A 53146-nucleotide genomic window follows, 5' to 3' on the forward strand; every position below is an offset into this window, starting at 1 on the left:
ACCCAACGACCTGCAGGTCGGCCAGACCGGCAAGATCGTGGCGCCGCAGCTGTACATCGCCTGCGGCATCAGCGGCGCGATCCAGCACCTGGCCGGCATGAAGGACTCCAAGGTGATCGTGGCGATCAACAAGGATCCCGAAGCGCCGATCTTCAGCGTGGCCGACTACGGGCTGGAAGCGGACCTGTTCACCGCCGTGCCGGAACTGGTCAAGGCGCTGTAAGGCCATTTCCTCCCTCCCCCTCCGGGGGAGGGCTGGGGTGGGGGCGCTCCCGGCCGCCCGCCAGCGCCGAGCGCCCCCATCCCAGCCTTCCCCCGGAGGGGGAAGGAGCCCATCCCAAGACACACGCACACGGAGGAGCCGTCATGAGCTACACCGCCCCCCTCAAGGACATGCTGTTCGACATCGAGCATCTGGCCGGCATCGGGCAGATCGCGCAACTTCCCGGCTTCGAGGAAGCGGGCCTGGAGACCGCGCAGGCGGTGCTGGAGGAATGCGCGAAGTTCAACGAGGGCGTGGTGGCGCCGCTCAACGTCGACGGCGACCGGAACCCTTCGAGCTGGAAGGACGGCCAGGTCACGACCACGCCCGGCTTCAAGGAAGCCTATCGCCAGTACCGCGAAGGCGGCTGGCAGGGCCTGCAGCATCCGCAGGACTTCGGTGGCCAGGGCCTGCCCAAGACCATAGGCGCGGCCTGCAGCGAGATCCTCAACGCCGCGAACCTGAGTTTCGCGCTGTGCCCCCTGCTGACCGACGGCGCCATCGAGGCGCTGCTGACCGCGGCCTCCGACGAGGTGAAGTCCGTGTACCTGGAAAAGCTCGTCACCGGCGAGTGGACCGGCACGATGAACCTGACCGAGCCGCAGGCGGGCAGCGACCTCGCGCAGGTGCGCACCCGCGCCGAGCCGCAGCCTGACGGCACCTACAAGGTCTTCGGCACCAAGATCTTCATCACCTACGGCGAGCACGACATGGCGGACAACATCGTCCACCTCGTGCTGGCCCGCATCCCGGGCGCGCCCGAGGGCGTCAAGGGCATCAGCCTGTTCGTGGTGCCGAAGGTCCTGGTGAACGCCGACGGCTCGAAGGGCGCGCGCAACGACGTGCACTGCGTGAGCATCGAGCACAAGCTGGGGATCAAGGCTTCGCCGACGGCGGTGCTGCAGTTCGGCGACCAGGGTGGGGCCACCGGCTACCTCGTGGGCCAGGAGAACCGCGGCCTCGAGTACATGTTCATCATGATGAACGCCGCCCGCTACGCGGTGGGCGTGCAGGGCATCGCGGTCTCCGAGCGCGCCTACCAGAAGGCGGTGGAATACGCGCGCGACCGCGTGCAGTCGCGCCCGGTAGACGGTTCGGTGAACGGCCCCGCGCCCATCATCGTGCACCCGGACGTGCGCCGCATGCTCATGACCATGCGCGCCATCACCGAGGGCTGCCGCGCCATGGCCTGCGTGGCCGCCGCGGCCTACGACGCCGCGCACCACCACCCCGATGCGGCGACGCGCAAGCAGAACCAGGCCTTCTACGAATTCCTGGTGCCGCTGGTGAAGGGCTACAGCACCGAGTCCAGCATCGAAGTCGCATCGCTGGGCGTGCAGGTGCACGGCGGCATGGGTTTCATCGAGGAGACCGGCGCGGCGCAGTACTACCGCGACGCCCGCATCCTCACCATCTACGAAGGCACGACGGCGATCCAGGCCAACGACCTCGTGGGCCGCAAGACGGCCCGCGACGGCGGCCAGACGGCGCAGGCGATCGCGGCGCAGATCGAGAAGACCGAAGGTGAACTGGGCCAGCGCGCGAGCGCCGACGCCAGGGCCATGGCCAAGCGCCTCGGCGCCGCGCGCAAGGCCTTCCTCGACGTCGTGGGCTTCGTGGTGCAACAGGGCAAGTCGTCCCCGAACGCGGTGTTCGCCGGCTCGGTGCCTTACCTGATGCTGGCGGGCAGCCTGGTGGCCGGCTGGCAACTCGCGCGCGCGCTGCTGGTGGCCGAGGACCTGCTGTCCAAGGGCGAGGACGCCGGCTTCCTGCGCGCCAAGATCGCCACCGCGCGCTTTTTCGCCGACCACATCCTGGCGAAGGCGCCGGGCCTGCGCGACAGCATCGTGGAAGGCGGCGAGAGCGTGACCGCGCTGCCGCTCGAAGCGTTCTGATTCATCGCTGGGGTGCGCGCGCTGACGCGGCGCACCACCAGCCCACAGGAGAACCGATGTCGAAACTGCCGCGCGCCTTGCGCAACCTGCCGCTGCCGGTGATCGCCTCGCCGATGTTCATCGTCAGCAACCCGAAGCTGGTGATCGCGCAATGCACGTCCGGAGTGGTGGGCTCGATGCCGGCGCTGAATGCGCGGCCGGCGTCGCAGCTCGACGAGTGGCTGCACGAGATCGAGGAAGCGCTTGCCGCGCACGACCGGGCCCACCCGGAGGCGCCGGCCGCGCCGTACGCGATCAACCAGATCGTGCACAAGAGCAACGACCGGCTGGAGCACGACATGGAAGTCGTGGTCCGCCGCAAGGTGCCGATCGTGATCACCTCCCTGGGCGCGCGCACCGACGTGAACGAGGCGGTCCACTCCTACGGCGGCATCGTGCTGCACGACATCATCAACAACACCTTCGCGCGCAAGGCGGTCGAGAAGGGCGCCGACGGCCTCATCGCGGTGGCCACGGGCGCGGGCGGCCACGCGGGCATCAAGAGCCCGTTCGCGCTGGTGCAGGAGATCCGCGAATGGTTCGACGGGCCGGTCGCCCTGTCGGGGTCCATCGCCACCGGCGGCGCGGTGCTCGCCGCGCAGGCCATGGGCGCGGACTTCGCGTACATCGGCTCGGCCTTCATCGCCACGCACGAGGCCCGCGCGGCGGAGGCGTACAAGCAGATGATCGTCGACGGCACGTCCGACGACATCGTGTACTCGAACCTCTTCACCGGCGTGCACGGCAACTACCTCAAGCCGAGCATCCGCGCCGCGGGGCTCGATCCGGAGAACCTGCCGGAGAGCGATCCGAGCAAGATGAGTTTCGGCAGCGACCGCAAGGCCTGGAAGGACATCTGGGGTTGCGGGCAGGGCATCTCGGCGGTCAAGGAGATCACGCATGCCGCCGACCTCGTTGCGCGGCTGAAGCGCGAGTACGCGCAGGCCCGCGAGCGCCTCGCCATGCCTTCGCTCGCCACGGTGTAGCCGCGCGCGGCGGGCTTCGCGGCGCCGCCTTTACACCTGCCGGCGTGCCGGCGTCCTTGATTTGGGTCATACTGTATGCATGAACAGTGTGGACCGGAGCACCGCCAACACGGCGGAAGAGGTGCGGGTGCCGCTCTCCGCGATCAAGGGGCGCGGCACGGCCACGCGCTTTCCCCACCGCTTCGAGCAGGACGCGCGCGAGGCCTTCGATGACGGCTGGCTGCGCGACGAGGAAGACATCGCCGCCCTCCCGCGCACCGAGGTGATCTGGGAAACGGCCAAGAGCATCATCACCGGCAACGATTCCCCGGACATCTACTTCAACCGGTCGATCAACCCGTACCGCGGCTGCGAGCACGGCTGCATCTACTGCTACGCCCGGCCGACGCACAGCTACCTGAACCTGTCGCCGGGGCTGGACTTCGAGACCAGGATCATCGCCAAGCGCAACACGCGCGAGCTGCTGCGAGCGGAGCTGGCGCGCCGCGCGTACCGCCCGGAGCTGATCGCCATCGGCACGGCCACCGACTGCTACCAGCCGGTGGAGCGCGAGCTGCGCCTGACGCGTGCCGTGATCGAAGTGATGCAGGAGGCCCGCCACCCCTTCGCGCTGGTGACGAAGTCGAGCGGGGTGGAACGCGACCTCGACCTGATCGCGCCCATGGCGCAGCAGGGGCTCGCCGCGATCTACGTGACCATCACCACGCTGGACGCAGAGCTGGCACGCAAGCTGGAGCCGCGGGCGGCCGCACCGCACCGGCGGCTGCGGCTGCTGCGCACGCTGGCCGAACACGGCATCCCTTGCGGCGTGAGCCTGGCGCCGCAGATCCCGTTCCTGAACGACGACATGGAGCAGGTGCTGGAAGCCGCCTGGGAGGCCGGCGCGCGCGAGGCCTTCTACCACGTGCTGCGGCTGCCCTGGGAGGTGGCGCCGCTGTTCCGCCAGTGGCTGCAGATGCACTACCCGGACCGCGCCCGGCGCGTGATGCACCGCGTGCAGGAAATGCGCGGCGGCAAGGATTACGACAGCGATTTCGCCACCCGCATGAAGGGCAGCGGCGCGTGGGCCGACCTGATCGCGCAGCGCTTTCGCAAGACGGCGGCGCGCCTCGGCTTCAACGCCAAGAAGACGGACTTCCGCACCGACCTGTTCCGGCCGCCCTCGCCCGAAGGGCAGGCGAGCCTGTTCTGAGGGTCAGCCGGCCGCGAGCACTCCGGCCAGGAACACGACGGCCGCGATCACGCCGCCGACCAGGTTGGCCCTGGCCTGCGCCGGGCCCGAGACGCGCCGCAGCGCGTGGTTCCAGACCCAGACGATCGGCAGCACGGCGAGCACCAGGACCAGCGCGAGCACCTGCCAGCGCAGGAAGTTCGTCCAGGCGGGCAGCAGCGAGCGAGAGGGACCGTGCCAGAGGATTTCGATGGGCAGCTGCTGGCTCCAGAGGCCGCAGGCCACCAGGGTGCCGACCAGCAGGGCGACGGTGATGGCGAAGCGGATCGTGCGGCGCCAGCCGAACATGCTGAGGAAGACGCCGTTGGCGCCGCCCAGGAGCAGCACGGAGGCCAGCGCGCTGCGGACGTCCGGCGCCGTCCCCGCCAGCAGCCGCCACAGCCCCACGTTGCAGGCGATCGCCAGCCAGAGGCTGGCGCCGAACACCAGCCAGGAGGGATGCGTGGCGACGCGGCTCTCGCCCGGCATCAGGAGGGAGGAGTAGCCTGTGCTGCGAAAGAGCTTCAGGGCCATGCCCGGCATTGTCGCCGCCGGGCTGCGTTCTGCCCACTGGGGGTGCAGGGGAGGTGTGCCTTTGGGGCGACAGAGGCGTGACACGTCATCCCCGCGGAGGCGGATCCAGGCTCCCCAAAAGAGAAGGCGGCCATTGGCCGCCCTCTGGGTCCCCGCCTGCACGGGGGTGACGCCGCTTACGCGTTGAAGAAGCCCTTCAACCTGTAGCTCCGGCATGACAAGCCGGCAAGGCCGGCAGTTGTCAGCCTCCGCTACCAAACTGCGGCCTCTTCAATGCTCACGCATTGAAGAATCCTTTCAGTTTGTCAGCCCAGGATTCCTCGTTCGGCGAGTGCTTGGCCCCGCCCTTCTTCAGCGATTCGTCCAGGTCCTTCAGCAGCTTGCGCTGGTGCTCGGTCAGCTTCACCGGGACTTCCACCGCGACGTGGCAGTACAGGTCGCCGGGGTAGTTGGAGCGCACGCCCTTGATCCCCTTGCCGCGCAGGCGGAACTGCTTGCCGGCCTGGGTACCCTCGGGGATGTCGATGGCGGCCTTGCCATCGAGCGTCGGTACTTCGATCTCGCCGCCCAGCGCCGCCCGCGCAATGCTCACCGGCACCACGCAATGCAGGTCGTCGCCGTCGCGCTCGAAGATCGGGTGCTTCTTGAGCCGGATCTCGATGAACAGGTCGCCCGGCGGGCCGCCGTTGGTGCCGGGTTCGCCGTTGCCGGCGCTGCGGATGCGCATGCCGTCGTCGATGCCGGCGGGGATCTTCACCTCCAGCGTCTTCTGGCGCTTGACCTTGCCCGCGCCGTGGCAGGTGGTGCAGGGCTCGGGAATGATCTTGCCGGTGCCGCGGCAGTGCGGGCAGGTCTGCTGCACGCTGAAGAAGCCCTGGCGCATCTGCACCACGCCCGCCCCATGGCAGGTCGTGCAGGTCTTGGCCTGGGTGCCGGGCTTGGCGCCGCTGCCGTGGCAGGTCTCGCACTCGTCCCAGGACGGGATGCGGATCTGCGCGTCCTTGCCCTTGGCCGCTTCCTCCAGCGAGACCTCCATCGCGTACGACAGGTCGGCGCCGCGATAGACCTGGCGTCCGCCCCGGGCGCCGCCGCGGCCGGCCTGCTGGCCGAAGATGTCGCCGAAGATGTCGCCGAAGGCTTCCGCGAAGCCGCCGAAGCCCTCCGGACCGCCGCCCATGCCGCCGCGCATGTTCGGGTCCACGCCGGCGTGGCCGAACTGGTCGTAGGCCGAGCGCTTCTCGGCGTCCGACAGCATCTCGTAGGCTTCCTTGGCCTCCTTGAAGCGCGCCTCCGCGTCCTTGGCGCCGGCGTCCGCCCCCTGGTTGCGGTCAGGGTGGTACTTCATCGCCAGCTTGCGATAAGCCTTCTTGATCTCTTCGTCCGAAGCGTTCTTGGGAACGCCGAGGACTTCGTAGTAATCGCGTTTCGTGGCCATTGTTTTCAGGAGTACTGCAAGCAATAACGCCGCGTTGACCTGCGCGCAAGCGTCAGAGTCGAACGCGGCGAGTCAAACCGGCGCCAGGGGGCCGCGTTCAACCTTTCTTGACTTCCTTCACTTCCGCGTCGACGACGTTGTCGTCGTTCGCGGGGCGCGAGGCTCCGCCGCCGCCCTGCGCGGACGCTTCGGGGCCCGCGCCGGCCGCACCGGCACCCGCGGCGCCGCCGGCGGCCTGCTGCGAGGCGTACATCTGCTCCGCGAGCTTGTGGCTCACCTGCATCAGCGCGTTGGTCTTGGCCTCGATGGCCGCCTTGTCTTCCGACTTCAGCGTCTCTTCGAGCTCCTTGATCGCGGCTTCGATCTTCGTCTTCTCGGACGCGTCGACCTTGTCGCCGTACTCGGTCAGGCTCTTGCGCACGCTGTGCGCCAGCGCCTCGCCCTGGTTGCGGGCGTTCACCAGTTCCAGCTTGATCTTGTCCTCGGCCGCGTTCTGCTCGGCGTCCTTGACCATCTTCTCGATCTCGGCTTCCGTGAGGCCCGAGTTCGCCTTGATGGTGATCTTGTTCTCCTTGCCCGTGCCCTTGTCCTTGGCGGACACGTGCAGGATGCCGTTGGCGTCGATGTCGAAGGTCACCTCGATCTGCGGCAGGCCGCGCGGCGCCGGCGGGATGCCTTCGAGGTTGAACTCGCCCAGCAGCTTGTTGCCCACCGCCACGTCGCGCTCGCCCTGGTAGACCTTGATGGTCACGGCCGGCTGGTTGTCGTCGGCCGTCGAGAAGGTCTGCGCGAACTTGGTCGGGATCGTGGTGTTCTTCTTGATCATCTTCGTCATCACGCCGCCGAGGGTCTCGATGCCCAGCGACAGCGGGGTGACGTCCAGCAGCAGCACGTCCTTGCGCTCGCCCGAGAGCACCTGGCCCTGGATGGCGGCGCCGACGGCCACGGCCTCGTCGGGGTTGACGTCCTTGCGCGGCTCCTTGCCGAAGAACTCCTTGACCTTCTCCTGCACCTTGGGCATGCGCGTCATGCCGCCCACCAGGATCACGTCCTGGATGTCGTTGACGGACACGCCGGCGTCCTTGATCGCGGTGCGGCACGGCTCGATCGTGCGCGAGATCAGCTCGTCGACCAGCGCTTCGAGCTTGGCGCGCGTGAGCTTGATGTTCAGGTGCTTCGGACCGGAGGCATCGGCCGTCACGTACGGCAGGTTGATGTCGGTCTGCGTGCTGTTGGACAGCTCGATCTTCGCCTTCTCCGCCGCTTCCTTCAGGCGCTGCAGGGCGAGCACGTCCTTGGTCAGGTCGACGCCCTGTTCCTTCTTGAACTCGGTGACGATGTAATCGATGATGCGCTGGTCGAAGTCCTCGCCGCCCAGGAAGGTGTCGCCGTTGGTGGAGAGCACTTCGAACTGCTTCTCGCCTTCCACGTCCGCGATCTCGATGATCGAGATGTCGAAGGTGCCGCCGCCCAGGTCGTACACGGCGATCTTGCGGTCGCCCTTGCCGTGCTTGTCCAGGCCGAAGGCCAGGGCCGCGGCGGTGGGCTCGTTGATGATCCGCTTGACGTCCAGGCCGGCGATGCGGCCGGCGTCCTTGGTGGCCTGGCGCTGCGAGTCGTTGAAGTAGGCCGGCACCGTGATCACGGCATCGGTCACTTCCTCGCCGAGGTAGTCCTCGGCGGTCTTCTTCATCTTGCGCAGCACTTCGGCGGAAATCTGCGGAGGCGCCAGCTTCTTGCCGCGCTCCTCGATCCAGGCGTCGCCGTTGTCGGCGGCCACGATCTTGTAGGGCATCAGGTCGATGTCCTTCTGCACTTCCTTCTCGGTGAACTTGCGGCCGATCAGTCGCTTGACGGCATAGAAGGTGTGCTTCGGATTGGTGACGGCCTGGCGCTTGGCGGAAGCGCCGACGAGGATCTCGCCGTCTTCCTGGTAGGCCACGATCGACGGCGTGGTGCGGCCGCCTTCCGAGTTCTCGATGACCTTGACGTTGTTGCCTTCCATGATGGCAACGCACGAGTTGGTCGTGCCCAGGTCAATGCCGATGATCTTTCCCATGCTCTTTCTCCTTGATTGTTCCGGCCTCGAGGGCTGTGAATCAGTCTGTGCGGTAGTTGTGGATAACTGTTACGGATTCAAGGCAGTGCCAGCTATTTGGCCGCTGCGACCGTCACCAGGGCGGGGCGCAGCACGCGGTCGGCAATGGAGTAGCCCTTCTGCAGTACCGTGACCACCGTGTTGGGCTCCTGGTCGGCGGGCACGACGGAGATCGCCTGGTGCTGGTGGGGATCGAACTTCGTCCCGGCGGCGGGGTTGATCTCGATCACCTTGTTGCGCTCGAGCGCCGCCTTCAGCTGGCGCAGCGTGGCCTCGGCGCCCTCGCGGATCTGTTCGGAAGTGGCGTCCTTGTGGGCGAGGCCGGCCTCGAGGCTGTCGCACACCGGCAGCAGGCTTTCGGCGAAGCCTTCCACGGCGAACTTGCGCGCCTTGGACACTTCGTCCTCGGCGCGGCGGCGCACGTTCTGCATCTCGGCCTGCGAGCGCAGGAACTGGTCGGCGAGCTCGGCGTTCTTGGCACTGAGCCGGGCCACCTGCTCCTGCCAGTCGCCATCGGCGGAAGGGGATTGCGCAGGCGCATCGTTGGCCGCCTGCTCCACGGTTGCGCCGTCGTTGGGACGGTCGCTGTCGGTCTGGACGTTGTCGGGCATTGCGAGGACGTTCGTGTTCTGGAAAGACGGGCTGAAGCTTGGGGCAGGGCAGGGGTTTTCAAGCCGGGCCTGCCGCGGCATGGGCCGAAAGTTCCCGGCACCCCGGGGCAGGCGCCGGAAAGTGCGGGATTCGCCGGAAGGTGCGGGATTCTAAGTCGGCGGCGCAGCGCCGCTGTCCCCGGGGCCGTCGGCGCCGGGGCTCGGGGGCCGCCGGCCCCGGCGCACGCTCAGTCGATGAGCTTGTCGCCTTCGTGGAACGGATGCGGCCCTTCGTAGCTGCCCGAGGCGGCCAGGTGGGTGACGACGCGGCCGCGTCCGTCCAGTGCCAGCACGCGGAAGCCGGGGGGCTCCAGCATCCAGCACGAGGGGGCCTCGGGATCGAGGTCCAGCGTCACCTGGTGGGCGGGAGCCGGCGAAGTGCAGGCGATCGTGCCGCCGAAGCGCACCTCGATGCTGCGGTGCAGGTGGCCGCAGATCACCCGTTCGACGTTCGGATGGCGCGCGACGATGGCCTCCAGCCGGCCGGCGCCCTCGCGCAGCCCGATCTTGTCCATGTGGCCGATCAGCGTCTCGAAGGGCGGATGGTGCATGGCGACCACCACCGGCACGTCGCGGTGCGCATGCAGTTCGGATGCGAGCCAGTCCAGCCTGTCGTCGCACAGCCGCCCGTGGCTGTGGCCGGGGTCGCAGGTGTCCAGCGCGATCAGGCGCATGCCGGCGGCGGCCACGGAGTACTGGACGAAGCCCGAAGTCCCGAGATACGCATGCGACGGGAAGCTGCGCCGCATCTGCTCGCGGTCGTCGTGGTTGCCGGGCAGCAGGTAGATGGGCATGTCCAGCGGCGCCAGCAGGTCCTGCAGGTGCGCGTATTCCTGCGGCCGGCCGAAATCGGTCAGGTCGCCGGTGATCACGACGGCCTGCGGGCGCTGGCGCAGGGCGAGCACCGAGCGCACCGCGCGGCGCAGGTACGGGGCGGTGTCGATGCGGCCGTAGGCGAGGCGCCCGGGTTCGCGGATGTGGAGGTCGGTGAGTTGGACGATCATGCAGATGGCAATGGCTCAGGACGGCGCGACGAAGGGGAAGCGCGCCAGCGCCTTGGCGCCCGCGGCGCCATGGGATCGGACGAAGCGCTGGCTGTCGTCGCGGTGGGCCTGGTAGTCCCAGGTCGGCCTCGGTTCGGTGGCGGCGGCGGCTTCCTTCAGGTACAGCCGGCGGCGCTGGCTGGCCAGCACGCGGCGCAGCACCGCGTCGCCGTCCCAGTCGCGCAGCACGGCGGCGCGCAGCTCCGACTCGATGGCCGCGACGTCCTCGCGCCCGGCGAGGTTGCGCAGTTCGTCGGGGTCGGCGCGCAGGTCGAACAGCTGCGGCGGGTGGCCGTGGGTGTGGATGTACTTGTGGCTGCCGCGCCGGACCATGCGGGCCGGGGCGATCACGCCCATGTCGGTGTACTCGGAGACCACCTGGCGCTGCGTGAGCGCGTCCGCGGCGCCGGCCAGCAAGGGCGACCAGGAGCTGCCGTCCACCGGCTCGGGCCAGTCGCCGGGGCCGCCCGCCCAGTCCACGAGCGTGGGCAGCAGGTCCACCAGCGAGACGGGCGCCTGCACGCGGCGCGCGCCCTTGCGTCCCGGTTCGCGCACCAGCAGGGGCACGCGCACGGAAGGCTCGAAGAAGGTCTGCTTGTACCACATGCCCCGCTCGCCCAGCATCTCGCCGTGGTCGGAGGTGAAGACGACGATGGTGTCGTCGGCCATGCCGCATTCGCCCAGCGTGCGCAGCAGGCGGCCGACCTTGTCGTCGATGTAGGAGATGTTGGCGTAGTAGGCGTGGCGGGCGTTGCGCACCTGCTCGTCGGAGACCGGCTGCAGGTCCGCGCCGTGCGAGGCATGCAGCCACTGGCTGTGCACGTCGCGCTGCTCCACCGGGATCGGGGCCACGCGCGGCAGGTCGATGTCGTCGTGACGGTAGCGGTCCCACCACTCGCGCCCCGCGGTGTACGGCGGGTGCGGATGGCTGAAGGACACCGCCAGGAAGAAGGGCTTGCGCCGCGGCCGGCGCGCCAGGTCGTACAGGTGCTGCACCGCGAGCTGTTCGACCTCGTCGTCGTAGTCCATCTGCAGGCTGCGCACGCAGGTGCCCGCCTGCAGCACGTTGACCATGCTGATGCCGGAGGGGCGGTCGCGCGGGCCGGCGGCCCAGTTGGGGGTCCACGCGAAGTCCGCCGGGTAGATGTCGGTGGTGAGGCGCTCGGCGAAGCCGTGCAGCTGGTCCGGGCCGATGAAGTGCATCTTGCCCGAAAGCACCGTGTGGTAGCCCGCGCGCGCCAGCAGGTGCGCGAACGTGGGCCGCGACGCGGGCAGTTCGCTGGCGTTGTCGAAGGCATCGATGGACGTCGGCAGCCGGCCCGTCATCATCGAGAAGCGCGACGGCGCGCAGATCGGCGAATTGCAGTACGCCGCCTCGAAGATGGCGGCGTCTTCGGCCAGCGCCTGCAGGTGGGGCGCGCGCACGATCCGCCCGCCGTGGAACGGCAGCGGCGCGGCCGCCATCTGGTCGACCTGGATGAAGAGGATGTTCGGGTGGCGCGCCATGGCCGTCAGTCGATCTGCACGCCCGCGGCCTTGATCACCCTGGCCCACACCGCGCGTTCCTGCTTCACGCGCGCGGCGAACTCCGCCGGCGTCGAGGTCTCCACGTCCGCGCCCTGCTTGGCGAAGAAGGCCTGCACCTCGGGCTTGGCCAGCACCGCATGCACTTCCTTCGTGAGGCGGGCGACCACGGGTTGCGGCGTTCCGGCCGGCGCCATCAGCCCGTACCAGGACTCCACCGCGAAGCCGGGCAGCGCGGCGTTCATGGTCGGATATTCCGGCGTGGCCGCCGAGCGCCTGGCACCGGACACCGCCAGCGCACGCAGCTTGCCCGCGCGCACGAAGGGCAGCGCCAGCGGCGTGTTGACGAAGGCGAAGGCCGTCTGGCCCGCGACCAGGTCGCTGACCGCCTGCGTCGCGCTCTTGTACGGGACGTGGGTCACGTTCAGGCCGGCCATCGCCTTGAACATCTCGCCCGAGAGGTGGTTGGAGGTGCCGTTGCCGAAGGACGCGTAGCTGAGGGCGCCGGGCCGCGACTTCGCCAGGGCCACCAGTTCCTGCACGCTCTTCGCCGGCACCGAGGGATTCACCACGAGCAGGTTGGGCACCGAGGCGACCAGCGAGATCGGGCTGAAGCTCTTCTCCGGGTCGAAGGGCAGCGAGCGGTACAGCTCCGGGTTGATCGTGTGCGTGCCCGTGGTGGCCATCACCAGCGTGTAGCCGTCCGGTGCCGACTTCGCCGCGGCGTCGACACCGAGGTTGCCGCCCGCGCCCGCGCGATCGTCCACGACCACGCTCTGCCCCAGGGCCTCGCCGAGGTGCTGCGCCAGCACGCGGGTGAGGATGTCCACGCCGCCGCCGGCCGCGAACGGCACGATGATGCGGATCGGCCGGGCGGGCCAGGTTTCCGCGTGCGCGCAGGCGAGGGGCAGCAGCGCCGCGCAGGCGGCCAGTGCGGCGGAGGAAAGGAGTCGGCGTTGGATCTTCATGGGGGGTCTGTCGTCGAGGGGGAACGGGTTGGGGTCGCGGGCCTGCGCTAGCAGGTCTGCGGCAGGCTCGCGGATGCCGCGCATGCAGGCTCGGCCTCCTGGCGCGGTGCGTGCGCAGCTTCGAGCACCGGATACGCGGTGGCGCAGAGGTGGGAGTTGATGCGCCGCAGGTCGCGGATCAGGTCCAGGTGCAGCGAACTGGTCTGGATGCTGGCGGCGGTGTTGTCGGCCAGCCGCCCGAGGTGGCTTTCCTCGTACGAGCGTTCGAGCTCGCCGAAGGCGGCCTTTTCCTCCAGCAGGCGGCGCGCGTCCGGTTCCGATCCGCTCAGGAACACGCTCATGCCGAGCCGCAGGTTCTCGACCAGGCGCGCATGCAGTGCATGGATCTCGGCGAGGCCCGCGTCCGAGAAGCAGCGGCCGGTGCCGATCTTGCGCTCCTCGATGTCCGCCAGGATGCTCTCGATGATGTCGCCGACCTGCTCCAGGTTGATGGTGAAGCGCATGATCTCCTTCCAGCGGCGGCGCTCCTGCGCATCGAGCACTTCGGGGGAGATCCTGGTCAGGTAGTACTTGATGGACGAATAGAGCGCGTCGACCTCGTCGTCCCTGCTGCGCAGGGCCTGCGACAGGCCCAGGTCGTTCGCCTCGATCACGCGCGGGATGCCGCGCAGCATGGTCTCGACGACGTCGGCCTGGTGCAATGCCTCGCGCGCGGCGCAGGAGATCGCGACCGAGGGCGTGGTCAGCGCGGTCGGGTGCAGGTGGCGCAGGCGTTCGGTCGACCCCGGCACGGCCGGCTGGCGCAGCAGGCGTTGCACGAGCGCGGCGACCGGGGCGGTGAGGCCCAGGAAGCCGATCGCGATCAGCGCATTGACGCAGACGTGGAAGCCGACGGCCAGCGCCGCGGGGTGCTGCACGCGCGGTGCGGCCAGCGCGAGGAACAAGGGAACGAAGGGCGCCATCGCCAGCACGCCGCCCGCCTTGAAGACCAGGTTGCCCAGGGGCACCTGGCGCACTTCGGGCGCGGCCCGGGCCACGCCCAGCACGCCCAGCAGCCCCGAGCCGAGGTTCGCGCCGAGCACGAGGCCCAGCGCGGTGTCCACCGGCAGCACCCCGAGCCCGGCGAGCGCCGCGGTCAGCAGCACGACGGCCAGGCTGGAATACGCCGCGATGGTGAGCAGCGCCCCCACCGTGATCTCCAGCAGGATGTCGCCGCCGAGCGCGCCCAGCAGTTCACGCAGCGCCTGCGCCCGCACCAGGTCGCCGGTCGCCTCGGAGATCAGGCGCAGCGCCAGCAGCATCAGCCCCAGGCCAATCAGCGTGCGGCCGGCGCGGCCGGCGGTGGAATCCTGGCCCCACGTGAAGAGCACCACGCCGACGAAGATGAAGAAGGGCGACAGCCACGTCAGCTTGAGCGAGAACACCACGGCCATGAGGCTGGAGCCGAGGTCGGCGCCCAGCATCGCGGCCAGCGCCGCCGGCAGCGGGACGAGGCCCTGTCCCGCGAACGACGCGACGATCATCCCGGTGGCGGTGCTGGACTGGACCAGCACCGTCACGCCGAGCCCCGCCGCGGCCGCCGCGCAGCGGTTGCCCAGGTGCGTCGAGAGGAAGTGCCGCAGCCCCGGGCCGAAGGTGGCGAGCACGCCGGCCTTCACGATCGAGGTGCCCCACACCAGCAGCGCCACGGCGGCGAGGAGATTGAGCAGGTGGGTCACGCGGCACCCCGGTGCACGTTGGCGTAGTGGGCCGCGAGGTCCAGGAAGGCGGGCAGTTCGGGATCGCGCCCGGTTTCCTCCTGCAGGATCGCGGCCACGGCGGCGGCGCATCCGGCAGCGGCCCAGGCGTCGAGGAACAGCAGGCGCGAGCGCCGGGCCAGCACGTCTTCGACCGTCCTGGCGTACTCGTGCCGGGCGGCGAAGCGCACCATGGCTTCCGTCAGGCCGCGCCCCAGCACCCGCCCGGCACCCGGCAGGGCGAGCACCTGCGGCGCCTCGCTGCCGTAGGAGTGGTAGCCCGGCCCCTGCCACAGCGGCGTGCCGGTGGGCACGTGTCCGAGCAACCGCAGCCCGCGGGTGGACCCGGGCCGGTGCGGCAGCAGGCGCGAGCGCATGCAGTGCTCGATCACGTGCTGCGCCGTGGAGCGGTAGGTGGTCCACTTGCCGCCGGTGACGGTGACGAGCTTCGAGTCGCCGACGTGGATGGTGTGCTCGCGGCTGACCGCACTGGTGGCGCGGTGGGCGGCCCTTGCATCGTGGGCGAGCGGGCGCAGGCCGGCCCAGGCGCTGCGGATGTCGCGCCGTTGCGGCGCCTTGTGCAGGTAGCGGCCGACCTCGTCGAGGATCAGGTCGATCTCGTGGCCGTAGGGCAGGGGCTCGGGGGGCGCATCCTGGCGTGCCGTGTCGGTGGTGCCGATCAGCGTGGAGCCGAGCCACGGCACGGCGAACACCACGCGGCCGTCGCGCGTCTTCGGGATCAGCAGGGCCTCGGTGTTGGGCCAGAACGACTGGTCCACGACGATGTGCGCACCCTGGCTGGGGCGCACGGTGCTGGCAGCGGGTTCGCGGGCATCGAGGCCCCGCACCGAATCGACCCACACGCCGGTGGCGTTGACGACGCACGCGGCCTGCACCTCGTAGCGCCTGCCGGTCTCCGTGTCCGTGCAGGCAAGGCCCGCGACGCGCCCGTCGCCGTCATGGAGCAGGCGTTCGACGCGGCAGTAGTTGATGACGAGGCTGCCCATCGCCGCCGCCGTGCGCGCGACCAGCAGGGCCAGCCTGGCGTCGTCGAACTGGCCGTCCCAGTAGCGCACCGCGCCGCGCAGCTGCTGCCGCGAGAGGTTGGCGACGCTGCCGCCGAAGTCCCTGGTTCGCAGCAGGCGGGTGGGGCCGGCGCTGGCGGGGCCCGCCATCCAGTCGTAGAGCTTCAGGCCCGCGGTGTATCTGGCCAGCTCCGAGGACGAGTACGCCGGCACCACGAAGGACAGCGGCTGCGCCACGTGCGGTGCGTTCGCGAAGAGGGTGGTGCGCTCGCGCAGGGCCTCGCGCACCAGGCCGAACTGCCCCTGCCCGAGGTAGCGCACGCCGCCATGCAGCAGCTTGGTGGCGCGCGAGGACGTGCCCTTGGCCAGGTCCGCCGCCTCGAGCAGCAGCGTGCGAAAGCCGCGCGCGGTGGCCTCCAGCGCGACGCCCACGCCGGTGGCGCCGCCACCGATCACCACCACGTCGAAGGACGGCCTGGATTCGAGTTGCCCGAACAACGCAGCCCGTGCGGCTGCCTTCTCCCCGACGTCGCTCAAACCGCACTCCGTCCCGTCGTCGGGTTGCCGGCCCAGGCGCACGAGCCGCCGTCGCGGAAGCTCCATGCCAGCCAGCGGCTGTCGGCATGCGACAGCTTCCGGCCCGCGGCCAGTGCGGCGGTGACGATCTCCACCGCCGCGCGGCCGATCTCTTCGTTCGGCTGCACCACGGTGGTCAGCACCGGGGTGAGGTCCTTGCCGAGTTCGATGCCGTCGAAGCCCACGATCGAGATGTCGCGCGGCACCGCCAGGCCTTCCCTGCTGCAGGCCTGGATGGCCCGCAAGGCGATCAGGTCGTTCGAGCAGATCAGCGCCGTGGGCCGGTCCGCGCGCGCGATCCAGGCCTGGATGTGGCCCGCGGGCGCATCGAACGGAATCTCCAGCAGCTGCGGCTGCAGGCCCGCGGCTTCCATGCCGGCGACGTAGCCGCGGTGGCGTTGCTGCGCGCGGTCGGACGCGGCGAGCTGCCCGGAAACCATGGCGATGCGCGCATGGCCGCTGCGGGCCAGCCGGCCCACGAGTTCGGTCACGGCGGCGACGCTGTCCACCGAGACGCACGGGTGCCCCTCGTGGCGGTTGTAGGCCAGCACGTAAGGGGTGCCTGCCGCGTCCAGGCGCTGGAGCGCGACGGAACTGGCGGGGTTGGAGACCACCAGGATCATCGCGTCCGCGCTGCCCGCCATCAGCACATTGACGGCGCGCTCCTCCTGCGCCAGGTCGTATTCGGTGGTGAGCGGAACGATGGAGTAGCCGGCCGCCGTCGCGCTGCGCGCGATGCCCTGCAGGCATTCGGCGAAGACGGGGTTCAGCAGCGTGGGCAGGACGATGCCCAGCACCCGGCTGCGCTGCGTGCGCAGCGTCCGGGCGCTGGCGTTGGGGAAATAGCCGAGCGTGCGGGCCGCCGTCTCCACGCGCCGCCGTGCGTCCTGGGCGACGCGGTCCGGGTGGTTGAAGACCCGGGAGACGGTCGCGACGGAGACCTGGGCCTCCCGCGCAACGTCCTGGACCGTCGCTTGTAATCGATTACATTGCATTTCGACGCGAGTATCCACCGTCGGGCAGACGGCTCGCGTCAGGGAAACCCCTTAGGTCAAGGCGGCAGCGTGAAATCCGCGCGCTTCAGCGCGTCTGGAGCAGTTCGACGTCGAACTTGAGCGTCGCGTTCGGCGGGATCACCCCGCCCGCGCCGCGCGCGCCGTAACCGAGCTGCGGCGGGATGAGCAGCGTGCGCTTGCCGCCCACCTTCATGCCGGCCACGCCTTCGTCCCAGCCCTTGATCACCATGCCCGCACCGAGCGAGAACTCGAACGGGTCGTTGCGGTCGCGGCTGGAGTCGAACTTGGCGCCCTGCACGCCGTTGTTGTACAGCCAGCCGGTGTAGTGCACGCGCACGGTCTGGCCGGACTTCGCCTCGGGGCCGCTGCCAACGAGTTCGTCTTCGTACTGCAGGCCGGAGGGGGTGGTGATCATGTTGTTCTTTCGTGAGTTCAGAGGAGGCCGCGGCGGGCCAGGTCGCGCATCAGCGCGCCGGCGCCGTAACGCCACGGCTCGATGCGGTCGCTGGTGTTGACGCGGTTCACGAGTGTACCGAGCGACGGCGTGGCGATGGCCACGATGTCCCCGACCATGTGCGTGAAGCCCAGCCCGGGCCCGTGCCGGTCCTGCGTCGGCGCGAACATGGTCCCCAGGAAGAGCACCAGCCCGTCGGGATACTGGTGATTCGGCCCGATCGCGTGCTCGACGAGGTCGAGCGGGTCGCGGCTGATCATCGAGATGTTGCTGGAACCGGAGAGCTGGAAGCCCTCGGGGCCGATCACCTTCATCGACAGTTCGGCCTGCCGGACTTCGTCGATGCCGAACTGCGCGTCGAACAGGCGGATGAAGGGGCCGATCGCGCAGCTCGCGTTGTTGTCCTTGGCCTTGCCCAGGAGCAGCGCGCTGCGGCCTTCGAAGTCGCGCAGGTTGACGTCGTTGCCGAGCGTGGCGCCCACCGTCTCGCCGCGGCTGTTGACCACCAGCACGATCTCCGGCTCGGGGTTGTTCCACTCGCTGCCGGGATGGATGCCGATCTCGGCGCCCGTGCCCACCGCGCTCAGGGGCTGCGACTTGGTGAAGATCTCGGCATCGGGACCGATGCCGACCTCGAGGTACTGCGACCACAGCTTGCGCGCGACCAGCACCTCCTTCAGGCGCATCGCGTCGGGCGAGCCGGGGCGCACCTTGGAGAGGTCGTCGCCGATCACGGCCACGACTTCGCGGCGCACCGATTCCGCCAGCGCCGGATTGCCGCGCGCCTGCTCCTCGATCACGCGTTCCAGCATCGAGGCGACGAAGGTCACGCCCGCAGCCTTGATCGCCTGCAGGTCGCAGGGCGCGAGCAGCCACGGCGTCTCGTCCACGCGCTTGTCGGCGGAACTGTTGGCGATCACCTCGTGCAGCGAGGCGAGCCGGGGCGCGTGGTGCGCCTGCACGGCCGCCGCGGGGTCGGGCAGTTCCAGCAGCGCGCTGCAGGTGGGCGCGAGCTTCGACAGGTCGTAGATGGCCTGGTCATCGGCCCGCACCAGCACCGGGCCCTGGCCCTCGATCCAGACGCGGCCCACGAGCGTGGCCTGCTGCGCATCGGCGGGCAGCGTCGCCTTGAGGAAGTCTTGCATCACGTCGGCAGTTTTTTCTTGGCCTGCGCGGCGGCCCAGCGCGCGGCGAAGGGTTGCAGGTCGCCCAGGCGCTTGAGCAGGTCCGCCCCGCTGGCCGTCACACTGTACCCTTCGCCGTTGTGGCCCATGAGGCCCGCTTCGCGCAGTTCCTTGATGCGGGTGTTGAGCGTGTTGGGCGTGATGCCGCCCACGCTGTCCTGCAGCAGGCGGAAGGTCTGGGGATGGCCGTCGCGCAGCGCCCACAGCACGCGCATGGCATACCGCGCCTCCAGCAGCGCGAGCAGCTGGCTCATGGCGGCATTCTCCTTGGAACTCATTCGCGCGCGGCCTCCGGCGCCCGGCGAGGGGCGGGGATGCGAGTGTACGCAGGTCCTGCTATGCAAACAATAGCAGGCGTGACACCGGCGCAACGCAAGCGCGGGACTGACTCCCTAGTCCGCCTTGTAGACTTTCTTGAGCAGCCGCAGCAGGGTCTGCAGCTCCGCCGGGCTCAGGCGGGCGCCGATCTCGGCCTCCAGGCCGGCGGCCGTGCGTTCCGCATCGCGCATCAGCTTCTGTCCCCCAGGTGTCAGGTGCAGGCCCATCGCGCGGCCGTCGCGCGGGTGCGGCATGCGGGACAGCAGCTCGCGCTTTTCCAGCGCGTTGAGCATGCCCACCAGGTTGGGCGGCAGGATGCCCAGCGTGGCGCAGAGTTGCCGCGAGGTGATGCCCGGGTTGTGGTGGATCAGCGAGAGCACCGAGAAGTCCACCGGCTTGAGCTGGTAGGGCGCCATGCCTTGCAGGAAGCGGTCGATCGCGGCCAGCGCGGCGCGGCGCGCGTTGTAGCCGACCAGGCTTTCCAGGAAGCTGGTGTCGATCTCCTCCACGGCCGGCGCGGCGGCCGCGGTGCGGGGAATGGATGTCGTCGGGCGGGCCATGGGTCCTCAGTCCACCGGGGCGGCTTGCGCGGCGGCCGCGGCTTCGCATTGCGTGCGCAGGATCTGCAGCCGCAGCTCGAACTCGGGCAGGATGCGCAGGCGGGCGGCCGCGGCGGCTTCGCGCCAGCGCGCGCTGGCGGCACCGGGCGCGCTTTCGATGCGGCGCCAGGCCCATGCGAACAGGGCCAGGCCCACGGAGCGCAGGTAGTCGTCGGCCGCTTCGTAGGGCAGGGTGGGCGCGTGCGCGCTTTCGGCGGCGAGGGTGCGGGTCACCTCGCGCAGCGCGGCGAAGCGCGCCTGCACGTCCTCGTCGTCCCGCAGGTCCGCTTCCAGTGCGTGCAACAGCTCCGCGAGCGCCGCGCCGCCGTCGGGCAGCACCTTTCGCAGCAGCAGGTCGATCGCCTGGATCTCGTTGGTGCCCTCGTAGATCATCGTGATGCGCGCATCGCGCACGATCTGCTCGATGCCCCATTCCTTCACGTAGCCGTGGCCGCCGAAGACCTGCAGCAGGCGGCTGGCGCCGCCGAAACCCTGCTCGGTGCACAGGGCCTTGAGCACGGGTGTCACGAGGCTGCACCACTGCTGCGCGGATGCGCGCCGCTGCACGTCGGGATGGTGACGCGCGATGTCGAGTTCGAGGCCGGTGCGGTAGGCGAGCACGCGCAGGCCGTCGACCCAGGCGCGCTCCGTCTGCAGGATGCGCTGGATGGCCGGGTGGCGCACGATGGGATCGGCCGCGCCCTCGCCGCGCAGCGCGCCGGGCGCGCGCATCTGCGTGCGCTCCCGCGCATACGCATGCGCCTTCTGCCACGCGGCATCGAGCAACCCGATGCCCTGCAGGGCGACGTGCAGCCGTGCCGCGTTCATCATCACGAACATGGCGTTGAGGCCGCGGCCCGGTTCGCCGATGCGCCAACCCGTGGCGCCGTCGAAGCGCAGCACGCAGGTGGGGCTGCCGTGCAGGCCCATCTTCTCTTCGATGCGCTCGCAGGTGATGAAATTGTGCGTGGACGTGCCCCCACCCCGGCCCTCCCCCGGAGGGGGAGGGAGAGGAACACCTTCGGGGAGCACCTTCGGGGCGAGGAACAGCGACAGGCCCTTGGGCCCCGGCGGCGCGCCCGGTTCGCGCGCCAGCACGAGGTGCACGATGTTGTCCGTGAGGTCGTGCTCCCCGCCGGAGATGAAGATCTTGGTGCCGGTGATGCGGTGGCTGCCGTCGGCCTGCGGGACGGCCTGCGTGCGCACCTGCCCGAGGTCGCTGCCCGCATGCGCTTCGGTCAGGCACATGGTCGCCAGCCACTCGCCGCTGGCGATCCTGGGCAGATAGCGCGCCTTCAGCTCGGGGCTGCCGTGGTGCTTCACGCACTCGTAGGCCCCGTGCAGCAGGCCCGGCGCCATGGTCCATCCGTGGTTGGCGCCGGTGAGCATCTCGTACAGCACGCCCTCCAGCACCCAGGGCAGCCCCTGCCCGCCGTCCTCGGGCGCGCAGGCGAGCGACGGCCACCCTGCCTGCCAGAACGCGCGGTAGGCTTCGGCGAAGCCCGGTGGCGTGAGCACGCGTCCATCCTCCAGCCGGCACCCGGGCGCGTCACCCGTGGCCTGCAGCGGCGACACGACTTCGGCCACGAACTTCGCCGCTTCCTCGAGCACCTGCGTGAGCAGGTCCGCATCCGCTTCCCGCAACGCCGGCAGCGCCTGCAAGGCCGTGCCCGCATCGAGCACGTCGAACAGCAGGAAGCGGTGGTCGGCTGAGGAAGGCGGGTAGTGGGCCATCGTGCGGTCAGGAGTCCGGGGCGAAGCGGGTGATCACGCGGCCTGCGCCCGCGCCGCACCCAGGTAAGTCTCTATGACGCGCGGGTCGCCGGCGAGCTGCACCGCCGGGCCCTCGAGGCTGATCTCGCCCGTCTCCAGCACGTAGCCGTAGTCCGCCACCTCCAGCGCCGCGCGCGCGTTCTGCTCCACCAGCAGGATGGAGACGCCCTCGCTGCGCAGCCGCGCGATGGTCTGGAAGATCTCGCGCACCACCAGCGGCGCGAGGCCGAGGCTCGGCTCGTCCAGCATCAGCAGCTTGGGCTGCGCCATCAGCGCGCGGCCCAGCGCCAGCATCTGGCGCTCGCCGCCGGACAGCGTGCCCGCCAGCTGCGCCCGCCGTTCCTTCAGGCGCGGGAAGAGGTCGTACACGCGTTCGAGCCCCTTGCGCCAGTCCGGCATGCGCAGCTTCATCGGCCGGTAGCCTCCCAGCACGAGGTTGTCTTCCACCGGCATGGTGCCGAACAGCTCACGCTTTTCCGGCACCAGCGCCAGGCCCAGCATCACGCGGTCTTCCAGCGTGGTGTCGGCGAGGTCCTGGCCGTCGAACAGGATGCGCCCGCGCGCGGGCAGCAGGCCCATGAGCGCATTGAGCGTGGTGGACTTGCCGGCGCCGTTGGGGCCGATCACCGTGACCACGTTGCCGCGCGGCAGCTCGAAGTTCAGGCCGGTGAGCACTTCGGCGCGGCCGTAGCCGGCGTGGAGTTCGCGCACCTGGAGCAGGGCTTGTGCCATGTCAGTGCTCCGTCCCGAGGTAGGCCGCGCGCACCTGCGGGCTGGCCTGCACTTCGGCGGGCGTGCCCTCCATCAGCCTGGTGCCGAATTCCATCACCACGATGCGGTCGGTCAGCCCCATCACGAATTCCATGTCGTGTTCCACCAGCAGCAGGCTCATGCCTTCGCCCTTCAGCTGGCGCAGCACGTCGGCCAGCGCCTGCTTCTCCTTGTGGCGCAGGCCGGCCGCGGGCTCGTCGAGGAGCAGCAGGGCCGGGTCGGTGCACAGCGCCCGCGCGATCTCCATCAGCCGCTGCGGGCCCAGCGCGAGGTTGCCCGCCAGTTCGTGCATGCGATCGGCCATGCCGATGCGCGCGAGCTGGCGCTCGGCCTCGGCGAACAGGCGCCGCTCCTCCTCGCGGTCCAGGCGCAGCATGGCACGCACGGCGCCGCTGGCGCCGCGCAGGTAGCCGCCCAGGGCCACGTTCTCCAGCACCGTCATCTCGGGGATCATCTTGACGTGCTGGAAGGTGCGCGAGATGCCGCGCCGCGCGATCTCGCGCGAGGGCAGGCCGCCGATGCTGTCGCCGCGCCAGCGCACCTCGCCCGCGCTGAGCGAGAGCACGCCGGTGATCAGGTTGAAGGTGGTCGACTTGCCGGCGCCGTTGGGGCCGATCAGGCCCACGATGTCGCCGGCGCGGATCTCGAAGCTGACGTCGTTGACGGCGGTGAGGCCGCCGAACTGCTTGCGCACGCCCTGCACCTGCAGCAGCGGCTCGCCGCGCGCGGGCTTGGCGCGCACCGGCAAGGGTGCGGCGGCTTCCCAGTCGCGCTTGCGGTCGGCACGCGGCAGGCGCCGGATGACGAAGGTCCACAGGCCGTCGGGCGCGTACTTCAGCACCACCACCAGCACGATGCCGAACACGATGGTCTCGAAGTTGCCGCTGGTGCCGATCAGTTTGGGCAGCAGCACCTGCAGCTGGTCCTCGGTGAGCTTCACCACGGCGGCGCCCAGGAAGGCGCCCCACACGTGGGAGACGCCACCGAGCACCGCCATGAACAGGTACTCGATCCCCTTGCCGATGGCGAACGGGCTGGGGCTCACCGTGCGCTGGAAGAAGGCGAACAGCCAGCCGGACACCGCGGCAAGCACGGCGGCGAGCACGAACACGAGCAGCTTGTGCCGGAAGGTGGAGATGCCCATCGCCTCCGCCATCGTGGCGCCGCTGCGCAGCGATCGGATCGCGCGGCCCGGGCGCGAATCGAGCAGGTTGGCGCAGCCCCAGGCCGCCAGCAAGGCCATCGCCCAGATCAGCACGTGCAGGCCGCGGCCGGTGCCGAGGTCCAGGCCGAACAGCGTGAGCGTGGGCACGCCGAGGATGCCGTCGTACTTGCCCAGGAAGTCCATGTTCCCCATCGAGTAGTACAGCACCAGGCCCCAGGCGATGGTGGCCAGCGGCAGGTAGTGCCCCGACATGCGCAAGGTGATCGCACCCAGCAGCAGGGCGGCGACGACGGCGATGCCCACGCCGAGCAGCAGCGCGAGCCAGGGCGATGCGGCCAGCTTCACGGTGAGGAAGGCGGCGGTGTAGGCGCCCACGCCGACGAAGGCGGCCTGGCCGAAGGACGTGAGGCCCGCCACGCCCGTGAGCAGCACCAGGCCCAGCGCGACGAGGGCATAGAGGCCGATGTAGTTGCTCTGCGTGATCCAGAAGTCCGGCACCGGCAGCGCGGGGAGCACCAGCATCGCGAGCGCGAACAGCGCGAAGGCGAAGCGGCGGACCGCGTTCGTCCGGGAAGCTCTGCCCTTCGCGTGCCACCAGGGAACCGGCTTTGCCGGGCCATCGGTGGCGCCCCCTTGAGGGGGAGGCGGCCAGAGGGCGCTTCGGGGGTCGGCCTGCTTCTCCATCAGTGTTCCTCCGCGTGGGGGTCGGCCAGCGAGCGCCACAGCAGCACCGGCAGGATGGAGGAAAACACGATCACCTCCTTGAAGGCGCTGGCCCAGAACGAGCCGAAGCTTTCCAGCAGGCCGACGCCCAGCGCGCCGACCAGCGCCATCGGGTAGCTCGCAAGGCCGGCGAACACGGCGGCGACGAAGCCCTTGAGGCCGATCAGGAAGCCGCTGTCGTAGAAGATGGTCGTGGTCGGCCCGATCAGCAGGCCGGACAGGGCGCCGATCAGCGCCGCCATCGTGAAGGCCAGGCGGCCCGCGGCGCTGGAGGAGATGCCCATGAGGCGCGCGCCGGCGCGGTTGACCGCGGTGGCGCGCAGCGCCTTGCCGGTGAGCGTGCGTTCGAAGAACAGGTACAGCAGCACGATGAGCGCCAGCGAGGCGAAGAAGATGATCACCGTCTGCCCGCTGAGCGTCAGTGCCCCGGCGGAAAAGCGCTGGTCCCAGAAGCTGGGGTTGCGAAAGCCCTCGGCGCCGAAGAAGAACAGGCCGAGGCCCACCAGCGCGAAGTGCACGCCGACGGAGACGATCAGCAGCACCAGCACCGAGGCGTCCGCCAGCGACTCGTAGGCGAGGCGGTAGATCAGGGAGCCGAAGGGCGTGACCAGGGCCAGCGTGAGCAGGGCCTGCACCGCCAGCGGAAGGCCGCGCGGCGCGGCCCAGATGGCCAGGGCCGAGGCGACGACCGGCCAGGCGAGCGTGCGCAGCACCTGCATGAAGATGCGTCGGGGCGGCATGTGATGGCGCCAGCCGTCGACCACGTCCGAAATCGCGGCCACGAGGGCGAGCGCAAGCAGGAACCAGACGGTGCCGGGCACCTTGCCGGTCTGGAACAGCGCCAGCGTGAGCGCGCCGAAGGCGACGAACTCGCCCTGCGGGATGAAGATCACGCGCGTGACCGCGAAGACGAGCACCGTGGCCAGCGCGAGCAGGGCATACACCGCGCCATTGGTCAGGCCGTCCAGCGCGAGGATGCTGGCGATGGAGAAGTCCATGGGTTTCCTGTATTCCTCCCTCCCCTTCGGGGGAGGGCAGGGGTGGGGGCGCTCCGGACGCTCGAACAGCCGCAGCGCGACGACGAAGGCCCGAGTGCCCCCATCCCGGCCTTCCCCCTCAGGGGGAAGGAGAAAAGCCGCTTACTTCTCGACCACGAACTTCCCGTCGTGCACCTTCAGCATCACGCCGGTCTCGTTCGTGTAGCCCCAGTGGTCGTCCTTGGTCCAGTTCATCACGCCGTGCGCGAACACCGTGCGGCCCATGTTTTCCATCGCGTCGCGCAGCGCCGCGCGGAACTCCGGCGTGCCCGGCTTGGCCTTCTTCAGCGCCGCCGGCACGATCTTCTCCATCACGATCTCGAAGTCGTACGCATGGCCGGCGAACTGGTTGCGCGAACCGGCGCCGACGGCCTTCTCGTACTTGGTCACGAAGTCGATGGCCTGCTTGCGCGAGGGATGGTTCTCGGGCAGCTGCTCGGCGACCACGGCCGGGCCCGAGACCACGAAGGTGCCTTCGACGTCCTTGCCGCCGATGCGCACCAGGTCCGGCGTCGCCGCCGCGTGGGTCTGGTACAGCTTGCCCTTGTAGCCGCGCTCCACGATGGCCTTTTCCGGCATCGCCGCGCCGGAGCCGGTGGCCACGATCAGCATCGCATCGGGATTGGCGGAAGCCAGCTTCAGGGCCTGCGCGGTGACGCTGGTGTCGGTGCGCGCGAAGCGCTCGGCGGCCACGATCTTCATGCCGTTCTTCTCGGCCTCCGCCGTCGCGGCCTTCAGCCACAGCTCGCCGTAGGCGTCGGTGTAGCCCAGGAAGCCGATGGTCTTGACGCCCTGCTTCTTCATGTGCTGGAACATCGCGTGCGCCATCACGTCGTTGCCCTGGGGCAGGCGGAACAGCCAGTGGTCCTGGCCCGGGGGCACGCCCACCGGCGAGGCGGCGATCTGCAGCACCTTGTTCTCCGCCGTCACGGGCGCCATGGCCGCGGCCACGGGCGTCAGGCAGGAGCCGAGGATCAGGTCCACCTTGTCCTCGGTGATCAGGCGGCGGGTGTTGCTCACGGCCTTGCCCGGATCGGAGGCGTCGTCGAGGATGATCAGGTTGACCTTCTCGCCGGCGATCTGCTTGGGGAACAGCTTCAGCTGGTTCTGCGTCGGGATGCCGAGGCCGGAGCCGGGGCCCGTCAGCGGGATCACGACGCCGACGTTGATGTCGGCCAGGGCGCTGGCGGCGGCCGTCAGCGCGACGGCCGCGGCGATCAGGGAGCGTACGAGTTTCATTCTTGTCTCCTAGGTTGATGATTTCGCGGGACTGGTCAGGAGCGGCCAGCGGCCGCGCTGCACTGTCCCCGACACTTTCCTTCAGCGCGGCGCCATGCGCAGCGCCCCGTCCAGGCGGATCACCTCGCCGTTCAGGTGGGTGTTGGTCACGATGTGGCAGGCGAGCTGCGCGAATTCCTCCGGCTTGCCCAGGCGCGGCGGAAAGGGGATCGACTTCGCGAGCGACTCCTGCACCGCCTCGGGCAGCTGCTTCATCAGCGGCGTGGCGAACAGGCCCGGCGCGATGGTACACACGCGGATGCCGTGCTGCGCGAGGTCGCGCGCCATCGGCAGCGTCATGCCGACCAGCCCGCCCTTGGAGGCGCTGTACGCCTGCTGGCCGACCTGGCCGTCGAAGGCGGCGACCGAGGCCGTGAACAGCATCACGCCGCGTTCGCCGTCTTCCAGCGGCGCGAGCTTCGCGCATTCGGCCGCGAACAGGCGGCTCGCGTTGTAGGTGCCGACCAGGTTGATGTTCACGACGCGGGCGAATTCCTCCAGCGGCGCGGCGCTGCCGTCCTTCTGCACGATGCGCTTGGCGGTGCCGATGCCGGCGATGTTCATCAGGATGCGGGCCGGGCCGTGCTGGCCCGCCGCCTTGGCCAGTGCGGCCTGCAGGCTTTCGGTGTTGGTGATGTCGCACTGGCAGGCGACGCCCCCGATGTCGGCCGCGACCTTCTCCGCCTGCGCGAGGTTGACGTCGAGCACGGCGACCTTGGCGCCCATGCGGGCGAGCTCGCGCGCGGTGGCTTCGCCCAGGCCCGATGCGCCGCCGGTGACCAGCGCGGCCTGTCCCTGGATGTTCATGGGTTCTCCTTGCGGGGTTTCAACGTGAAGGGCAGCCGGTCGTCGTGCAGGGCCTGCACCAGCGCGTCGCGGTGCTTGAGCACGGCGCGCTGGTTGATCGAGCCCTTGTCGGTGACCTCGCCGCGGTCGATGGAAGGCGGCTCGTCCAGCAGGACCATGCGCGCCACCCGGTTGGCGCTGCCCGTGGCCTGCTGCGCCAGCGCATCCAGCACGTCCTGGAAGTGGTTCTCCACCGCGGCGCTCTGCAGCACTTCCTTCAGCGGAGCGTCGGCGGGCAGGTGCGGCGCCAGGTTGCGGACCTTGGCCGTCGGGAAGAGCAGGGCGCCCACCTCGTTGCGGTTCAGGCCGGTGATCACCGCGTCCTGCACGTACGGGGCGCCGGCGGCGATGATCTTCGCGCGCAGCGGGCCCACGCTCACGAAGGTGCCGGTGGCGAGCTTGAAGTCCTCCGCGATGCGGCCGTCGAACTTCAGGCCCAGGTCGGGGTTGCTGTCGTCGATCCAGAGCACGGCGTCGCCGGTGCGGAAGAACCCTTCCTCGTCGAAGACTTCCTGCGTCGCCTCGGGGTTGCGCCAGTAGCCCGGCGTGACGTTGGGGCCCTTGTAGCGGATCTCCGTCTTGCCCTCGGTGGGCACCAGCTTGAGTTCCATGCCCACCGTGGGCAGGCCGATGTGGCCGGAGCGCACTTCGGGGTTGGTGACGAAGACCGCGAAGGGCGCCGACTCCGTCATGCCGAGCCCGGTGCCCATCACGATGCGCTCGCCGATCTCCTCCTCCTGCACCTCGTGCAGCAGGTCCCAGATCGGCTGGGCGAGCGCGGCGCCGGAATAGAAGAACATGCGCACGCGCGACAGCAGGTTGCGCCGCAGTACCGGGTCGGCCTTCATGGCGTGGGCGATGGCCTCGAAGCCGGTCGGCACGTTGAAGTAGACGGTGGGCGCGATCTCGCGCAGGTTGCGCAGCGTCTCGTTCATGAGCGCCGGTGTCGGCTTGCCGTCGTCGATGTACAGCGTGCCGCCGTTGTAGATCGTCAGGCCGACGTTGTGGTTGCCGCCGAAGGTGTGGTTCCACGGCAGCCAGTCGACCAGCACCGGCGGCTCCTCGGCCAGCACGGGCATGGACTGCCGCATCTGCTGCTGGTTGGCGCACCACATGCGGTGGGTGTTGATCACCGCCTTGGGCAACTTGGTGGAGCCCGAGGTGAACAGGAACTTGGTGATCGTTTCCGGGCCGGTGGCGTGCATCGCGGCCTCGACGGCGGCGGTGGGCTGCGTGCGCAGGAGCTGCGACAGAGGGGTGACCTCGCGGCCCTCGATGCCGCCTTCGGCCAGCACGACCTCGATGTCCTGTCCCACGGCCGCCGAGATCGCCCTGGCGTAGCGCGCGTCCGAGGCGAACACCAGCCCCGGCGTGAGGGTGGCCAGCACGTGCCGCAGCTTGTCGAAGTCCTGGCTGACCAGCGAATAGGCGGGCGACACCGGGCAGTGCGGGATCCCCACGACCATGCACCCGAGCGCCAGCAGCGCGTGCTCCAGCGAGTTCTCGCTCAGGATCGCGACCGGCCGCTCGGCGTCCAGGCCGCGATCGAGCAGTGCCTGGCCGATGCTGCGCGCGCGCTCCAGCGCCTCGCGGTAGCTGATGGCCTGCCACTCGCCGGTGCTGCCGTCTTCATGGCGCTGGCGGCGCGCCATGAAGATGCGCGCCGGCTGCGTCTCGGCCCAGTGCACCAGCCGGTCCGTCATGCGCTGCGCGTGGGGCTGCAACTCGCCTTCGCCGCGCAGGTAGCGCACGCCGTCGGCGCCGTCACGCAGCACGGCGCGCGTGACGCCGAAGCGCAGCGGCCGGTATCTCGCCGGCGCCGGCATGTGGATGATCGGGCTCCTCATGTCTCCTCCTGGGCTCTGGCGGCCTGTTCAGGACTTGCCGACTTTCGCGGCGCGGCCTTCGAGGAAGTCGCGCACGCGCTGCTTGGCCTCGGGCGCGCTCTGGGCGATCGCCGCCATCAGCGCCTCGGTGAGGAAGCCCTGGTCGGCCGGCTGTTCGGCGATGCGCGGCAGCGCGTGCATCAGCGCGTAGTTGGTCAGCGGCGCGTTCTCGGCCACGCGCCTGGCGATGGCGACGGCCCGGGTGAAAGCTTCCCCGGCCGGCACCAGGTACTGCGCGAAGCCGGCGCGTTCGCCTTCCTCCGCCTGGTAGACGCGGCCGGTCAGCATCATGTCGGCCATGCGGGCGGCGCCGATCAGGCGCGGGATGCGCACCGCGCCACCGCCGCCCACGAAGATGCCGCGCGCGCCTTCGGGCAGGGCGTAGAAGGTGGTGGTGTCGGCCACGCGGATGTGGCAGGCCGCGGCCAGCTCCAGCCCGCCGCCGACCACCGCGCCGTGCAGCGCCGCGACCACCGGCACCGGGCCGTACTGCACTTCCTCCAGCGCCGCGTGCCACATGCGCGAGTGGTGCAGGCCGGCGCCGGCATCGCGCTCCTTCAGCTCCGAGAGGTCGAGGCCGGCGCAGAAGTGCTCGCCGGCGCCGTCCAGCACCGCGGCGCGCACGGTGTCCGGCAGGTTCTCGAAGGTGTGGCGCACGGCCAGCACGAGGCGGTCCGACAGCGCGTTGCGCTTGGCCGCGCGGTTGAGGCGCACGATGGCGATGTCGCCGTCGATCTCGAGCTGGATGTCTTGGGAGGCGGTCATGGTGTGTTCGGCGAGTGCCGCGATTATGGTTATGCGGGATAACGATTAACAACAGGTGGGCGCCTAGGACTTACCCTAGCCGCCTGCCGAAATCACCGCCCGAAGACGCGCCTCCCATGGACCACGCCAACCTCATCGCCATCGACGTCCACACCCACGCCGAAGTCAGCTGCTGGAACCCCTTCGACAACTACGGCGAGGAGTACGACCGCGCCGCCGACAAGTACTTCCGCTCCAACCGGCGGCCCACCATCGCGGAGACCGTCGCCTATTACCGCGAACGCAGGATCGGCCTGGTGATGTTCACCGTGGACAGCGAATCGAACCTGGGCCGCCGCCGCATCCCCAACGAGGAGATCGCCCAGGCCGCGCGCGAGAACAGCGACATGATGATCGCCTTCGCCAGCATCGATCCGCACAAGGGGAAGATGGGTGCGCGCGAGGCCGAGCGCCTGATCCGGGACGAAGGCATCAAGGGCTTCAAGTTCCATCCCACGGTGCAGGGCTTCCATCCCTACGACAAGATGGCCTGGCCGATCTACGAGGTGATCGCCGCGCACAGGATGCCCGTCATCTTCCATACCGGCCACAGCGGCATCGGCTCGGGCATGCGCTGCGGCGGCGGGCTGCGGCTGGAATACAGCAACCCGATGCACCTGGACGACGTGGCGATCTCGTTCCCGGACATGCAGATCGTGATGGCGCACCCCAGCTTCCCATGGCAGGACGAGGCGCTTTCCGTGGCGACGCACAAGCCGAACGTGTGGATCGACCTTTCCGGCTGGAGCCCCAAGTACTTCCCGAAGCAGCTCGTGCAGTACGCCAACACGCTGCTGAAGGACCGCATCCTGTTCGGCAGCGACTACCCGCTGATCACCCCGGAGCGCTGGATGAAGGATTTCCAGGAGGCCGGCTTCAAGCCGGAAGTGATGCCCGGCATCCTGAAGGGCAACGCGGTGCGCCTGCTGGGGCTGGCATGAGCTCGCGCCGCACGGCCGCCCGCAGGCGCGACCAACCGGAGCGCACCGCGCGGAGGTTGTTCCCGTGACGTTCCGCAGCCTGGCGGACATCGAGGCGCTGGAGCGCACGCCCTACGAGGAGGCGATCCCGGCGCGCACGACCTACGGCCTGATCGCCCGCGCGACGCAGCAGTTCGGCGCTCGCACGGCGTTCACCTACCTGCCGGACGGCGAACTGGCGACGCAGCCCCAGCGCATCACCTACGCGCAGCTGCTGGCGCAGGTCCACCGCGCCGCCAACCTGTTCCGCCGCCTCGGCGTCGGCCCGCAGGACGCCGTCGCGATCCTGGCCCCCAACATCCCGTCCACGCAATACGCGCTGTGGGGCGCCCAGCTCGCCGGCCGCGCCTGCCCGATCAACTTCATGCTGCAGCCGGAGCACATCGCGGCGCTGCTGGATGCGAGCGGCGCGAAGGTCGTGGTCGCACTCGGGCCGAACGCGGAGCTCGATGTGTGGTCGGCGGTGCGGAAGGTGCCCGGCCTGGAACGACGCACCGTGCTGCGCATCGGCGACGGCTTCGAAGAGGCGCTGGCACGGGAAAGCGATGTGCTCGCCTTCGAGCCGCAGCTCGCGCCGGACCGCGTCGCGGCCCTGTTCCACACCGGCGGCACCACCGGCGCGCCCAAGCTGGTGCAGCACACGCATGGCAACGAGGCGCACACGTCCTGGTTCGCCCACCGTTTCTACGGCTTCGACGAGCGCACGGTGGAGATCAACGGCTTCCCGCTGTTCCACGTCGCCGGCGCCTTCGTCTACGGGCTGGCGCTGCTGGCCATCGGCGCGACCCAGGTGCTGCCGACCGTCAGCGGCATGCGCAACGCGGCCTTCCTGCGCAACTACTGGAAGTTCTGCGAGCGCGAGCAGGTGACGGCGCTGGCCTGCGTGCCGACCATCCTGGCCAACCTGTGCAACCTGGAGGTGGATGCCGACATCTCGCGCGTGCGGGTCGCGTACACGGGCGGCTCGCCGCTGCCGACGGAACTCGCGCTGCGCTTCGAGAACACGCTGGGCATCGCGGTGCGCAACATCCTGGGCATGACCGAATGCGCGGGGCTGGTCTCCATCGAACCCTTCCATGCGCCGCGCGTGCCCGGCTCCGCGGGCCTGCGCCTGCCCTACACCGAGGTGCGCGTGGTGCCCTGGAGCGACAGCCTGCGCACCGAGCAGCAATGCGCGGCGGGCGAGACCGGCATCGTGGTGCTGCGCGGGCCGCACGTGAGCCCGGGCTACACCGACGCCGCGCGCAACGCGGGCATGTTCGAGCAGGGCTGGCTCGTCTCGGGCGACCTGGGCCACGTCGACGCGCAGGGCTACGTGCACGTGACCGGGCGCGCCAAGGACGTGATCATCCGCGGCTCGCACAACATCGACCCCGGCCTGGTGGAGGACGCCTTCCTCGCGCATCCGGCCGTGGCCATGTGCGCGGTGGTGGGCGAGCCGGATGCCCATGCCGGCGAGGTGCCGGCCGCGTTCGTCATGTTGAAGCCCGGAGCGCAGGTGACCGCCGAGGCACTGCTGGCGCAGGTGGCGCCGGATGTGTACGAGCGGCCCGCCGTGCCGAAACGCCTGGTCGTGCTGGACGCGTTGCCGACCACCGCGGTGGGCAAGGTCTACAAGCCGGCGCTGCGCGTGCAGGCGATCGAACTGAAGCTGCGCGAAGTCTTCGCAGGCGCGGCGCCCGGCGTGCAGGTCGACGTGCGGGTCGGCGAGAAAGGGGGAGGGTTCGTCGCCGATGCGGCCATCCGCGGCGCGGCGGACGCGCAGCTGGAGCAGCGCCTGCGCGACGCGCTCGGCGCGATCGCGGTGGAGACCCGGTTCCGCTTCCTCGCCTGACTCACCAGCCGCCGCAGCGCAGCCACTCCTCCACGTCCGGCAGCCGGTCCACTCCCCAGAACGGCTCGCCGTCCACCACCACGGTCGGCGAGCCGAAGATGCCGCCCTCGATCGACGCCGAGACCGCATCGCGCAGCAGCCTGGCAGCTTCCTCGCCGGCCGTCGCTTCGGCGACCGCGGCCGGAGCCAGCCCACCCGGCAAGGCGATGGCGGCCACGGCCTCGGGCGTGGACAGCTCGCGCCCCTCGGCCCAGATCGCGTGGTACAGCGCATGCGCCATGGCCGCTTCCAACGCGGGGTGATGGCGCTTGACCCAGCAGAACGCCCGCGCCGCGGGCAGCGGATTGCCGACGGGCGCGTTGAGGTCGCGGCCTATGGGCACACCGTGCCGCCGCGCGTAGCGCAGCACGTCGCGCCGGATGTAGTCGCCCTTCAGGGGTGTGTCCAGCAGCGGCTTGAGGCCCATCACCTTGAGCACGCTCACGCCGAGCAGCATGGGCCGCCAGTCGACGGTCCGGCCGCAGCGCGCGGCCAGGTCCTCGATGCGCAGGCTCGCGAAGTAACCGTAGGGCGAGATGAAGTCGAAATGGAAGGCGAGGGGCGCGGGCATGCGCGTAGCTTAGCCGGCGCGTCCGTCGCATCCGACGCGCGGACGGCGCGCCGGCCCACGCGCCTGAGCTGCAACTCGCGTCGCCCAGCGGTGTCCAACAAGGCGAACAGCCAGTGGAGGGAGGGGGGACCTATTCGGATGGTGGACTACCTGATCGGCATCGACGGCGGCGGCAGCGGCACTCGCGCCATCGTGCAGCGCGTCCGTGGCGAGACGGTGGGCACCGGAGCGGCAGGCCCCTCCGCGCTCGGTCAAGGCATCCCGCAGGCCTGGGACAACGTCCAGGCCGCGGTCCGCCGTGCCTTCGAAGGCGCACACCTGGCCGTGCCCGCCTGGAAGCGCTGCGCGCTGGCCGCCGGCCTTTCCGGCGTCAGCCACGCGCCGTGGCGGGAAGCCTTCCTCGCCGCCGATCCCGGCTTCGCGCGGCTCGACGCCGAAACCGATTCCTTCACCATGCTGCTGGGCGCCCACGGCGGCCAGCCGGGCGTGATCGTCATTGCCGGCACCGGCAGCATCGCCGAAGCTCTCCGCGCCGACGGCAGCCGCGCTACAGTCGGCGGATGGGGTTTCCGCGTGGATGACGAAGGCAGCGGCGGCTGGCTCGGCCTGCAGGCCGTGCGCCATGGCCTGGCCGCATTCGACGGCCGTGCGAACGCGAGCCCGCTCGCGCGCCGCGTGTGGATGCATTGCGGCGACGAACGCGAAACCCTGCAGGAGTGGTGCCAGGCTTCGGGCCAGTTCGAGTACGCGCAGCTCGCGCGCGCGGTGTTCGAATGCGAGGCGACCGATCCGGTCGCGGCCCGCATGCTGCAGGAGGCAACGACCGCGCTGGAAGATCTCGCGCTGGCGATCGATCCGCGCGGGCGGCTGCCGGTGGTGATCGCCGGCAGCATCGGCGAACGGCTGGCACCGCGCATGCGTCCCGCGCTCCGTAGCCGAGTGGTGACGGCCAAGGCCGGCGCCGCCGAAGGCGCGCTGACGCTCGCGCGCCGGCTGCTTCGAGAGACGGAAGAGGCGCTGTGACGCGCAGCGTGCAGGGCCGCATCCTGACGCCCGCGGGGGCCGTGGATGGCACCCTTCGCATCGCCGCCGATGGCCGCATCGAAGCCGTCGAAGGTTCGCCGGTCGATCCGCAAGCCGTGCGAGACAACGCCGGCCCGTTCCTGCTGCCCGGATTCATCGACCTGCACGTGCACGGCGGCGCCGGCCGCGACATCATGGAAGGCGGCGACGCGGCCTTGCAGGTGGCGCGCCAGCACGCCGAACACGGCACCACGGCGCTGCTGGCCACCACGATGACGGCGCCGGTGGAGGACCTGCGGGTCTCGCTGGAAGCGGTCGGTGCCCTGTGCCGCGCCGGCGCGAGCGGGGCGGCCCGCGTGCTGGGCATGCACCTCGAAGGCCCTTACATCAACCGGGGCAAGCTGGGCGCGCAGCCGGATTTCGCCCGGCCCGTGTCGCTGGCCGAACTGCGCGAGCTCGATGCGCTGGCGCCGATCCGGCTGCTGACGCTCGCGCCCGAAGTGCCCGGCAACATGGACGCGATCGCCGGACTGGTGGCCGCGGGCTTTCGCGTGCAGGCCGGCCACACGCTCGGCACCTACGAAGACGGCGTGCAGGCCCTGGAGCGCGGCGCGCGCGGGTTCACCCACCTGTTCAACGCGATGACGCCGCTGCACCACCGCATGCCCGGCATGGTGGGCGCCGCGCTCGCGCATGCGCAGTACGCGGAAATCATTCCCGACCTGCTGCACGTGCATCCCGGCGCGATCCGCGCGGCGCTGCGCTGCATCCCGGGCCTGTACTGCGTGACCGACTCCACGGCTGCCACCGGCATGCCCGATGGCGAATACAAGCTGGGGCGCCAGCCGGTCACCAAGTGCCTGGGCGGCGTGCGCCTGGCGGACGGCACGCTGGCCGGCTCCACGCTCACCATGGACCGCGCGCTGCGCAACCTGGTCGACGTGATCGGCGTGCCGCTGCCCGATGCCGCCCGCCGGCTCGCCACGCATGCCGCCGATTTCCTCGGCCTGGCCGACCGCGGGCGGCTGGCCGCCGGTGCCTGGGCCGACGTCGTCGTGCTCGATCGCGACCTGCGCGTGCAGCAAGTCTTCGTCGAAGGAGGTTCCATCGATGTCCCGCATGCTCGATGAGGCGCGCGAAGCGCCGCAGGCCGTGGCGCGCCAGTTGCGCGAGGACGGCGAGCGCTGGCAGGCGTTCGGCGCGCGGCTGCGGCAGCAGCCGCCGGCATCGCTGCTGACGATCGCCCGCGGCAGCTCGGACCATGCCGCGCACTACGCGGCCTACCTCGTGATGGCGCGCCTGGGCCGGCTGGTCACGTCCATGCCGATGTCCCTGGTCACGCTGTACCAGTCGCAGATCCGTTGCGAGGGCCTGGCCTCCTTCGCCTTCTCGCAGTCCGGCCAGAGCCCCGACCTGGTCGGCCCCACGGAGTATTTCCGCCAGTGCGGTGCGACCACGTGCGCCTTCGTGAACGTGCCCGATTCGCCGCTGGGACGCGCCGCCGAATGGCTGTTCCCGCTGCATGCCGGACAGGAGCGCAGCGTCGCGGCCACCAAGAGCTTCATCGCGCAGTTGGTCGCCGGCGCGCGCCTGGTGACGTCCTGGCAGGACGATGCCACACTGGGCGCCGCATTGCGCCGGCTGCCGCAGGCGATGGAGCGCGCCTGCGCCGCCGACTGGACGACAGCGCTCGACGTGCTGGGCGAGGCCGACCGCCTGTTCGTGATCGGCCGCGGCCTCGGCCTGCCCGTCGCCATGGAAGCAGCGCTGAAGTTCAAGGAGACCTGCGGCATCCAGGCCGAGGCCTTCTCCGGCGCGGAGGTGCAGCACGGCCCCATGCGCCTGATCGAGGAGGGTTATCCCTTGCTCGTGTTCGCGCCGCGCGGGCCCGCGCAGGCCGGCCTGCTCGAACTGGCGCAGGCCATGCGTTCTCGTGGTGCACGCGTGCTGCTGGCCGCACCACCGGGGACACCGCAGGCGAACCTGCTGCTGGTCGAAAGCGACTCGCCGGAGCTCGATCCCGTCTGCGCGATCCAGAGTTTCTACCCCATGGTCGAAGCCCTGGCGCGCGCCCGCGGCAACGACCCGGACCGCCCGCCGCACCTGCGCAAGGTGACGAAGACAAGCTGATACGCACGGACCGACGCATGGCGTCAACGGCGGGCCCGTGACTTGCATTGAGGGAGGCATGGACCACCTGCATTGCAGCTCGCGGAATGCCGCCTCACGAGGGCAAATGCACACTGTCGTTTACATGTCGGCGACGGTGCGTCCTAGCGATTCCGCCCCTTGTTTTTATCTACCGTTCACCTACAGTGAAGTCGGCGTTTGGCCTACAGGGCTGGATCATCGGTTTTCGAGGCTCTGGAGTACAGTGATCCCCGCACCAGCGCCTGACGCTGCAGTCCGCTAACGAAGGAGGCTTCATGGACGTCGTCCGCAATTTCCTCACGCGCTACGAACAGAAGCGCGAGGAAGAGTTGTCGATCGAGGAATTCCTCGAACTCTGCAAGAGGGAGCCGCTCACGTACGCGACTGCCGCAGAGCGCATGCTGGCCGCGATCGGCGAACCGGAAATGGTGGACACGCGCCATGATTCCCGCCTCTCGCGGATCTTCGGCAACAAGGTCATCCGGGTCTACCCGGCGTTCAAGGATTTCTACGGCCTCGAGGAACCGATCGAACAGGTCGTCTCGCACTTCCGCCATGCCGCGCAAGGCCTGGAAGAGAAGAAGCAGATCCTGTATCTGCTCGGCCCCGTCGGCGGCGGCAAGTCCTCGATCGCGGAGCGCCTGAAGCAGCTGATGGAGCAGGTGCCGTTCTACGCGATCAAGGGGTCGCCCGTCAACGAGTCGCCGCTGGGCCTCTTCAGCAACGACGAGGACGGCCCCCTGCTGGAGCAGCAGTTCGGCATCCCGCGCCGCTACACGCAGAAGATCATGTCGCCGTGGGCCGTCAAGCGCCTGGAGGAATACGGCGGCGACATCCGCAAGTTCCGGGTCGTCAAGCGCTTCCCGTCCATCCTGCGGCAGATCGCCATCTCCAAGACGGAGCCGGGCGACGAGAACAACCAGGACATCTCCTCGCTGGTCGGCAAGGTCGACATCCGCAAGCTCGAGAGCTACGCCCAGGACGACCCGGACGCCTACAGCTACTCCGGCGGCCTGTGCCTGGCCAACCAGGGCCTGCTGGAATTCGTGGAAATGTTCAAGGCGCCGATCAAGGTGCTGCACCCGCTGCTGACGGCCACGCAGGAAGGCAACTTCAAGGGCACCGAAGGCTTCGGCGCGATCCCGTTCGACGGCATCGTGATGGCCCACTCGAACGAGAGCGAGTGGAAGGCATTCAAGAACAACAAGAACAACGAGGCCTTCCTCGACCGGATCTACGTGGTCAAGGTGCCGTACTGCCTGCGCGTCACCGAGGAAGTCAAGATCTACGAGAAGCTGATCCAGAACTCCTCGCTCAAGGACGCCATCTGCGCGCCCGGCACGCTCAAGATGATGGCGCAGTTCTCGGTGCTCACCCGCCTGAAGGAGCCGGAGAACTCCAGCATCTTCTCCAAGATGCTGATCTACGACGGCGAGAACCTCAAGGACACCGACCCCAAGGCCAAGAGCTACCAGGAATACCGCGACTACGCCGGCGTCGACGAGGGCATGACGGGCATCTCCACCCGCTTCGCCTTCAAGATCATCTCGAAGGTGTTCAACTTCGACAGCAACGAAGTCGCGGCCAACCCGGTGCACCTGATGTACGTGCTCGAGCAGCAGATCGAGCGCGAGCAGTTCCCGGCCGAGACCGAGCAGAAGTACCTCTCGTACATCAAGGAACACCTGGCCACCCGCTATGCGGAGTTCATCGGCAAGGAAATCCAGACGGCCTACCTCGAGTCCTACTCGGAATACGGCCAGAACATCTTCGACCGCTACGTCACCTACGCCGACTTCTGGATCCAGGACCAGGAGTTCCGCGACACGGACACGGGCGAGATCTTCGACCGCGCGGCGCTCAACGCCGAACTCGAGAAGATCGAGAAGCCGGCCGGCCTGTCCAACCCGAAGGACTTCCGCAACGAGATCGTCAACTTCGTGCTGCGGGCGCGGGCCAACAACGCCGGCAAGAACCCGGTGTGGACCAGCTACGAGAAGCTGCGCACGGTGATCGAGAAGAAGATGTTCTCGAACACCGAGGAACTGCTGCCCGTCATCAGCTTCAACGCCAAGGCCTCGGCCGACGAGGCGAAGAAGCACGAGGACTTCGTCAACCGCATGGTCGAGAAGGGCTACACCAAGCGGCAGGTCCGCCTGCTGTGCGAGTGGTACCTGCGCGTGCGCAAGAGCTCCTGAAGCCCGGGCGCGTCAACCAAACAGGAGGGACCGCCCAGTGACCAACAAAAGCGGTGGCGAGCGGTCCATGCTCCACCAGGTCATCGACCGCCGCCTCTCGGGCAAGAACAAGTCGATCGGCAACCGCGAGCGCTTCCTGCGCCGCTACAAGGAGCAGATCAAGGAAGCGGTGCGCAAGGCGGTGGGCGACCGCAGCATCCGCGACATCGAGGAAGGCGCGGACATCACCCTGCCCAAGCGGGACGTGTCCGAGCCCACCTTCGGCCATGCGCCCGGCGGCAGCCGGGAACTGGTGCACCCCGGCAACGAGGAATACGTCCGCGGCGACCGCATCCAGCGGCCGCAGGGCGGGGGCGGCGGCGGCTCGGGCGGGCAGGGCGCCTCCCAGGACGGACAGGGCGAGGACGACTTCGTCTTCCGGATCAGCCGCGAAGAGTTCATGAACTACTTCTTCGACGACTTGGCCCTGCCGCGCATGATCCGCACGCAACTGCTGGCCGACGTGCCGGAGTGGAAGTACCGCCGCGCCGGCTACGTGTCCGAGGGCAGCCCGAGCGCGCTGCACATCGTGCGCTCCATGCGCACGGGCCTCGCGCGCCGCATCGCGATGGGCGGCGATTCGCGCCTCGAGCTGCGCCGTGCGATCCGGCTGCTCGACGAGGCCGAGAAGCGCGGGGATCCCGAGAAGGATCTCGCCGTGCTGCGGGAAGTGGTGGCCGAACTGCGCGCCAAGCTCAAGCGCGTGCCCTGGCTGGACCCGTTCGACCTGCGCTACCGCAACCGCGTGCGCGAGCCCATGCCCACCAGCAAGGCGGTGATGTTCTGCCTGATGGACGTCTCCGGCTCCATGGACGAATCCCGCAAGGACCTCGCCAAGCGCTTCTTCATCCTGCTGTACCTGTTCCTCTCGCGCCACTACGAGAAGACCGAGGTGGTGTTCATCCGCCACCACACGCAGGCGGCCGAAGTGACCGAAGACGAATTCTTCCACGCCACGGAAAGCGGCGGCACGGTGGTGTCGAGTGCGCTGACGATGATGAACGACATCATCCGCGCCCGCTACATGGGCAGCGAATGGAACATCTACGGGGCCCAGGCCTCGGACGGCGACAACTGGCAGCAGGATTCGTCCAAGTGCAGGGAGCTGCTGGACAACAAGATCCTGCCGCTGGTGCGTTACTACGCCTACGTGCAGGTGGCCGACGAAGACCAGAACCTGTGGGAGGAGTACACGCGCGTGCGTGACGCCAACCCGCACTTCGCCATGCAGAAGATCGTGACGCCGGCGCAGATCTTCCCCGTCTTCCGGGACCTCTTCAAGAAGACTCCGCAGGCCGCATGAGCCCCGCTCGGCCGCCCGGAGGGGCTCGTACCGCAATGCGTAGCATGAAGGTGATCCTGTGACTGAAGCTGCTGAATTCCTCACCCCCTCCGACCAGAAGAAGGACGAGAGCAGGCGCCTGCCCTGTCCCTCCGACTGGGATTTCGACCTGATCGAAACGTACTTCCAGGCGATCCGCCGCACGGCGGAACGCTTCGGCCTCGACACCTACCCCACGCAGCTGGAACTGATCTCGTCCGAGCAGATGCTGGATGCGTACGCCTCCGTCGGCATGCCGGTGAACTACCGCCACTGGTCCTACGGCAAGCACTTCATCCAGAGCGAGAAGAGCTACCGCCGCGGCCACATGGGGCTGGCGTACGAGATCGTGATCAACTCCGATCCCTGCATCGCCTACCTCATGGAGGAGAACACGATGCCCATGCAGGCGCTGGTGATGGCGCACGCCTGCTTCGGGCACAACTCCTTCTTCAAGGGCAACTACCTGTTCCGCATGTGGACGGACGCCAGCTCGATCGTCGACTACCTGGTCTACGCCAAGAGCTTCGTCTCCGAATGCGAGGAAAGGCACGGCATCGACGCGGTGGAACAGGTGCTGGACGCCTGCCACGCGCTGATGAACTACGGCGTCGACCGCTATCGCCGGCCGCAGAAGATCTCGATGGTGGAAGAGGAGAACCGGCGCAAGGAGCGCGAGGCCTACCTGCAGCAGCAGGTCAACGACCTGTGGCGCACGCTGCCGGCCAAGGCCGGCAAGGCGGCCGAGAAGAAGGTGCGCCGCTTCCCGGAGGAGCCGCAGGAGAACATCCTGTACTTCATCGAGAAGAACGCGCCGCTGCTGGAGCCGTGGCAGCGCGAGATCGTGCGCATCGTGCGCAAGATCGCGCAGTACTTCTATCCGCAGCGCCAGACGCAGGTGATGAACGAGGGCTGGGCCACGTTCTGGCACTACACGCTGCTCAACACCATGTACGACGAGGGCATGCTCTCGGACGGCTACATGATCGAGATCCTCAGCTCGCACACCAACGTGGTGTTCCAGCCGCCGGTGACGCACCCGGCGTACAGCGGCATCAACCCGTACGCGCTGGGCTTCTCGATGTTCACGGACATCAAGCGCATCTGCCAGAACCCCACCGACGAGGACCGCGAGTGGTTCCCCGAGATCGCGGGCACCGACTGGGTCAAGTCGCTCGACTACGCGATGCGCCACTTCAAGGACGAGAGCTTCATCGGCCAGTACCTCAGCCCGAAGCTGATGCGCGACATGCGCCTGTTCGCGGTGCTGGACGACGCCGCGCAGTCGGAGCTGGAGGTCTCGGCGATCCACGACGACAACGGCTACCGGCGCCTGCGCGAGTCGCTGTCGCGGCAGCACGACCTGGGCTGGCGCGAGCCCAACATCCAGGTATGGAACGTGAACGCGCGCGGCGACCGCTCGCTGACGTTGCGGCACATCCGCCACTCCGACCGTCCGCTGGACAACGGCGCAGAGGAAGTGGTCAAGCACGTGGCCAGGCTGTGGGGCTTCCGCGTGCGGCTGGAGAGCGTGGACGGCCACGACCGCGTCATGCAGCACTGGGAAGTGACGCCGCCGCAGCATCACTGAGCCTTGCGCGCGGGCCGCCACCGCCCTGGCGCGTGGCGCCGGCCGCCGCCGTCAGCGACGGCGACAGGCTGCAGCGGGGGCCTGCCCCGCTGCCCGTCGGTGACTAGCGGTTCTTCCTGGCGATGAAGGTGATCGCCTGTCCGAAGGTCGGGTTGACCACGGCGGCATCGAGTTGCTGCAGTTCGTGGCTGTAGACGGCCGCGCCCTGGAACGCCGCCCCCGGGAACACGCAGGGCGCGCCGCCGAACTGGATGGTGAGGTCGAACGCGTCGTCCCGGCGCGGCACCACCTGGCCCGTGATGGCGCAGCCGTTCAGCAGGGTGGTGAGCTTGCCGTCCTGCGTGACCTCGAAGACCGTCTGGCGAATGCCCAGCGAGAAGGTCACCTCGCCGGGATAGGAGCCGGCCAGGTCCGCCAGCTTCCCGTCGGGATCGAAGGGCTTGACGTATGCGAGCTGGAGCGACTTCGCGTTGACCGTGCCGGCGACCGCCGGGTTGCCTCCCTTGGCCGTGACCCGGGCCGTGATCGTGGCCGGCGTCGGGCGCTGGGGCGGAAACGCGAAGCGGTAGTCGACGCCGTCCGTGGACGTGAACGTGGCGCCATGGAAATCGCCCGTGCCCCGCACGAGTCCGCCTGGCACGCCGGGCGAGGCCGGGTACTTCATGAAATAGGTCCCGTCCCCCAGCACGATGGTGGTGACCGGCCCGTTCCCGTCCACGCTGCCCTCCCACAGCCCGGTGTACGGCTCGCCGCCGCCACAGGAAGAAAGCGCCAAGCCGACGAGCACGGCGGCAGAGACGGTCGCGCTGCGTTGCGCAATGGTTTTCACGAAGGTCATCATGCGAAGCCCTTTGTTACAAGAACAGTGCAAGTATTGCTATATGTAACGACATCCGTCAACGACCGTTGAGCGGTTATGTCCGGACCCGGACCGCGGTCCATTCGGCACGCCGGTCCGGTGCAAGGCGGCGGGTCAAGCCCGGCATGCCGGCAATGGGAGCCGGAGCCTGCCCCAAGGCGGCGAGCCGGCATGGCAACGATGGGGGTTCTTATGATCACCCGCATGGCCAGCCCCCACCCCGCCGCCAAGGCCGTCCCGCTCGTCCTCGTCCTCACCCTCGTCTGGGGCACCAACTGGGCGCTCTTCCCGCTGGCCGTGCGCGAAGTCTCCGTCTGGACCTTCCGCGCCGTGAGCCTCACCGCCGCCGGCTTCCTGCTGCTGGCGCTGGCGCGCGCCCGCGGCCTGTCCGTGGTCATCCCGCGCGCGCACTGGCTGCCGGTGACGGCGGCCGCCGTGATCTACCTCGTGGTCTGGAACCTCGCCAGCACTTACGCCGCGATCCTGATCCCCTCCGGCCAGGCGGCGATCCTCGGCTTCACCATGCCGATGTGGACGGTGCTCGTCGTCTGGGTGCTGTTCGGCGAGCGGCCCACGCCGCGCATGTGGGTGGCCGTCGCGCTCGCCGCGCTCGGCGTCGGCCTGCTGCTGGTGCCGGCCCGCGCCGCCTACGCCAGCGCGCCGGCGGGCTTCCTGCTCGGGCTGCTGGCGGGATTCGGCTGGGCGCTCGGCACGGTGGTCCTCAAGCGCGCGGCCGTGCCGGTGCCGGCCCTGGTCCTCACCGGCTGGCAGTTGCTGATCGCCGCGCTGCCGCTCTGGGCGGGCGCGCTCTGGATCGGCTGGGGCCACTGGTTCGTGCCGTCCTGGCAGACCCTCCTCGTGATCACGTACATCACCATCGTGCCCATGGCGATCGGCAACGCCGCGTGGTTCGCCATCGTGGGCCTGCTGCCCGCGAGCGTGGCCGGCCTGTCCTCGGTGATGGTGCCGATCGTCGCGATGGTCACCGGCGCGATCGTGCACGCGGAGCCGCTCGGGCCTTGGCAGCTTGGCGCGATGGCCTGCTGCGGCAGCGCCCTGGCGCTGGCGCTCACGCGCCGGAACGAAAAAGGGGCGCCCGCCAGCACCCCCCGCACCGTCCGCGGCGCCGATTCCTAGGCCGCGGCGGCATTGCTGCCGATGGACTGCTCGCCGTGCAGCTTCTGCGTCCCGGCCGCCGCGTGCGTCGCGAGTTCCGCCAGCACCGCCATCGGCTCCTCGTCCGCCGCGGCCACCGCGCCGGATTCCGCCGCCACCTCGTCGGCCCGCACCGGGTCGGACACAAGCAGCGCCTCCGGCTGCACCCGCTGCTCGGGAGCGAGCAGCGCCAGGTTGTTGCGGCCGATGCCCAGGTAGGTGATGCCGGCGGCGGCCATCGCATGCGGCTCGTACAGGTTGCGTCCGTCCAGCACCAGCGGCGAACGCATCGCATCCTTGAGCGCGCGCAGGTTGGGGCTCTTGTAGTTCTTCCACTCGGTCAGCACCACCAGCGCGTCGGCCTCGGCCACCGCGTCCATCGGCTTGGCCACGAAGGTGATGTTCGCCAGCAGCTGCGGCTGGTCCTGCATGTCGAGGGCGAGCGCGCGCGCCGCCTGCTCCTGCGCGACCGGGTCGTGCGCACGGATGCGCGCGCCGGCGCGCAGCAGGGCGCAGATGATCGAGCGGCTCGGCGCTTCGCGCATGTCGTCGGTGCCGGGCTTGAACGCCAGGCCCCAGATCGCGAAGGTGCGGCCGGCCAGCCGCTTGCCGAACTGGCTGAAGATCTTGTGCAGCAGCACCTGCTTCTGTCCGTGGTTGACGCGCTGCACGGCGTCCAGCACCTGCAGCGGCAGCCCGTTCTCGTGCGCCGTGCGGCACAGCGCGTCGACGTCCTTGGGGAAGCAGCTGCCGCCGTAGCCGGTGCCGGCATAGAGGAAGCTGTAGCCGATGCGCGGGTCGGACCCTATGCCCTGGCGCACCAGTTCGATGTCGGCGCCCACGCGGTCCGCCAGGTTGGCCAGCTCGTTCATGAAGCTGATGCGCGTGGCCAGCATCGCGTTGGCCGCGTACTTGGTGAATTCCGCGCTGCGCACGTCCATCACGCGCGTGCGCTCGTGGTTGCGGTTGAACGGCCGGTACAGCTCGCGCAGCATGGACAGGGCGCGCTCGCCGCGCTCGTTGTCCTCCACGCCCAGCACGATGCGGTCGGGCCGCATGAAGTCGTCGATGGCCGCGCCTTCCTTGAGGAATTCGGGGTTGCTCGCCACCGAGAAGGCGAGCTCGTCGCGCCCGCGCTTCGCGAGTTCCTCGCGCACGACGGCGGTCACCTTTTCCGCCGTGCCCACGGGCACGGTGGACTTGTCGACGATCACCTTGAAGCCTTCCATGTGGCGGCCGATCTGGCGCGCGGCGGCCAGCACGTACTTCAGGTCCGCGCTGCCGTCCTCGTCCGGCGGCGTGCCGACGGCGATGAAGTGCAGGTCGGAGAAGGCGACGCTCGCGGCCGCGTCGGTGGAGAAGACGAGGCGCCCTTCCTCCACGTTGCGCTGGATGATTTCCTCCAGCCCCGGTTCGTGGATCGGCATGCCGCCCGCATTCAGCAGCCTGATCTTGGCGTCGTCCACGTCGAGGCAGAACACGTTGTTACCCAGTTCGGCCAGGCAGGCGCCGGTGACCAGGCCGACGTAGCCGGTGCCGACGATCGTGACATTCATCTTTCTTGCTCCCTCCGCAATGGCGGTGTCGCGCAAAGGGTAGCGGGGGCGGTCATTTCGCCGTGCTGCGCAGCGTGCTCCTTCGCGCGTAGGTACCTTCCTACAGTTTTTAGAGGGGTTTACGCTGCCTCTGCGCTTGTATCAATCGTGACCATGACTGCGCTGTTGTATCGAGGGAGCCAAGCCATGATTTCGCGAGAAGCCAACCTGCCGCGCAAGGCCATGCGCGTCGCCCTCCCGCTGTTCGTGGAGATCGGCGGCAAGAGCCATGCGGCGCGCGACTGGTCCACCACCGGCGTGGGCCTCGCGGCGCTCGAACAGCCGCCCGCCGAAGGGGAGGTGGTCGATGCGCGCGTGAGCTTCCCGCTGCTGGAGTCCACGCTGGTGGTGCCGGTGCGGATGGTGTACCGCGGCGTGCACGAAGGCGTGGCCGGTTTCGAATTCCAGGACCTGTCCGCGCGCAACCGCAAGCTGCTGCGCCACTACATCGAGCTCTCGCTCGAAGGCAAGCTGGGCGACGTGCAGGACATCGTGGCCGCGGCGGCGATGCCCCTGGCCGCGAATTCCGGACCGGCGCCGCTCACGCTCGGCAGCGCCGGCATGCCCGCGATGCACCTGCAGCAGTCCCCGCGGCGCGGGCGCCTCCTCGGCAGCGTGGTCGCCGGCCTGGCGGTGCTGGCCGTGGGCGCGGGCATCGTCTGGTACAACCTGACGTACCAGCTGGAGGGAACGGGCTTCGTCGCCGGCAGCATCGCCCGCGTGACGGCCAACAACGTGGGGCAGGTGGGCAAGCTGCTGGTGGAGCCCGGGTCGAGGGTCGAAGCCGGCACGCCGCTGTTCACGGTGGACAACCCCACGCTGCGCGACGAGATCAACTCGCTCGACCAGCAGGTGGGCGAGCTGGTCGCCCGGCAAGCGCGCCTGACCACCGTGCGGCGCCAGGCGGAAGCCGGCGTGCTGCAGTCGATGCGGCGCGAGTGGTCGGAGCGCGAGGCCGAACTCGCCTCCGCGCGCCGTCTGCTGCAGGCCGGCGCGATCACGCAGCGCGACCTGATGCTGGTGGCCAACCAGGCACAGGACCGGCGCGTCGACTACCTGCGCCAGGTCGCCGAGGGCGCGACGCACAGCCAGACCCTGGACAACTCGGACACGATCGCGAAGCTGCGGCTGGAACTCGCCTCCAAGAAGGTGCTGCTGGCCCGGCAGGAAGCCGATCGCACGGTGCGCGCCCCGGTGCGCGGCAAGGTCTTCACGGTCGACCGCCTGCCCGGCGAGTTCGTCACCGCGAACCAGCCCGTGGTACTGTTGGAGGCGGACGTCACGCCCAGCGTGTTCCTGCGCGTGTCGAACGACGACGCCGTCAAGCTGAAGCTGGGCATGCCGGCCCAGGTCTACGTCGCGAGCGAAGACCGCAAGTACGGCGCCAAGGTGTCCGGCGTGGGCCTGAGCGCCGTCTCCGCGACCGCGCCCGTCACGCAGGAAGGCGGCCTGAACGAGACGCTGGTGAAGCTCGACTTCGACGATCGCAAGGTGCGCCTGCCGGTCAACTCGCGCGTCAACGTGTGGATCCGGAATCCGTCGCTGCCCTGGTCGTGATGGGACGCGCCTCGAGACTCCACGCGCTCGCCTCGGCGGTGCCGCCCGTGCTGTTGTACGGGGGCGCCGCGCTGTGGCTGTTCACGTGGGGCCGCGAGGAACTGCACGGGATCCAGGAGGAGGTGCTGATCCTGATCAGCGCCTTCGCCTTGTGGCGTTATGGCTGGCAGCTGCTGCACTACACGCGCGCGGCCTGGTACGCGACGTGGCATTACCCGCGCCTGCGCGCCAGCGCGCGGCGCGTGGCGCAGTCGCGGCCCTGGCCGCAGCGCATCTTCGTGGTGGTGCCCTCGTACCTGGAGGAGGCCTGGGTCAGCCAGCAGGCGATGCCGGCGCTGATGACCAACCTGCTCGCGCTGCCCGGCAAGGCCACCGTCATCGTGGCCGTGGGCAGCGACGAGGACGAACAGGTGATCGCCGCGGCGTGCGCGCCCTACCTGGGCGAGGGCCGCATCGAGCTCGTGTTCCAGCGCCAGAGCCAGGGCAAGCGCATCGCCATGGGGCATGCGCTGCGCGCGGTGGCGCGGCGCTACCACGACGAGCCGGACTGCGTCACGGTCTTCATGGATGGCGACTCCTGGCTGGAGCCTGACTCGCTCGCGCGCGTGCTGCCCTTCTTCATGGCCTACCGCGACCTCGGTGCCGTGACGACCAACGAGGAGGCCTGCATCCCCGGCGGCTCGCCCTGGTACCGCGACTGGTTCGACCTGAAGTTCGGCCAGCGCCAGGTGCTGTTCCAGTCGCACAGCCTGTCGCACAAGGTGCTCACGCTCACCGGGCGCTTTTCGGTGCTGCGCACCTCCATCGTGGTGCAGGAGGACTTCCTGCGCATGATGGAGAACGACACCATCGAGCACTGGCTGTACGGGCGCTTCCGCTTCCTCATGGGGGACGACAAGAGCTCGTGGTTCCATCTCCTGCGCGGCGGCTGGAACATGCTGTACCTGCCCGACGTGACCTGCGTGTCGCTGGAAAGCCGCAACGAGCCCTTCCTCAAGGCCAGCATGTCGCTGCCGTACCGCTGGTTCGGCAACACGCTGCGCAACAACCCGCGCTCGCTGGCGCTCGGACCGCGCCGCACCGGCTGGTTCATCTGGTTCGTGCTGCTGGACCAGCGCATCTCCATGTGGAGTTCGCTGGTGGGCATCGCCGGCGCCAGCGTGCTGGCGGTGACGAAATCGGTGCTGTTCCTGCCGCTGTACATCGCCTGGGCGGTGCTGGTGCGCAGCGTGCAGCTGGTGGTGATCGCCTGGCACGGCCACGCGGTGAGCATGCGCACCATCCCGATCATGCTGTACACGCAGTGGGTCGGCTCGATCGTCAAGATCAAGGCCTGGCACAACCTGGCCGACCAGAACTGGAGCAAGGGCAAGTCCAAGCAGAATGCGGTCAAGGCGAGCGGCCTGCGCCGGCTGGTGCCGACCTGGCGCATGGGCTTTGCCTACACCGCCTTCGCGCTGGCGGTGCTGCTCACGCACAGCGCGCTGCGCCTGCCGGGCACCGAACTGTTCGCCGCCCAGGGCGCGCCAGCCGAAGTGATCGACGCTGTCAAGGGCAAGGGCGGCGTGCGGCCCGACGACGGCCAGGACGATGCCGCGGCGCTGCAGGCGCTGATCGACAAACAGCCTCCGGGTCCGCTCACCATCCGGCTGCCCGCCGGCCAGCTCGATTTCATGCAGCCCGTGGTGATCCGCCGCGACGAGGTCACGCTGCTCGGCGCGGGGCAGGACCGCACCCGCATCGTCTCGCACGTGGGCACGCCGCAGGAAGCGGTGATCCTGGTCGAGGGGCAGCCCGGGCCGCGCGTGGGCTACCTGGGCAAACCGCTGGGTCCCGGCGACACGCTGCTGAAGATCCCGGGCGCGGCGCAGTTCGAGGCCGGCACGCTGGTGTGGCTGAAGCAGCCGAACGACGACGTCCTGTTCCGGCAGCTTGGCAGCCAGCAGTGGCAGCGCGAGTTCCCCTTCCTGCGCCAGGCGCTGGTGAAGGTCTCCGGCCGCGACGAGGACGGCCTGCGGCTGGCCGCGCCCACCGGCCTGACTTTCGACGCGGGCCGCACCGAGGTGCTGCGCGTGAAGCCGGTGCGCGGCGTGCGGCTGGCCGACTTCACGATCGAGCAGCGGGCGCCCGGCCGCGACATCGCTTCGCTCAGGCACGTGTACGAGAACGCCGTGCCCGCCGTCGCGGTGGATGCGATCTCGCTGTCCTGGACCGACGACGCGCTGGTGGAGCGCGTGACCGTGCTCAATGCCGGCCGGCACCCGATCTCCATCGAGCAGAGCCACGGCTTCACGGTGCGCGACTGCCTGCTGGACGGCGCCTGGAACAAGGGCGATGGCGGCAGCGGCTACCTGCGCATCGCGCGCAGCTACCGCGGCACGGTGGAGCACTGCAAGGTGCGCAACATCCGCCATATCGCGCTGCAATGGAGTTCGGCCTTCAACACGCTGCGCGACATCGACAGCGAGGTGGACGTCAACTTCCACGGCGGCAACAGCCACCACAACACCGTGCGCGACGTGCGCTTCGCGATCCCGCCGCAGCACAAGTGGGGCCCGGTGTTCCAGACCCCGAAGGACGCGCGCTGGGCGCCGCCGGACGGGCCCGGCAACACCGTGCTCAGTGCCGCGACAGCGAGTACAGCTCCTGCGGCTCGCGGGGCTTCACCAGCGCGCTGAGCTGGGTGAGCACCTCCAGCACGTCCAGGCGCGAGACCAGGATCTCCCGCTGCAGTTCCTGCAGCTGCAGCGAGAGTTCCTCGACATCGCGTTCCGGGTCGCCGGGCAGCGAGGCGACCTGGTGGTCGAGGCGATAGCAGGCCATCTCGACCTTCTGCCGCAGCAGGCGGCTTTGCGCCTGCAGCACGCGCATGTCGCCCTGGCGCAGGCGCAGCCGCTCGGACAGCAGGGCGATCTTCTGCTCCATGGCCGCGCGCACCGATTCGCGCTGGCCCGTGTACAGCTCCCGCGCGGCCTCCACAACCTCGTCGCGGCCGCGGTCGCGGTCCAGCGGGATGCGCATGCGCACGCCCGCCACGTTGTAGGGGCCGCGGTCGAAGTCCTTGGCGCGCTCGGCGAACAGGCTCAGGGCGAGCCGGTCGCGCGCGCGCGGCAGGTATTCGATGCGCTCGACCAGCAGGGCCTGCAGCTGCGCCTCGGGCGAGCGCTCGACCGCGCGATCCACGAGGTCCGGGGCCGGCCGCAGTTCCACCGCCTCGATCCGGTTGATCAGCTCATGCGCCTGCGGATACACCAGCACGTCGGGCAGGCCGGAGAAATGCTGCGCGCGCAGCGCCGCCACCTCGGCGCGGTATTCGATTTCCGCGACGTCCGTCTTCGTCACGCGGCCTGCCGCGAGCTCCTGCCGGCGCCGCTGCAGCACCGGCTGGATCGCCGCCGCCTCGCGCTGGTAGAGCGTGGCCAGCAGCTTGTTGCGCATCTGCTGGATGGCCAGCAGGTGCTCCTGCAGCTCGCGGTCCTGCGTGTCGCGCAGCATCTGCAGGTACTGGGCCTTGTTCTCGATGCGGGCGCGATCCAGTTGCCGGCGCGCATCCTCCCGGCCGCGGTCGAACAGCTCCCATTCCAGGCCCACGCTGTAGCGGCCGCCTTCGTTGGGGCCCAGCAGCGTATGGTTGGCGTCCCCCACGGCATACAGGCCGTTGAAGGGCTTCATCGCATCGAGCCGGGCGAAGAACACGTCACGCTCGCGCTCCATGCGTTGGGCCAGGGTGGCGTTCAGCGATGCCTCGGGCCGCGCCGACGATGCGAGCGGCGGCACGAGCTGCCAGGCCACCGTCTGCTGCGCCATGCTGGCGCACAGGCTGTTGGCCAGCCGCAGCCGCACGGGCGGCGCCTGCGGCGGCGGCTGCTGAGCGACCGAGGCCAGCGCCAGCATCGCGGCGACCGCCGCTCCCACGCGCGCGAGAAAGACTCGCGCCATCCTGCCCTGCATCGATTGTTTTCCTTCACTGCTAAATTGCAGGAATTCGAAAGCCGAGGCGCGACGGCATAGATTCCGCAGCAGTCCTCGGCTCCTCTTGCGCAAAATTCTAGGTCAGGCGCGCGCGCAGCGGGGCCGTTTCCCCCGCATTCACGAAAGGACCAGCCATGTACGCAACTCGACTGTTTGCCGGCCAACGCATCCTCGTCACCGGCGGCGGCACCGGACTGGGCCAGTCCATGGCCGAGCGCTTCCTGGAATTGGGCGCCGACATCGCGATCTGCGGCCGCCGCAAGGCGGTGTGCGACGAAACGGCGGCGGCCTGGCGCGCGCGCTTCCCCGAACGCCGCATCGACACCTTCGGCGTCGACATCCGCGTCGCCCAGGCGGTCGAAGAGATGGTGCAGGCGCTGTGGGAGGGCGGCGGCCTCACCGGGCTGGTGAACAACGCGGCCGGCAACTTCATTGCGCCGACGGAGAGCCTGTCGCCGCGCGCCTTCGACGCGATCGCCAACATCGTCTTCCACGGCACCTTCTACGTGACGCAGGCGGTCGGCAAGCGCTGGGTGGCCGAGGCGCGCGCCGGGCAGTGGACGCCCGAGCGGCCGTACCGCAGCGTGATGAGCATCATCACCACCTGGGTCGACAACGGCAGCCCCTACGTCGTGCCCTCCGCCATGAGCAAGGCCGGGATCGATGTCATGACCAAGTCGCTGGCGGTCGAGTGGGCGCGCCACGGCGTGCGCCTCAATGCCGTCGGGCCGGGCGAGATCCCCACCGAGGGCATGAGCAAGCGCCTCAATCCCGGCGAGGAGCCGGGTGCGCGCAGCAAGGCGCACAACCCGATGGCACGCCCCGGCAGGATGGGCGAGCTGCAGAACCTGGCGGCCTTCCTGATGGCGCCGGGCCAGTGCGACTGGCTCACCGGCCAGAGCATCATGATGGACGGCGGCAATGCGCTGGCCACCGGCGGCAACTTCTACGAGCTGCGCGAATGGAGCGACGCCGACTGGCAGGCGGCGCGCGAGCGCATCGAGGCGCAGAACGCGAAGGACCGGGCGCAGCGCTGAAGCCCATGCGCCGCGTCTTCGCGCTCCTGCTGCTGTGCGCGCTGGCCGGCTGCAGCTTCGTGCGCGGCGGCAAGCTGGTCGCGCCCGAGCGCTTCGGCCTCGAACGCGTGACGCCGCGGCTCTATGTGGAAAGCGGCGCGGATGCCGTCACGCGCGAGCAGTTGCGCCAGGCCACCCTGCGCGCCCGCGAGGCGGTGCGGGCGGCAGCGATGCGGCCAACCAGGAGCGCAGGGCGCTCGGCGAGCCGGAACTGCGCCCGCTCTACGCGGCGGCGGGGCACGAGGTGCGGCCGTGGTTGCGCGACCGCGGTCCCGAAAGTCTGCACGCTTTCATCGAAGCGTCCGTGCGAGTGCGGAGTTCGACGCCGCGTACGGCCCAGCGCCGCGCTGACGCAGCGCCTCCTGTGGCCGTTGCGCCGCGCGCCCGTTCCCGCTACGGTGGACACCCTGCGCAGGAGGAGAGGCCATGAGCCACGACGCCACCGATCGCCTGTTTGCCGGTTCCATTCCCGAGCTGTATGACCAACACCTGGTTCCCCTGATCTTCGAGCCGTACGCGGCGGACCTGGCCGAGCGCGTGGCCGCCGTGAAGCCGGGCGACGTGCTGGAGATCGCGGCCGGCACGGGGGTGGTGACGCGGCAGCTTGCGCGGGTGCTGCCCGCCGCGACCCGCATCGTCGCGACCGACCTCAACGTCCCCATGCTGCAGCAGGCGAGGGCGCGCGGCACCGCCCGCCCCGTGGCGTGGCAGCAGGCCGACGCCATGGCGCTGCCCTTCGCCGACGCAAGGTTCGATGCCGTGGTGTGCCAGTTCGGGGCCATGTTCTTCCCGGACAGGAGCCGGGCGTTCGCGCAGGCGCGGCGCGTGCTGCGGCCCGGCGGCACGCTGCTGTTCAATGTGTGGGACCGCATCGAAACCAATGAATTCGCCGACGTGGTCACGCAGGCACTCGCTGCCGTGTTCCCGCAGGACCCGCCGCGCTTCATGGCACGCGTGCCGCACGGCTACCACGATGCGGCAGTGGTGGCACGCGACCTCGCGCAGGGCGGCTTCGCGGCCGCGCCCCGATGGGAGGTGCTGTCCGCGCGCAGCCGTGCGTCCTCGCCGCGCGCGCCTGCCATCGCCTATTGCCAGGGGACCCCGCTGCGCAACGAGATCGAGGCGCGCGCGCCGACGGGGCTCGCCGCGGCAACCGAGGCGGCCGAGCGCGCGCTGGCCGCGCGCTTCGGCGCCGGCCCGGTGGATGGCCTGGTCCAGGCCCTCGTGTTCACGGTCTAGTGTCCTGTCCCGTAAATATCCAGGCTCTCGCGGGGCAGCCCGGAGGGTTCGGCGCAGGGGGGGCCCTCGGCGGTCGTCCAGAGCGGGTCCAGCCGGCCAGGCTGGACCCAC

42 protein-coding genes and 1 pseudogene are annotated in these 53146 nt (G+C 69.7%); 17 read left to right on the forward strand and 26 right to left on the reverse strand.

The window, feature by feature from the left end:
• The 4 genes from WG923_RS28055 to WG923_RS28070 form a co-directional block, all read left to right on the forward strand.
• Positions 1-223 (forward strand): electron transfer flavoprotein subunit alpha/FixB family protein (locus tag WG923_RS28055; RefSeq protein ID WP_340354333.1); only part of this gene is annotated, 223 nt, incomplete at its 5' end.
• A 143-nt stretch (positions 224-366) separates the two neighbouring features.
• Positions 367-2157 (forward strand): acyl-CoA dehydrogenase, encoded by a 1791-nt coding sequence (locus WG923_RS28060; RefSeq protein WP_340354334.1) that lies wholly within the window; start codon positions 367-369, stop codon positions 2155-2157.
• A gap of 56 nt (positions 2158-2213) precedes the next feature.
• Positions 2214-3182: an NAD(P)H-dependent flavin oxidoreductase gene (locus WG923_RS28065; protein WP_340354335.1), complete on the forward strand. Its 969-nt coding sequence runs from the start codon at positions 2214-2216 to the stop codon at positions 3180-3182.
• A 79-nt stretch (positions 3183-3261) separates the two neighbouring features.
• Entirely contained in the window at positions 3262-4374 is a 1113-nt protein-coding gene (locus WG923_RS28070) for a PA0069 family radical SAM protein (protein WP_340354336.1), read from the forward strand.
• Between the two features lie 3 nt (positions 4375-4377).
• Here WG923_RS28070 and WG923_RS28075 read toward each other — a convergent pair whose 3' ends face one another.
• The 22 genes and pseudogenes from WG923_RS28075 to WG923_RS28180 all read right to left on the reverse strand — a co-directional run bounded on the left by WG923_RS28075 (position 4378) and on the right by WG923_RS28180 (position 29796).
• Positions 4378-4926 carry a hypothetical protein gene (locus tag WG923_RS28075; RefSeq protein ID WP_340354337.1) on the reverse strand — a complete coding sequence of 183 codons (549 nt, stop codon included), beginning with the start codon at positions 4924-4926 and terminating at the stop codon, positions 4378-4380.
• A 277-nt stretch (positions 4927-5203) separates the two neighbouring features.
• Entirely contained in the window at positions 5204-6361 is a 1158-nt protein-coding gene (gene dnaJ / locus WG923_RS28080) for a molecular chaperone DnaJ (RefSeq protein ID WP_340354338.1), read from the reverse strand.
• Between the two features lie 97 nt (positions 6362-6458).
• A pseudogene (gene dnaK, locus WG923_RS28085) lies at positions 6459-8438 on the reverse strand (molecular chaperone DnaK); the annotation flags it as partial.
• Positions 8439-8512: 74 nt separating this feature from the next.
• Complete coding sequence (gene grpE / locus WG923_RS28090; RefSeq protein ID WP_340354339.1) at positions 8513-9070, reverse strand: nucleotide exchange factor GrpE; 558 nt, start codon at positions 9068-9070, stop codon at positions 8513-8515.
• Positions 9071-9297: 227 nt separating this feature from the next.
• Positions 9298-10113, reverse strand: a complete 816-nt coding sequence (locus WG923_RS28095; RefSeq protein WP_340354340.1) for a phosphodiesterase — start codon at positions 10111-10113, stop codon at positions 9298-9300.
• Between the two features lie 15 nt (positions 10114-10128).
• Positions 10129-11658, reverse strand: coding sequence for a choline-sulfatase (betC, locus tag WG923_RS28100; RefSeq protein WP_340354341.1), 1530 nt, complete (start codon positions 11656-11658; stop codon positions 10129-10131).
• A gap of 5 nt (positions 11659-11663) precedes the next feature.
• Complete coding sequence (locus WG923_RS28105; RefSeq protein WP_340354342.1) at positions 11664-12644, reverse strand: tripartite tricarboxylate transporter substrate binding protein; 981 nt, start codon at positions 12642-12644, stop codon at positions 11664-11666.
• Positions 12645-12691: 47 nt separating this feature from the next.
• A complete protein-coding gene (locus tag WG923_RS28110; protein ID WP_340354343.1) occupies positions 12692-14362 on the reverse strand; it encodes a Na/Pi cotransporter family protein in 1671 nt (556 codons plus the stop codon).
• Positions 14359-15942 (reverse strand): glycerol-3-phosphate dehydrogenase/oxidase, encoded by a 1584-nt coding sequence (locus WG923_RS28115; protein ID WP_340354344.1) that lies wholly within the window; start codon positions 15940-15942, stop codon positions 14359-14361. Before WG923_RS28115 ends, WG923_RS28110 begins: the two co-directional genes overlap by 4 nt.
• Positions 15939-16976: a LacI family DNA-binding transcriptional regulator gene (locus WG923_RS28120; protein WP_340354345.1), complete on the reverse strand. Its 1038-nt coding sequence runs from the start codon at positions 16974-16976 to the stop codon at positions 15939-15941. The genes WG923_RS28115 and WG923_RS28120 overlap by 4 nt, the downstream gene beginning before the upstream one ends.
• Before the next feature lie 85 nt (positions 16977-17061).
• Positions 17062-17412, reverse strand: coding sequence for an FKBP-type peptidyl-prolyl cis-trans isomerase (locus WG923_RS28125; RefSeq protein WP_340354346.1), 351 nt, complete (start codon positions 17410-17412; stop codon positions 17062-17064).
• Positions 17413-17429: 17 nt separating this feature from the next.
• Positions 17430-18596 carry a fumarylacetoacetate hydrolase family protein gene (locus WG923_RS28130; RefSeq protein WP_445322993.1) on the reverse strand — a complete coding sequence of 389 codons (1167 nt, stop codon included), beginning with the start codon at positions 18594-18596 and terminating at the stop codon, positions 17430-17432.
• Complete coding sequence (locus WG923_RS28135) at positions 18596-18913, reverse strand: winged helix-turn-helix transcriptional regulator (RefSeq protein WP_340354348.1); 318 nt, start codon at positions 18911-18913, stop codon at positions 18596-18598. The genes WG923_RS28130 and WG923_RS28135 overlap by 1 nt, the downstream gene beginning before the upstream one ends.
• A 114-nt stretch (positions 18914-19027) precedes the next feature.
• Positions 19028-19513, reverse strand: a complete 486-nt coding sequence (locus WG923_RS28140) for a MarR family winged helix-turn-helix transcriptional regulator (RefSeq protein WP_340354349.1) — start codon at positions 19511-19513, stop codon at positions 19028-19030.
• A gap of 6 nt (positions 19514-19519) precedes the next feature.
• Complete coding sequence (locus tag WG923_RS28145) at positions 19520-21286, reverse strand: acyl-CoA dehydrogenase family protein (protein WP_340354350.1); 1767 nt, start codon at positions 21284-21286, stop codon at positions 19520-19522.
• Between the two features lie 33 nt (positions 21287-21319).
• Positions 21320-22057, reverse strand: a complete 738-nt coding sequence (locus tag WG923_RS28150) for an ABC transporter ATP-binding protein (protein WP_340354351.1) — start codon at positions 22055-22057, stop codon at positions 21320-21322.
• 1 nt (position 22058) lies between these two features.
• Complete coding sequence (locus tag WG923_RS28155) at positions 22059-23783, reverse strand: branched-chain amino acid ABC transporter ATP-binding protein/permease (RefSeq protein WP_340354352.1); 1725 nt, start codon at positions 23781-23783, stop codon at positions 22059-22061.
• A 161-nt stretch (positions 23784-23944) separates the two neighbouring features.
• Complete coding sequence (locus WG923_RS28160; RefSeq protein ID WP_340354353.1) at positions 23945-24982, reverse strand: branched-chain amino acid ABC transporter permease; 1038 nt, start codon at positions 24980-24982, stop codon at positions 23945-23947.
• 141 nt (positions 24983-25123) lie between these two features.
• A complete protein-coding gene (locus WG923_RS28165; RefSeq protein WP_340354354.1) occupies positions 25124-26260 on the reverse strand; it encodes an ABC transporter substrate-binding protein in 1137 nt (378 codons plus the stop codon).
• Positions 26261-26341: 81 nt separating this feature from the next.
• A complete protein-coding gene (locus WG923_RS28170; protein WP_340354355.1) occupies positions 26342-27106 on the reverse strand; it encodes an SDR family NAD(P)-dependent oxidoreductase in 765 nt (254 codons plus the stop codon).
• Positions 27103-28992 carry a feruloyl-CoA synthase gene (locus WG923_RS28175; RefSeq protein ID WP_445322992.1) on the reverse strand — a complete coding sequence of 630 codons (1890 nt, stop codon included), beginning with the start codon at positions 28990-28992 and terminating at the stop codon, positions 27103-27105. Before WG923_RS28175 ends, WG923_RS28170 begins: the two co-directional genes overlap by 4 nt.
• 27 nt (positions 28993-29019) lie before the next feature.
• Positions 29020-29796, reverse strand: a complete 777-nt coding sequence (locus tag WG923_RS28180; RefSeq protein WP_340354356.1) for a crotonase/enoyl-CoA hydratase family protein — start codon at positions 29794-29796, stop codon at positions 29020-29022.
• Positions 29797-29912: 116 nt separating this feature from the next.
• Here WG923_RS28180 and WG923_RS28185 point away from each other — a divergent pair, with 116 nt between their 5' ends.
• The gene (locus tag WG923_RS28185; protein ID WP_340354357.1) at positions 29913-30776 is read left to right on the forward strand and encodes an amidohydrolase family protein; all 864 of its coding nucleotides are present in this window, start codon (positions 29913-29915) and stop codon (positions 30774-30776) included.
• Between the two features lie 64 nt (positions 30777-30840).
• Positions 30841-32649, forward strand: a complete 1809-nt coding sequence (locus WG923_RS28190; protein ID WP_340354358.1) for an AMP-binding protein — start codon at positions 30841-30843, stop codon at positions 32647-32649.
• Between the two features lies 1 nt (position 32650).
• On the opposite strand, the gene WG923_RS28195 is transcribed toward WG923_RS28190, so the two are convergent.
• On the reverse strand, positions 32651-33259 hold the full coding sequence (locus tag WG923_RS28195; RefSeq protein WP_340354359.1) for a 2-hydroxychromene-2-carboxylate isomerase: 609 nt from the start codon (positions 33257-33259) through the stop codon (positions 32651-32653).
• A 138-nt stretch (positions 33260-33397) separates the two neighbouring features.
• On the opposite strand from WG923_RS28195, the gene WG923_RS28200 reads away from it, so the two are divergent.
• The 6 genes from WG923_RS28200 to WG923_RS28225 all read left to right on the forward strand — a co-directional run bounded on the left by WG923_RS28200 (position 33398) and on the right by WG923_RS28225 (position 41582).
• Positions 33398-34282, forward strand: a complete 885-nt coding sequence (locus tag WG923_RS28200) for a BadF/BadG/BcrA/BcrD ATPase family protein (protein WP_340354360.1) — start codon at positions 33398-33400, stop codon at positions 34280-34282.
• On the forward strand, positions 34279-35412 hold the full coding sequence (gene nagA, locus WG923_RS28205) for an N-acetylglucosamine-6-phosphate deacetylase (RefSeq protein ID WP_340354361.1): 1134 nt from the start codon (positions 34279-34281) through the stop codon (positions 35410-35412). Before WG923_RS28200 ends, nagA begins: the two co-directional genes overlap by 4 nt.
• On the forward strand, positions 35402-36412 hold the full coding sequence (locus WG923_RS28210; protein ID WP_340354374.1) for an SIS domain-containing protein: 1011 nt from the start codon (positions 35402-35404) through the stop codon (positions 36410-36412). Before nagA ends, WG923_RS28210 begins: the two co-directional genes overlap by 11 nt.
• Before the next feature lie 296 nt (positions 36413-36708).
• Entirely contained in the window at positions 36709-38631 is a 1923-nt protein-coding gene (locus WG923_RS28215; RefSeq protein WP_340354362.1) for a PrkA family serine protein kinase, read from the forward strand.
• A 67-nt stretch (positions 38632-38698) separates the two neighbouring features.
• Entirely contained in the window at positions 38699-39973 is a 1275-nt protein-coding gene (locus WG923_RS28220) for a YeaH/YhbH family protein (protein ID WP_340354363.1), read from the forward strand.
• Positions 39974-40031: 58 nt separating this feature from the next.
• Positions 40032-41582, forward strand: coding sequence for a SpoVR family protein (locus tag WG923_RS28225; protein ID WP_340354364.1), 1551 nt, complete (start codon positions 40032-40034; stop codon positions 41580-41582).
• Between the two features lie 103 nt (positions 41583-41685).
• Here WG923_RS28225 and WG923_RS28230 read toward each other — a convergent pair whose 3' ends face one another.
• Positions 41686-42411, reverse strand: coding sequence for a hypothetical protein (locus WG923_RS28230; protein WP_340354365.1), 726 nt, complete (start codon positions 42409-42411; stop codon positions 41686-41688).
• A gap of 234 nt (positions 42412-42645) precedes the next feature.
• Here WG923_RS28230 and WG923_RS28235 point away from each other — a divergent pair, with 234 nt between their 5' ends.
• A complete protein-coding gene (locus WG923_RS28235; protein WP_340354366.1) occupies positions 42646-43578 on the forward strand; it encodes a DMT family transporter in 933 nt (310 codons plus the stop codon).
• Here the strand turns inward: WG923_RS28235 and WG923_RS28240 are convergent.
• Entirely contained in the window at positions 43575-45152 is a 1578-nt protein-coding gene (locus WG923_RS28240; protein ID WP_340354367.1) for a UDP-glucose dehydrogenase family protein, read from the reverse strand. The genes WG923_RS28235 and WG923_RS28240 overlap by 4 nt on opposite strands.
• Positions 45153-45338: 186 nt before the next feature.
• Between WG923_RS28240 and WG923_RS28245 the strand changes: the two genes are divergently transcribed.
• Positions 45339-46748, forward strand: coding sequence for an HlyD family efflux transporter periplasmic adaptor subunit (locus WG923_RS28245; protein ID WP_340354368.1), 1410 nt, complete (start codon positions 45339-45341; stop codon positions 46746-46748).
• Positions 46715-49426: a glycosyltransferase gene (locus WG923_RS28250; RefSeq protein WP_340354369.1), complete on the forward strand. Its 2712-nt coding sequence runs from the start codon at positions 46715-46717 to the stop codon at positions 49424-49426. Before WG923_RS28245 ends, WG923_RS28250 begins: the two co-directional genes overlap by 34 nt.
• On the opposite strand, the gene WG923_RS28255 is transcribed toward WG923_RS28250, so the two are convergent.
• The gene (locus WG923_RS28255; protein ID WP_340354370.1) at positions 49368-50687 is read right to left on the reverse strand and encodes a TolC family protein; all 1320 of its coding nucleotides are present in this window, start codon (positions 50685-50687) and stop codon (positions 49368-49370) included. The two genes, WG923_RS28250 and WG923_RS28255, sit on opposite strands and share 59 nt — an antisense overlap.
• Before the next feature lie 167 nt (positions 50688-50854).
• Between WG923_RS28255 and WG923_RS28260 the strand changes: the two genes are divergently transcribed.
• Positions 50855-51757: an SDR family oxidoreductase gene (locus WG923_RS28260; RefSeq protein WP_340354371.1), complete on the forward strand. Its 903-nt coding sequence runs from the start codon at positions 50855-50857 to the stop codon at positions 51755-51757.
• 465 nt (positions 51758-52222) lie between these two features.
• Positions 52223-53035, forward strand: a complete 813-nt coding sequence (locus tag WG923_RS28265; RefSeq protein WP_340354372.1) for a class I SAM-dependent methyltransferase — start codon at positions 52223-52225, stop codon at positions 53033-53035.
• Positions 53036-53146: the final 111 nt, after the last annotated feature.

It is taken from the genome of Ramlibacter sp. AN1133 (assembly GCF_037890035.1).
In the GTDB taxonomy this organism is placed as follows: domain Bacteria; phylum Pseudomonadota; class Gammaproteobacteria; order Burkholderiales; family Burkholderiaceae_C; genus Ramlibacter.

What these genes read in the sequence shown, in the direction of transcription:
- WG923_RS28065 (WP_340354335.1), top strand. Translation starts at nt 2,214, where the DNA reads ATGTCGAAACTGCCGCGCGCCTTGCGCAACCTGCCGCTGCCGGTGATC.
- WG923_RS28235 (WP_340354366.1), top strand. Translation starts at nt 42,646, where the DNA reads ATGGCCAGCCCCCACCCCGCCGCCAAGGCCGTCCCGCTCGTCCTCGTC.
- WG923_RS28140 (WP_340354349.1), bottom strand. Translation starts at nt 19,513, where the DNA reads ATGGCCCGCCCGACGACATCCATTCCCCGCACCGCGGCCGCCGCGCCG.
- grpE (WP_340354339.1), bottom strand. Translation starts at nt 9,070, where the DNA reads ATGCCCGACAACGTCCAGACCGACAGCGACCGTCCCAACGACGGCGCA.
- WG923_RS28240 (WP_340354367.1), bottom strand. Translation starts at nt 45,152, where the DNA reads ATGAATGTCACGATCGTCGGCACCGGCTACGTCGGCCTGGTCACCGGC.
- WG923_RS28105 (WP_340354342.1), bottom strand. Translation starts at nt 12,644, where the DNA reads ATGAAGATCCAACGCCGACTCCTTTCCTCCGCCGCACTGGCCGCCTGC.
- WG923_RS28075 (WP_340354337.1), bottom strand. Translation starts at nt 4,926, where the DNA reads ATGGCCCTGAAGCTCTTTCGCAGCACAGGCTACTCCTCCCTCCTGATG.
- WG923_RS28135 (WP_340354348.1), bottom strand. Translation starts at nt 18,913, where the DNA reads ATGAGTTCCAAGGAGAATGCCGCCATGAGCCAGCTGCTCGCGCTGCTG.
- WG923_RS28175 (WP_445322992.1), bottom strand. Translation starts at nt 28,992, where the DNA reads ATGAGGAGCCCGATCATCCACATGCCGGCGCCGGCGAGATACCGGCCG.
- WG923_RS28180 (WP_340354356.1), bottom strand. Translation starts at nt 29,796, where the DNA reads ATGACCGCCTCCCAAGACATCCAGCTCGAGATCGACGGCGACATCGCC.
- WG923_RS28210 (WP_340354374.1), top strand. Translation starts at nt 35,402, where the DNA reads ATGCTCGATGAGGCGCGCGAAGCGCCGCAGGCCGTGGCGCGCCAGTTG.
- WG923_RS28185 (WP_340354357.1), top strand. Translation starts at nt 29,913, where the DNA reads ATGGACCACGCCAACCTCATCGCCATCGACGTCCACACCCACGCCGAA.
- WG923_RS28120 (WP_340354345.1), bottom strand. Translation starts at nt 16,976, where the DNA reads ATGCAATGTAATCGATTACAAGCGACGGTCCAGGACGTTGCGCGGGAG.
- WG923_RS28255 (WP_340354370.1), bottom strand. Translation starts at nt 50,687, where the DNA reads ATGGCGCGAGTCTTTCTCGCGCGCGTGGGAGCGGCGGTCGCCGCGATG.
- WG923_RS28165 (WP_340354354.1), bottom strand. Translation starts at nt 26,260, where the DNA reads ATGAAACTCGTACGCTCCCTGATCGCCGCGGCCGTCGCGCTGACGGCC.
- WG923_RS28260 (WP_340354371.1), top strand. Translation starts at nt 50,855, where the DNA reads ATGTACGCAACTCGACTGTTTGCCGGCCAACGCATCCTCGTCACCGGC.
- WG923_RS28060 (WP_340354334.1), top strand. Translation starts at nt 367, where the DNA reads ATGAGCTACACCGCCCCCCTCAAGGACATGCTGTTCGACATCGAGCAT.
- WG923_RS28195 (WP_340354359.1), bottom strand. Translation starts at nt 33,259, where the DNA reads ATGCCCGCGCCCCTCGCCTTCCATTTCGACTTCATCTCGCCCTACGGT.
- WG923_RS28150 (WP_340354351.1), bottom strand. Translation starts at nt 22,057, where the DNA reads ATGGCACAAGCCCTGCTCCAGGTGCGCGAACTCCACGCCGGCTACGGC.
- WG923_RS28220 (WP_340354363.1), top strand. Translation starts at nt 38,699, where the DNA reads ATGCTCCACCAGGTCATCGACCGCCGCCTCTCGGGCAAGAACAAGTCG.
- WG923_RS28130 (WP_445322993.1), bottom strand. Translation starts at nt 18,596, where the DNA reads ATGCAAGACTTCCTCAAGGCGACGCTGCCCGCCGATGCGCAGCAGGCC.
- WG923_RS28145 (WP_340354350.1), bottom strand. Translation starts at nt 21,286, where the DNA reads ATGGCCCACTACCCGCCTTCCTCAGCCGACCACCGCTTCCTGCTGTTC.
- WG923_RS28215 (WP_340354362.1), top strand. Translation starts at nt 36,709, where the DNA reads ATGGACGTCGTCCGCAATTTCCTCACGCGCTACGAACAGAAGCGCGAG.
- WG923_RS28160 (WP_340354353.1), bottom strand. Translation starts at nt 24,982, where the DNA reads ATGGACTTCTCCATCGCCAGCATCCTCGCGCTGGACGGCCTGACCAAT.
- betC (WP_340354341.1), bottom strand. Translation starts at nt 11,658, where the DNA reads ATGGCGCGCCACCCGAACATCCTCTTCATCCAGGTCGACCAGATGGCG.
- WG923_RS28265 (WP_340354372.1), top strand. Translation starts at nt 52,223, where the DNA reads ATGAGCCACGACGCCACCGATCGCCTGTTTGCCGGTTCCATTCCCGAG.
- WG923_RS28245 (WP_340354368.1), top strand. Translation starts at nt 45,339, where the DNA reads ATGATTTCGCGAGAAGCCAACCTGCCGCGCAAGGCCATGCGCGTCGCC.
- WG923_RS28170 (WP_340354355.1), bottom strand. Translation starts at nt 27,106, where the DNA reads ATGAACATCCAGGGACAGGCCGCGCTGGTCACCGGCGGCGCATCGGGC.
- WG923_RS28095 (WP_340354340.1), bottom strand. Translation starts at nt 10,113, where the DNA reads ATGATCGTCCAACTCACCGACCTCCACATCCGCGAACCCGGGCGCCTC.
- WG923_RS28125 (WP_340354346.1), bottom strand. Translation starts at nt 17,412, where the DNA reads ATGATCACCACCCCCTCCGGCCTGCAGTACGAAGACGAACTCGTTGGC.
- dnaJ (WP_340354338.1), bottom strand. Translation starts at nt 6,361, where the DNA reads ATGGCCACGAAACGCGATTACTACGAAGTCCTCGGCGTTCCCAAGAAC.
- WG923_RS28070 (WP_340354336.1), top strand. Translation starts at nt 3,262, where the DNA reads ATGAACAGTGTGGACCGGAGCACCGCCAACACGGCGGAAGAGGTGCGG.
- WG923_RS28200 (WP_340354360.1), top strand. Translation starts at nt 33,398, where the DNA reads ATGGTGGACTACCTGATCGGCATCGACGGCGGCGGCAGCGGCACTCGC.
- WG923_RS28155 (WP_340354352.1), bottom strand. Translation starts at nt 23,783, where the DNA reads ATGCTGGTGCTCCCCGCGCTGCCGGTGCCGGACTTCTGGATCACGCAG.